Origin of the sequence: Luteococcus sanguinis (assembly GCF_039527675.1) — a bacterium.
GTDB classification, from domain to species: domain Bacteria; phylum Actinomycetota; class Actinomycetes; order Propionibacteriales; family Propionibacteriaceae; genus Luteococcus; species Luteococcus sanguinis.
This window is the reverse complement of sequence record NZ_BAAAKI010000003.1, coordinates 1-51566: the sequence shown is the minus strand read 5'-3', so window position 1 is coordinate 51566 and position 51566 is coordinate 1. Positions and strand designations below refer to the sequence as shown.

Below are 51566 nucleotides of genomic sequence, written 5' to 3'. Positions count from 1 at the left end.
GCCGGGGCCCGCTCCTCGTGCCGTCAGGGTTGAGCAGCGCGCACTGTCACAGCACGCGGTGCGCGAGCGCTCCCCCGGCGGCGAGACGATTGACCTGGTCTGCGACGAGCTTCTGCACGCGGGCATCCATCGACGTGGTGCGACCGCCCAGGTGGGGGACGATCGTCACGCCAGGGGTGGCCCACAGCGGGTGCTCGGCAGGGAGCGGTTCAGGGTCCATCACGTCCAGGGCGGCGATGATCCGTCCAGCGGCGCAAGCCGCGACCAAGGCGTCGGTGTCGACGATCGCGCCGCGGCCGACGTTCACCAGCAAGGCACCCGGCTTCATGGTGCCGATCAGGTGCTCGTCGAACAGACCACGCGTCTGGTCGGTCAGCGGCAGCCCGATCACGATCACATCGGCCTCGGCAACCAGCTGCGGGAGCTCATCGGTGCCGTGGATGTGCCCGTGCTCGTCGTCCCTGGCTCGGGAGGCGGCGCGCACCATGTCGACCTCGAAGGGGCGCAGGCGGTCGGCCACCGCCGCTCCCACGCCTCCGACGCCGAGCACCAGCACGGTGCGGCCGAGCAGACCGGGCGTCCAGTACTGCTCCCAGACCGAGGCCCGCTGTTGGTCCACCGAGCGTGGCAGGTCTCGCAGGCCCGACAGCACCAGTGCCGCCGCCAGTTCCCCGGTGGCGCCCTCGTGGACGCCGACGGCATTGCTCAAGGTGATGCCCTCGGGCAGGTGCTCGTCCATGTTGTCAAAGCCCAGCGACTGTGACTGGACGGCGCTGACCTGGCTGCCCGCCAGGACGCCGAGCACCGAGGCGGGCGCCATGTACGGCAGCACCGCGAGGTCGACCGGACCCGCCACGGGTGCCGCCCAGTCCCACACCTCGAGCTGGACGTGGCCGGGGACGAGCGGGCGCAGCGCCTCGAGCAGTTCGGTGGTGGGCAGCGTCACCCGCATGGTTTTCTCCTCCGGTCAGGCAGTCATCTCGCCGCGGGGGGCGAGCTTGGCGCGGGGCACGAGCGTCGGCTGGGCCTCGCCGTTCACCACAGCGGCGGTGATGACCACCTGGGCCACCTCGCCTTGGCTGGGCACCTCGAACATGATGTCGAGCAGCGACTCCTCCAAGATGGCGCGCAGGCCCCGGGCACCGGTGCCGCGCGCGATCGCCTTGTCGGCGACGGCGTCGATCGCGTCCGGGGTGAACTCCAACTGCACCCCGTCCAGCTCGAAGAGCTTGCGGAACTGCTTCACCAGCGCATTGCGGGGTTCGGTGAGGATGCGCACCAACGACTGCTTGTCGAGCGGCGTGACCGTCGAGATCATCGGCAACCGTCCGATGAACTCGGGGATCAGGCCGAACTTGTGCAGGTCGTCCGGTGTGACCGCGGCGAAGGGGTCCTCCCCCAGCGACTGCCGCGTCTCCGGCGAGGTGTTGAAGCCCAACGGACGCTTGCCGATGCGCTGGTCGATGATCTGCTCCAGACCCGCGAAGGCACCGCCGACGATGAACAAGACGTTGGTCGTGTCGATCTGCAAGAACTCCTGGTGCGGGTGCTTGCGCCCTCCTTGTGGCGGGACGGATGCTTGCGTTCCCTCGAGGATCTTCAGCAGCGCCTGCTGCACGCCCTCCCCGGAGACGTCGCGGGTGATCGAGGGGTTCTCGCTCTTGCGGGCGACCTTGTCGATCTCGTCGATGTAGATGATGCCGGTCTCGGCCTTCTTCACGTCGAAGTCGGCAGCCTGGATCAACTTGAGCAGGATGTTCTCGACGTCCTCGCCGACATAGCCGGCCTCGGTGAGCGCCGTCGCGTCCGCCATGGCGAAGGGGACGTTGAGCATCTTGGCCAGCGTCTGCGCGAGATAGGTCTTGCCGCAGCCGGTGGGGCCGATCAACAGGATGTTCGACTTGCCCAGTTCAACGCCGTCATCATCGGCGCCGCGGCGGGCAGGAGTGGCGCTGGCAGCCTGCACCCGCTTGTAGTGGTTGTACACGGCCACGGCCAGGGCGCGCTTGGCCCTGTCCTGGCCAATCACGTAGGTGTCGAGGAAGTTGCGGATTTCCGTGGGCTTGGGGAGATCGTCCAGCATGCCGACATCGGTGCCCTCGCTGAACTCCTCCTCGATGATCTCGTTGCACAGGTCGATGCACTCGTCGCAGATGTACACGCCGGGACCCGCGATGAGCTTCTTCACCTGCTTCTGGCTCTTGCCGCAGAACGAGCACTTGAACAGGTCACCGGACTCACCGATGCGTGCCATGCTCTGCTCCTTTCCAGACTGTCGCCCTACCCTAGCCCGCCCCGGCTCGCTCCTCGAGGCATTCCGGGGCGGGCGGGCAGGGTGTCAATCCTGGGTCAGTTGGCGGCCTTGAGTGACGGCAGGATTTCGTCGATGATGCCGTACTGGACGGCCTCCTCGGCGGTCAGGAACTTGTCGCGCTCGATGTCACGACTGACCGTCTCCACGCTCTGGCCGGTGTCCTTGGCCAGCATCGTCTCCATCAGGGAACGGATGCGCAGGATCTCGCGCGCCTGGATCTCCAGGTCGGACGACTGGCCGTAGGTGCCCTCGGTCGCCGGCTGGTGGATCAGGATCCGCGAGTTCGGCAGCGCGAGGCGCTTGCCCTTCGTCCCGGCCGCCAGGATGACCGCTGCAGCCGAGGCTGCTTGGCCGAGGCAGATGGTCTGAACGTCGGGCTTGATGTACTGCATCGTGTCGTAGATCGCCGTCAGAGCGGTGAAGGAACCACCGGGGCTGTTGATGTACATCGAGATCGGACGGTCGGCGTCCATCGACTGCAGGCACAGCAGCTGGGCCATGACCGCATTGGCGATGTCGTCGCTGATCGGGGTGCCGAGGAAGATGATGCGGTCCTCGAACAACTTCGTGTAGGGGTCGACGCGACGCACGCCGTAGCTGGTGCGCTCTTCCCACTGCGGGATGTAGTAGTCCATGGACGGGCTGGCCGGGGCCATGCCGCCGGGCAGTGCGGGGTTCATGTTGATGGTCATCTCAGGGTGCTCACTGGTTGGGGGCGTCGGTGGTGATCTGGCTGGCGCGCTCGTAGACGTGGTCGATGAACCCGTACTCCAGCGCCTGCTGGGCTGTGAACCACCGATCGCGGTCGGAGTCGGCCTCGATCTGGTCGATCGACTGGCCGGTGTGCTGGGCGATCAGCGTCGCCATCTCCTTCTTGACGTGCAGCGACTGCTCCGCCTGGATCCGGATGTCGGAGGCGGTGCCACCGATGCCGCCCGAGGGCTGGTGCATCATGATGCGACTGTGCGGCAGCGCGAACCGCTTGCCCTTGGTTCCGGCGCTCAGCAGGAACTGGCCCATCGAGGCGGCCAGGCCCATCGCCACCGTGGCAACGTCATTGCTGATCCACTGCATGGTGTCGAAGATCGCCATGCCAGCGGTCACCGAGCCGCCTGGGGAGTTGATGTACAGGAAGATGTCGGAGTTGGGATCCTCCGCATTGAGCAGCAGCAGCTGCGCGCAGATGGCGTTGGCGTTCTCGTCCTTCACCTCGTCACCGAGGAAGACGATGCGGTTGGCCAGCAGCGACTGGTAGACGTTGTCGGTCATGCCGATGCCGGAGCCGCCAACGGCTGCGGCACGGAGACCACGATCCATGTTTTCGTTCACGCGACGAACCTACCCGGCCCATCCGACAAAACAATGAAGTGCCACGCCTGTTCGCTGTTGGCGCGGACGGGAATGAACCTGCTATGAGATCTTGCGGGGCCCCGAGCTCAGACCGCTCGGGATTCTCCCGTGCCGATCGGGTCCCCGTCACTGATTCGGGAGGAAATCAGGGTGTTGGTCCAGCGCGCCCGCGGGTCGACATCCACGAGCAGCGCCTTCACCAGGAGAGAGGCGGGCAGGGCCACCAGCGCACCCGTCGCGCCGAGCACATAGGACCACAGCAGCAACGACAGGAACGACAGCGTGGGCGTCAGGCCGACCGCATCACCCGCGACGCGCGGCTGGATGATTGACTGCACGGCGAAGTTCACGACGGTGTAGAGGACGACGACCATCAGCGCCGCCTGCCAGTCCTGATCCACCAGCGCCAGCAACGCCGGCGGGATGACGCCGATCACGAAGCCGACGTTGGGAATGTAGTTGGTCAGGAAGCTGAACAGCGCCCAGGTCAACGACAGCGGGACGCCGATGCCGAGCAGGATGCCGTAGTCGAGCACCGCCACGATCAGGCCGAACAAGGTGGTCACGAGCCAGTACTTGCGGATGCCCTGCGCGAAGCTGGACAGACCGTCGACCACGCGGGGATGCGTCGAGGCGGCAGCCTCGAGGCGCTTCTCGATGTCGGCGGAGTCCATCACCATGAAGATCAAGGTGGTGACCAGCACGATCAGCAGTGAGGCGACGCCCTGGGCATTGCTCAGCAAGCCGGTCACCACGCTCATCAGGCTCGAGGGGTCGATGCCCTTGAGCTTGTCGAGCAACTGCGATTCGTCCAGGTTGAAGTAGCGCGTCGCCAGGGCAACGGTCTGCTCATAGATGCTGGTGAACTGCGTCTCGTACTTGGGCAGCTCGGCGACCATGGCGCTGACCGCGTAGACCAGCCCGAACAGCATCAGTGACAGTGCCAGCAGAACGGCGAGGCCGGCCACCAGCGAACCCAGCCAGTCGGGCACGCCGGCACGCGACAGCAGCCGCTTGAGCGGGTAGGCGGTGATCATCAGGTTGAGGGCGAAGAAGGCGGGTGCGACGAAGGCCGCGAATCCCTGCAGCTGCCGCAGCCCGACCAGGATCGCGGCGATCGACAGCACGGCCACGGCGAAACGCGGCAGGCCAGATGCGGCGGTCTCGGTAGGCGTGGGGGCGAACTGCGCTGCAGGGTCGAGCTCCGTGCCCAGGCCCTCCTCCCGGACGACCACCCGGGCCCGCGGATCAGTCACGCGGTCGATCACCTCCTGGGCTGTCTCGGGACCGAGTGGCTCTTGGGCCACGACGACCGCGGCCACCGGCTCCACATCGCGGCGCAGCAGGTTGCGAACCTTCTCCAGCACGGGCACTCCTCTGTTCACGACAGCCAGTTTGATGGACGGCGGTCAGCAGACAGCCGGATTGACGACGAACGGGCGCCGCACACCAGCGGAGTGCGACGCCCGTCCATCACGTGGTTCGTGCTCAGGCCTGGTCGGCCGGGGCCTCGGGCTTGGCGGCAGCCTTCTTGGCAGCCGTCTTCTTGGCCGGGGCCTTCTTCGCCGGAGCCTTCTTCGCGGCAGGCTCGGCCGCCTCAGCGGCCTCCTCCTCTGGGGCATGGGCAGCGTCGTCGGCCTCGGAGGTCGCGGCAGCCTTCTTCGCCGGAGCCTTCTTCGCCGCAGCCTTCTTGGCGGGCTTGGTGTCTTCGACGGGAGCCTTCGCCTCGTCAGCCTCGTCAGCCTCGTCAGACTCGAGGATCGAGCCGTCCGGGCCCAGCTTCGACAGGTCGACCTTCGCACCGTTGGTGTCGGTGATCGTGGCGTCATTGACCATCTTGGCGAGGGCCTTGGAGCGACGAGCCTCCTGCATCCACTCGAACTGGTGGTTGTGCTCGGACATGTGCTGGATCTCCTGCTCGGGGGAGGTCCCGTTCTGCTGCGCCTTCGCGAAGACGAGCTCGATCAGCTCCTGCTGGTTGACGTCGATCTCCTCGTCGTCGGCCAGCTTGTCGAGCACGATCTGGGCCTTGAGAGCGTCCATCGAACGCTTCTCGATCTCGGCCCAGAAGTCGTCCTCGGTCTCGGCGGTCTCGTCCTCGGCGTCGCGCAGGTACTGCTCCACGCTCAGGCCGGCAGCGGCGAGCTGGTTGGTGACCTGCTCCTTGCGGGCGGCGATCTCGGCGTCGACCAGGTTGGTCGGCAGGTCGAAGGAGGTCTTGGCGATGACCGCCTCCAGCACCTTGTCGCGGGCATCGGCGGCCTGGTCGAGGCGCGCCATCTGCTCGACGCGGCTGCGCAGGTCGTTGCGCATCTCGTCGGCGGTGTCGAACTGGCTCACCATCATGGCGAACTCGTCGTCGATCTCGGGCAGGGTCTGCTCGGCGACCTTGGTCACCGTGACGGTGATCTCGGCCTGCTCGTCCTTGTGGGCGCCGCCCAGCAGAGTCGAGGTGAAGGTCTTGGTGTCGCCGACGGACAAGCCGGAGATGGCCTCGTCCAGCCCGTCGAGCATGCCGCCCGAACCGAGCTTGTACTGGATGCCGGTCGCGGTGGCGTCCTCGAGCACCTCGCCGTCCTGGCGGCCCTCGAGGTCGATGGTGACCAGGTCACCATCGGCCGCGGCGCGCTCGACGTCGGCATTCGTGGCGAAGCGCTGGCGCAGGATGTCGACGCGCTCCTCGACGTCCGACTCGTCCACGACGGCCGGGTCGACCTCGACGGAGATGTCGGCGAACGACGGCAGATCGAACTCGGGACGAACGTCAACCTCGGCGGTGAACTCGACCAGCTGGCCGTCCTCAAGCTTGGTGACGTCGACCTCGGGCTGGCCCAGGGTGACGAGCTTGTGCTCCTCGATGGCCTGGCCGTAGGCGTACGGCAGATAGTCGTTGATGGCCTCCTGCAGCACCATGCCGCGGCCGAAGCGCTGGTCGATGATCTGCGACGGCACCTTGCCCTTGCGGAAGCCGGGGATGGTCACCTGCTGGGCGATCTCCGCGTAGGCCTTGTCGAGGCTGGGCTTGAGGTCTTCGAAGGGCGTCTCGATCGTGAGCTTCACCCGCGACGGGCTGAGCTGCTCAACAGTGCTGGGCACAAGTTCTCCTGGAATGGTCTGGGTCTGGCCCCGCGGGAACAGGGCACGCAGTTCAGCATCCTAGCGAGGGGTTGGCCTGCCTTCCAACGACGGCCATGGCGGGGGGGACCTGGGCCGAGACCCACGCGGGAACGGGAAAGGCCCCCGCGCGAACCAATTGGTTCGTGCGGGGGCCAGGCCGAGCGGATGACGGGAATCGAACCCGCGTAGCCAGTTTGGAAGACTGGGGCTCTACCATTGAGCTACATCCGCAGACCCTCGCGTCGAGGGCTTTGGAAGTGTAGCCGATGGCCGTTGGCCGGGGCCAACCGCGCTCGTCAGGCCTCGGAGCGGGCGTGCCCTCGCTGGGTGCGAGTGGCCAAGATGCTGGTGATCGTGACGACCCCCAGGACGCCGACGATCACGGCCAGCGAGAGCAGCGTCGGGACGGTGGGAACCGCAGGCCAGACCGTGTGCGCCCAGTGCAGCACCAGCTTCACGGCGATGAAGCCGAGGATGATCGCCAGCCCGTGGCCGAGGTGGACGAGCTTGTTGAGGACGCCCTCGAGGACGAAGTAGAGCGCGCGCAGACCAAGCAGCGCGAAGGCATTGGTGGCAAACACCAGGTAGGGGTCGCCGGTGATGCCGTAGACGGCGGGCACGGAGTCGACGGCGAACAGGATGTCGACGGCCAGGATCGCCAGCGTCGCGACGAGCAGCGGGGTGGCGGCTCGACGCCCCTTCTCGATCGCCAGCATCTTGGTGCCGTGGTAGCCGCTGGTGACCGGGACGAAGCGGTTGATCAGCTTGACCACTGCCATGTTCTGGACGTCGGTGTGGTTGCTCTCCCCCACGGCATCGCGCCAGACCTTGACGGCGGTGATGGCCAGGATGATGCCGAAGACGAGGAAGGTGATGGAGAACTTCGCGATCATCACCGCGCCCAGCGCGATGAAGATGGCACGCAGCACCAGCGCGCCGGCCACGCCGATGAGCAGCACGCGCTGCTGGAGGGGGCGCGGGACCGCGAAGCTGGACAGCAGCAGCATGAACACGAACAGGTTGTCGACGCTCAGCGACTTCTCCACCAGGTAGCCGGTGTAGAACTCGAGGCCGGTGGTCGACCCGCCGCTGTTCCAGACCCACACGCCGAACAGCAGTGGGATCGCGACATAGAAGATCGACCAGCCGACTGCCTCGCGCATCGAGACCTCGTGCGGGCGTCGGGTGATCAGGAAGTCGAGCAGGAACAGCGCCAGGATTCCGGCGATGGTGATGCCCCAAACCAGGGGTGTTGCGAACATGTGGTTCCTCGGATCGTCAGGCGGTCTGAGGTCTCCTTCGCCGTCATGGCTGGCGTCCCGGCCGGGGCGGCATGGGCCGTCCGTCATGACCGATCCGGGACTTGGGAAGTACTCCCCTCGTCATTCACTGTGACAAAGGTCACGCACCGAGCGCAAATCGGGACACCGCTTCGGGCGGGTCCGCCAAGAATGCCATGTGAGAGCAATCCGGTCCCAAGGCGGGACCGGATCGCTCTGTGGTGGCGTTCTTGGCGGAGTGTTGGCGCGGGTGCCGCCGATCAGCGGGCCAGGTGTTCGTCCATGACCCGGCGCGAAGCGAGCGAGAGCATGGACCAGCGCTCGTCCATGCGGCCCGCCTCGACCTGATTGCAGAAGTCGAGCACCTCGTGCACCATCTGGGCGGCTGGGGGCATGGCCGCCTGCTCGAACAGCACCTCGGGCTCGCTCCCGCGGCGCTGCAGGACGATGCGGCTGGGTTCGCCCGGGTCGTCCAGGCTGATCCAGCCGTCCTGGCCGTGGATGACGCTGGGCTGGCTCCCGGACACGATCTTCGACCACGCCAGGTCGACCACGGTTTCGGGGTAGCGAAGCACCAACGAGCCGCCGCCCTCGAACCCATTGTGCAGCCGAACGCTCGCGCCGACGGTGCTCTCGGGAGCGCCAAAGAGGTCCAGCGCTGGTTGCAGGCAGTAGACGCCGATGTCGGCCAACGCAGAGTTCCCCAGCCCGGGATTGAAGGCGTTCTGGATGTCGCCAGCTCGGAAGGCGTCATACCGGGAGGAGTACTGAAGCTTCTCGAAGCGGGCGTGGCGAATGGTTCCGAGGTCCGAAAGGTGCTCGCGGACGAGTTGGTGCGCGGGTGCGTGGACGGTGCGCATCGCCTCCATCGCCACCAGCTTGTTGGCGCGCGCAGCGGTCAAGATCTCGTCGACCTGGGCTGTGTCGGTGCCCATGGTCTTCTCCACCAGCACGTGCTTCCCCGCGGCCAACGCAGCCATCGCCTGCGGATGGTGCAGCAGGTTGGGGCTCGCGACGTAGACCGCGTCGACCAGCTCGAACAGCGCCTCGGGTGTGTCGACCCCGCGTCCCCCGCCGTTGGCGTCGGCGAACTGCTGGGCGCGCGCGGCATCCCGAGAGCAGACCGCGGCGATCTGCGCGCGCCCCTCGGTGGCGCGGCATGCCGCCACGAACCACTCACTGATGAAGTTGGTCCCGATGATTCCGAAGCGGAGCATGCGCCCATCTTGCCGTGACCTAGAATCTGCCCGTCGCCGGTCGTTCGACCCGGCACTCAGCCCAGGAGGTTCCCGTGTCGCGCGTCCGATCAGCACTCGTCCCGCTGGTGGCACTCGCCACCGCATCGCTCGGCATGGTCGGCTGCTCCGCGCCGGTGGATCAGTCGACGAGCGCGACCCCTTCCGGCAGCGCGTCCGCCAGCTGCACCAAGGCCTCCCTGACGACTCACACCGCGGGCAAGCTGACGGTCGGCACCGACTCCCCCGCCTACGAGCCTTGGTTCAGCGACAACGACCCCAGCAATGGCAAGGGTTACGAGTCGGCCGTCGCCTACGCCATCGCCGAGAAGCTGGGCTACGCGAAGGCCGACGTCGTCTGGGCGGTGGTCCCCTTCAACACCGCCATCTCCCCGGCCGCAAAGAGCTTTGACCTCGACCTCAACCAGGTCTCGATCAGCACCGAGCGCGCCAAGGCCGTCGACTTCTCGTCCGGCTACTACGACGTCCGCCAGGCGGTGATCACCTACCAGGGCAGCGCCATCGACGGAAAGACCGCGATCGCCGATCTGTCCGCCGCGACGCTGGGCGCGCAGGTCGGTACCACCAGCTACCAGGCCATCGTCGACCAGGTGAAACCCACCAAGGCCGCCAAGGTCTTCGACACCAATGACCTCGCCGTGCAGGCGCTGAAGAACAAGCAGGTCGACGGGATCGTCGTCGACGTCCCCACCGCCTTCTACATGACCGCAGCCCAGCTGGACGACGGCGTGATCGTGGGCCAGCTGCCCGCCACCGACACCGCCGAGCAGTTCGGTGCCGTGCTGGACAAGGACAGCCCGCTCACCTCCTGCGTCTCGCAGACCGTGGACGCGCTACGCGCCGACGGGACGCTCGAGAAGCTGCAGTCAACCTGGCTGGCGCAGGCCGGCGCTCCCGAGCTGAAGTGAGCCAGGCCCCCTGGACGCCCTCGGCGCTGGAGCAGGAACGACGCCGCTACCGCCAGACCCGGGCCCGCCGCTCGAACTGCGTGGCGGCGCTGAGCATGGTGGTCGTGGTCGTCGTCGCCGCGGTTTTGTTGGTGACCTCGCCGGGCTGGCCGCGGTTTCGGGAGACCTTCTTCGACTGGGACAAGGCGGTGGCGTCCTTCCCCGCAGTGCTGGCCGGCTTCTGGTTGAACATCCGGATCATGCTCATCTGCGGCGTGGTGATCGCCGCTCTTGGCCTGACGCTCGCGGTGATGCGCACCCTGCGGGGCCCGGTCTTCTTCCCGCTGCGCGTGTTCGCGGCCGGGTACACGGACCTCTTCCGGGGGCTCCCACTGTTGCTCGTGATCTTCCTGCTGGCCTTCGGAATGCCGAGCCTGCGCCTGTCCGGCGTGCCCAGCTCGATGACCTTCTGGGCGGCTGTCGCTCTGGTTCTGAGCTATTCGGCCTATGTGGGTGAGGTCTTCCGGGCGGGCATCGAGTCGATCCATCCCTCGCAAGTGCTGGCTGCGCGCTCGTTGGGCCTGACGCACTCACAGGCTCTGCGGCACGTGGTTCTGCCGCAGGCCGTCCGACGGGTCGTCCCACCGCTGATGAACGACCTGGTGTCCCTGCAGAAGGACTCCGGCCTGATCGCCGTCGTCGGCGTGGTGGACGCCATCCGCGCGGCCCAGATGCAGACCGCGATCGACTTCAACTTCACGCCCTATGTGGTGGCGGGCGCCTTGTTCGTGTCGCTGACGATCCCGATGGCGCGGCTGACCGACGCGGTCGCGCGCCGGCAGGGCTGGCAGGGTCAGGGGGCGGTGCTGTGAGTTCGGTTTCCGCTGTCGACGCACGGCCGATGCTCCGCATCGCCGGCCTCCGCAAGAGCTTCCCGGGGACGCGGCGTGCTCCGTCCAAGCCCGTTTTGGATGGCATCGACCTCGAGGTGGGACGCGGCGAATGCGTCGTGCTGATCGGTGCGTCCGGGTCGGGCAAGTCGACGCTGCTGCGCTGCATCGACCTGCTGGAGCAGGTGGACGACGGCGTCATCGAGCTCGACGGGGACGACATCACCGACCCGCGCGTGGACGCCGACGACGTCCGCGCCCGGATGGGGATGGTCTTCCAGGCCTACAACCTGTTCCCGCACCTGAGCGTCGTCGACAATGTCGCGCTGGCGTCGGTACGCGTCCACGGTGTTCCCGCTCCTCGGGCGCGGGAGCGCGCGGTGGAGATGCTGGGCCGGGTCGGGCTGTCCGATCGTGCCGCATCACGTCCGGACGAGTTGTCGGGCGGGCAGCAGCAGCGGGTGGCGATCGCACGGGCGATGGTGAACGACCCCAAGGTGCTGCTCCTGGACGAGGTGACATCGGCGCTGGACCCGGAACTGGTGGGTGAGGTGCTGGACCTGTTGCGGGAGCTGCGCGACGAGGGCGTCACCATGATCGTCTCCACCCACGAGATGGGTTTCGCCCGCCAGGTCGCCGACACAGTCTGCTTCCTCGACGGAGGACGGATCATCGAGCGCGGGCGGCCCGAACAGGCGCTCGACCATCCGCGAGAAGCCCGCACCCGGCAGTTCCTGTCGCGGCTGAGCCTCTGACCCTCCAGCAGGTGTTGTCGCAGTGTTGCCCGGTTGTTGTCCGGGGCACTCCTACGGCGTGTTGTGGCCCTTCCGGCCCATAGTTTCGGCCCGTTGACGGGCCGTAACACGTGATTCAGGAGGACCATGGCCATGCAGGAGCTTGCGCTGACAAGGCGCGCAGCATTGACGATGGGGCTGGGCGCTGCAACGGCGACAGTGGCTGGGTGTGGATCCTTGGGAGGCATCCGTCGCCACGGCGTGAGCACTCCCGCCCCGTCCCCGACTCCTTCGGCAGCCCCGCAGTGGGTCGCCTCCGATGCCCTGTCACCCGCGCTGGTCGAGGCGATCGACCTGGCCGCCATGAACGAAGCCGCCGGGATCTGGCTGGGCCCGGCCACGAAGGACCAGTACGGCCCCTACCGCCCGCTGCGGCTGCCCACGGGCCACAAACTGCTCCACGCGAAGCCCACCGACCCCGACAAGGACGCCCTCGCCACCCGTCCCATGAGGGACTGGCGCTACCAGCTCTCGATCATCGCGCCGCTGTTCGTCCGCGAGGTTCTCGACCCGCCTGAGTTGTGGGTGCACAACCGCAAGCGGCAAGCCGCTTGGACCAACCGAATGTGGGAGGTCCTGTCGCCAGGTGGCAAGAAGGATCCCTCGGGCTATTTCGGTCGGGAGTCGTTCATGAACAGTGACGGGAAGCTGGCGCAGAGGGTTGGAGGCGTCCCGGCGAAACGAACCACCGCGAAGGCCAGGCTGGGTGTTGAGGCCTTGTGGTGGACCGTGCTGCCGGACGCCGATGGCATGGCCTGGATCCAGCTCCAGGCCAACACAACGAGCCTCGTCACTGTGGGGTCGGCCCCGTACACGTGGACGAGGACCTCCAGGCTGGCCGTCGCCTTCACCTCAAAGAGCACGTGGATGTCCCCCACCGGGGACGATGCTTGTTCGACGGCGATGCCCAACGCCTTGACCAAACTTCCTCAGCTCCAACTGGCCACCCCTCGCGAGGACTGGGAGCCACACACGGTGAAGAACTTCACCTTCTCGACGCCCAGGGGATTCACCAGGTCAAAGCCCGGCGACAGGTTCGACCTCCACTTCGATGGCCCTGGCAAGGCCATCATCGACGTGTCGACAAGAATGGAGAGTCCGGTGGATCGCAGCTGGAATCTGCTTCCAGGCTTCCAGAACACCCGGATCTCCCTGCCCGGCGGGGTTGGCGTGCTGGCCGAATGGGGACACGACCCAGACCTGAACCGGTTCATGTGCAGGGCATGGGTGTACGGCCGACAACACACCGCAGAAGTTCGGTTCTCGACCACCCCCGCGACTGCCGCGGAAGACCTGCGCCACCACGCATCCACATGGCGCCTCACCGAGTGATCGTCCCGCCTCCCTGCCCCCGGCTGCGGAGATCCGCCAGACAACCGCTTCTTGGCTGAACCTTCGAATGTCGATTAACCTCGGCTTGGGCTGTTCGCGTAGAGCGGCTTCCTTCGGGGGAAGGCAATGCCATGAGCGCAGGGCGTGAGATCACTGTGTCCACGGTCAGCGACCTCTACCTGACGCAGGCGAGGCGCAGCTTCGCCACTCGTCGGGTGCCGGTCGAGGCCATGAGAACCATCATCAGCGGGGCGGTGCGACCGCGCAGCGGTGACATCCTGCTGGCCAGGATCAGCCGGCTGGGCAACCACAAGAACCTGGAGCTGCCCACTGGCCGCCGCTCGGGACTGCACGTCGGCGACCTCATCATCGTGGCCTTCGCCGACCGCTACGCCACAGACCAGTTCGAGAGCTATGTCCCACTCACCCTCGGGCCGACCCAGCTCGTCGCCTCGGGTGGCATCGCCTCGGAGGTGATGTCGCGCAGCAGCCTGGTCAGGCAGGCCACCGACATCGAGCCCGTAGGCCTGCTGGGCAACGAACGCGGCGAAGCCCTCAACGTCGCCGACTTCGCGCTGCCGGAACTGCCCCGCCCGATGACGCGCCCCCGCACGATCGCCGTGCTCGGAACGTCGATGAACGCCGGCAAGACCACCACGATCCACCACCTCGTCCACGGCCTGGCTCGGATGGGCGCCCGTCCAGGAGTCACCAAGGTGACCGGCACCGGTTCTGGCAATGACTACTGGCAGATGTTCGACGCCGGTGCGCACCGGATGATCGACTTCACCGACGCCGGTCTGGCGTCAACCTTCATGCAGCCCATCCCCCGGCTGGTCGATGCGATGACCCAGCTGGTGTGGAACCTCACCGCGTCGGGCTGCGGCATCAACTTCGTCGAGGTTGCGGACGGCGTCTTCCAGCAGGAGACCTCGACGCTGCTGCAGTCGGAGTCCTTCGCTGACATCGCCGACGCGGTCGTGCTGGCCGCCTCCGATGCGATGGGCGCCCATACCGGCGTGAACTTCCTGCGCGAGCGCGGGCTGCCCATCGTCGCCGTAGCCGGTTCGATGACGCGTTCGTCGCTGGCCGCCCGGGAGGCCGCCCGCGCCGTGAACCTGCCCATCTGGGGCTTGGCCGAACTCGGCAACCCCGAGATCGTCGCCCCGGTGCTGGGAATCGACCTGGCCGAGTTCACTCCTCCGGACGCCGAACTGCTGGCCTGGCTGCCGCCCTCGGAGGCACCGGCCACGATCCCCGCGCCGGCGACGGTTCCGGCTCCGGTCGCCGCCGCCCCACGCGCCGTCGCGACAGCCTGAGCACGACGACATGCGCGCCATCCCCCTCGCCACCTACGTCCCGATCGAGCGCAACGGCGTCGTCACCGGCCGCGACTTCAAGCCGCGCACCCGCGACTGGATTCTCGTCGTCGGCGTCGGCCTGATCGAGGTCATCTGCCTGGTCGCCTTCACCCTGGCCCTGCGTTGGGTGATCGACTCCCTGACCCCGACGACCGTGGGCGCCGCCTACGAGCAAAGTTTCCGCCGCTCGCTCGTGATGGTCGCCATCATGGCCGGCCTGGCGCTGCTGATGGGTCTGCTCCGCACCCTCGAGTTCGGCCTCGCCGAGGCCGCCGGGTATGAAGCCGTCCGCCGGTTGCGGATGAAGATGTACTCCCACCTGCTTGGCATGACCCCCGACCAGCTGCGCCACCGCGCCCGCGGCGGCCTGCTGCTGCGCCTCACCGGCGACCTGTCGATGCTGCGCATGTGGCTCTCCCGCGGTCTGCTCACCGGCACCGTCGCCCTGCTGGAACTGGTCGTCGGCATCGGACTGGTCGCTTGGCTCAACCCCTGGATCGCCCTGGCCATGGTGCTCGGCCTGTCCATCACCGCCCTGCTGTCGCTGACCCAAGGACGCTCGATGCGCCGCGCCACGAAGGTGATGCGCCGCCGCCGTTCGCTGCTGATTGGCAGCATCGACGAGCAGATCAACTCCCTCGCGGTCGTCCAGGTCGGTGCCCGCACCGGCGGTGAGTATGCCCGTCTGGCCCGCCAGAACGACTCGCTCACCGAGTCCCTGAACGCCGTGGCCTGGCTCCGCGGACGCCTGCGCGGCCTGGCCTACATGGGTTCCACCCTGGTCAGCGCGCTCGTGCTGGCCGTCGGGGTCATCGAGGTGCACGCTGGCGCCACCACCATCGGCGCCACGGTCGCGGCCCTGTTGATCAGCCGCTTCATGTCGCGTCCCATCCGCACGCTGGGCCTCGCACACGACTACTGGCACCGTGCGCAGGTCTCGCGCCAGAAGATCATGGAGTTCCACGCGTCCAGTTCCCGGGGCACCGAGCGTGGCGAACAGCCGAGGCTGCGGGTGCGCCGAGGCGCGATCCAGCTGCGCGATGTCAGCTCCGGCGTCCTGGTGGACGTCAACATGGACGTGCCCGCCGGACGCGTCGTCGCCCTCACCGGCCCCAGCCGCAGCGGCAAGTCCACGCTGCTGCAGGTGGTTGCCGGGCTGCAGGACCCCACCCAGGGCGAGGTCTGGATCGACGACCAGCCCCTGTCGTCCACCAGCCCGGAATCGCTGTTCCGTCAGATCGGCGTCGTCAGCCCCGACCTGCCGCTGATGCGCGGGACGATTCACCGCAACCTCACCTATGACCAGCCGGACGTCAACGATGGACAGCTGCACCGCGTGTGCCTGGCCCTGGGCGTGGACCAGATGCTGCTGCGTCACCCCGACGGCATGGAGACCTGGCTGACCGAGGGCGGAGCGAACCTGTCGCTCAGCGAGCGCCAGCTGCTCAAGATCGCCCGGGCGCTCATCCCTAACCCCCCGATCCTGCTGCTCGACGAGCCGACCGTCTGGTTGGACGACGATTCGAAGGCCCGCTTCCTCGCCTACCTGCGCCGCCAGCAGAGCACCGTCCTGCTCGTGACCCATGACCCTGAGGTGATCGCTGTCGCCGACGAGACCTGGCATCTCGCCGCCGGGCAGCAACCCCGCCGTATCGCCCCGGTCTGGACCAAGGAGATCTCCGCATGACCACCGAGAACGCCAGCTTCCACGACGAGAGCACCGACGACGGCCTGATGGACAACGCCGAACTGGCCGCCGCCGACACCCGCCGGACGCTGTCCCGGGAGAGGCGCAATCGTCGTCGCGACCACTGGCTGATCGCAGGCTGTGCGGTCGTCGCGTTGGGCAGCGCGGCCGCCTTGGGCGCCCGGATCGCCGGGGCCGCGGCACCCGTCCCGACCGTGACCCGGGCCACCGTCGCGGCAACCCACCAGTCCGGAGCCTTCTCCCTGCTCCTCGGCGGTGACACGATGCTCGCCGACGGTGCCGTGGGCCTGATGTCGAAGAAGGGAATTGACGCCCCGCTCGCCCGGCTGAAACCCGTGATCGCCAGCGCCGACTACACGCTCCTCAACTCCGAGAGCCCGATCAGCGACGAGTACGCCGCCAACGCCCGTCCGGGGGCGAAGTACGTCTACAACAGCGCTCCGGCGGTGGCCGGTGTATTCGCCCGCGCCGGTGTCGACGCGCTGGCGCTGAACAACAACCACCTGCTTGACCGCACCGAGACCGGCCTGGCCGACACGCTCGCCTTCGCGGCGCAGAACGGGTTGGAGACCTTCGGCGCCGGGGTGAACTTGGAGGCCGCCGAGCGTCCGCTGCTGGTGGACAGCCCCCAGGGCACCATGGGGATCGTCAACCTGGGTGAGAACTTCGGGCCGCTGAGCCGGGCCGACGTCGACAAGGCGGGCATGATCGCCTTCTCCCCCGCCTCCGTTCAGCGCGGCATCGACCTCGCCAGGGCCGCTGGCGCCGACCACGTCATCGCCTTCGTGCACTGGGGTGACAATTACTCCGAGGTCAACGACCAGCAGCGCCACTGGGCGCAGATGTTCGCCGACGCCGGCTACGAGGCCGTGATCGGGGCGGGTTCGCACACCGCGCAGCCGGTCGAGGTGGTCTCCGGGATCCCCGTCTACTACGGGCTGGGCAACTTCGCCTTCGGTTCCCCGGGCCGTTTCTCCGACTTCGGCAAGCAGGGCTTCGGCCTCACCGCCCGGGTCGTGATGACCGCCCAGGGCCTCGAGCACCGCGTCGGCTGCCTCGCGACCGACAACGAGGACGAAACGGTCGCCTACCAGGCCCGCCCCTGCACAACGGTCGAGACCAGCGCCGCCTTCAAATCCCTGCTGCCCGCCGGGTACACGATGGTTGGCTCCGAGGCCCGTCTCACGGTGGCCTGAGTTGCGTCGGCGGCAGGCACTGCAGGTCGGGGTTGGAGCGGTCGTGTTGGCTGCTTGTCAAAGGTCCGCGACGACGTCCATGCCCTCGTCCCGGTTCGGGCACGGGGTCGGCAATTGGAGCGTTCCGCTGGACGGACGCCCTGACCTGCGTGTCCACTGGGCGGCAGGCAGTGACGAGGTTGCCATGTCACGCGTCTTGTTCGTGATGCACGGGACGAACCGAAATGCGTCCGACTACCGCGACGCGTGGGCGCCGCTGGTGGAAGGTCACGATGTCGTGGTGCTGGCGCCTGAGTTCAGCAACGACGCCTACCCCGGCGCCGAGGAGTACAACCTGGGCGGCATGCAGGCAGGCGACGGCGACGAGCGGCCCCGTTCGCAGTGGGCGTTCACGTCCATCGAGACGGTCTTCGACGCCTGGCTGCGGGAAACCCCGTCCACGCAGGATGTCTACGACATGTTCGGACACTCGGCCGGGGCGCAGTTCACGCACCGGTTCGCGCTGTACATGACGGACGCACGGTTGCGGCGCGCGGCCGCGGCCAACGCGGGTTGGTACACGATGCCGGACGAGTCGGTCGAGTTCCCCTACGGTCTGGGCGGCGGACCGGACGTGGACCTGAACAAGTTCTTGGCCCGCGACCTGCTCCTGTTGCTCGGCGGCCAGGACGTCGAGAACGAGAATCTGCGTTCAGACGATGGGGCCAATGCCCAGGGCGATACGAGGATCGAGCGCGGTTTCAGCTTCTACAACGCCGGACGCGCGGCTGCCAGCGACGCAGGTGTGTCCCTGGCATGGTCATTGGACGTCGTCCCGGACGCAGGTCACGACTACGTGGCCATGTCGAGGGCTGCAGCCGGGTTGCTGTTGGCCTAGCCCAGGGTGGTGCTTGGCTCTGGGGTCCAGATCAAGATGTCGACCAGACGCAGAACACTGAGCGGTCGCCCGTCCGGAGTCCTGTAGTCGGCGGCCAGGTCGCCCAGCCAGGCTTGATTGCTTTGAATGTCCTGCCACAAGCGATGGCGCAAGTCCTTGGCCTGTCCGGGACGGCGGAGCCCGTAGAACCCGAGCACCCGCGAATCGACGATGGGCACGATGTTGGGCGCATGACGATGAAGGACCTTGGAAACGGTGACCGCTGTCCAACCAGCAACGTCAGCCGTCGCTGCATTGGCAGCCGCCAAGGGCACAAGCGCGGCATCCAGAGCAGCCAGAGACTTGAACGCCTCAAAGGGACGATCAATCGATCGCGCCGAGACCATGGCCGCGTCCAGCAGCGTGCGCAGCCGCTGGGGGGCGCCGTCACCCTCAGCAAACAGGGGAATGACTTCTCGCCAGCTCAGCCGGAGGCTCAACAGGTTCGCGGCCAGGATGTCTTCTGGGCGAAGACGATCGCTGTGATTGGTCGGCGACGTGTCGTAAGTCGCGAAGGAAAAGAGCCCTGACGGATCGGTGTAGGCGTCCATCTTCGCCCGCGACGTGTCACGAAGTTCTGCGATCGAGTGCATGCAGCGAGGTTGTCACTCCTAACACGCCCACGCCCGCAGATCGACAATGCCCCAGCGGATCAACAGGAAGCGAAGTCCCCGGCCGACTGGCCGGGGACTTAGGGGTCAAGCTCGCTCTAGATCACTTGTGCGGAATCTTGAAGACCTCACCCGGGTGGATCAGGTCGGGGTTCTTGATGTTGTCCAGCTGTTTGAGCCGGTCTGGCATCGGCCGTCACCGCAGCAGCGCTCCAGCCGGGTTCTCCTACCCGGTGGAGCCGCCGCCGACGATGACCGGCCGCTCAGGGCGGCGGGTTGCTCGCCCCCGATCAAGGGACTCGGACGCTACCTGCACCTGACCGAGCCAAGTGGTGACTGATACGCAAAGCGATGAAAGTCCTTCGGGCAGGCCCGGAGGCGGGCTGTAGTGCGGGCCGGTCAGGCGTCGTCAACCACAATGACGTGCAACCGTCGAGGGCCGTGTACGCCATCCACCCGGCTCAGCTCGATGTCACTGGTGGCCGACCCGCCCGAGATCATGGTGAGCGGCTTGCCATCCACTACCGACTGCTTGACGGCACGGATCGCCTCCGGCAGGTCGGAAACCACCTGGCTGGCCCGTACGACGCAGACATGCCGGTCGGGCACCAGGCTGATCGCACGCCGACCCTCGGCCGGTCCGTGGGTCAACAGGATCGTGCCCGTGTCGGCGATCGCCGAGCTTGCAGCGGTCACGACGGCATCGGTCCGGTTCAACACGCCATGCCCCACCTCCGCGGAGTCGACGATGACCGACAGGCCAGAAGCACGGATGGCGTCCAGCCAGGTCTTGTCCAGACCGGGCGGCACAACGACCGAATTGCTGGCGCCAGTGGCGGCCAGACCGTCCACGATTGCGGCGGGAACCTCGGGTGGGGTCACCTGCACGACTTCGGCCTGGTAATCAAGCACCTTGGCCACGAAGGTTCCCACCACGTCATCCATCTCCAGACCTGTCCCATAGGTCCAGGTGATCGGCACGTCGGTGACGGGGTCCTTGTCGATGATGTCGGTGGTTCCGCGACGGATGCGCTCCATGATCTGGGCGCGGGCGGCCTCATCGGTGGCGATCTTCATCACTTGCCCTCCTTACGGTTCTTGTCCCACCACTGGCGGAAGCTCTGGGCGGGAACGTCGTTCACGTCGCGGTAACGCAGCCACCGGTCAGCGACGGGGGCTGGGACGGGCCCGACGGTGCGGCCACGCAGTGCCCGTCCGGCCACCGATGACCCCTTCTGGAGGGCCTCGAAGCGCTTGGCGTCCCCGAACACCCACGCGGCCGTCTTCATCATCGCCATCTCTGTCGCGACTTCCATGTCACGAGGGATCCGGTCGCTCTTCTCGGCGTCGACGACGCGGTTGCGCAGGTGGATGAGGATGTCGGTGAAGGGGATCTTCACGGGGCAGACATCGTTGCAGGCGCCGCACAGCGAGCATGCGTAGGGCAGGCCTCGGTCGACGTCATTCTCGACGCCGCGCAGTTGGGGGTTGAGGGCGGCGCCGATGGGGCCCGGGTACACCGAGCCGTAGGCGTGGCCACCGGTGCGCTCGTAGACGGGGCAGATGTTGAGGCAACTGGCGCAGCGGATGCAGCGCAGCACTTCGCGTCCGAGGGTGTCGGCAAGCACGTCAGTGCGGCCGTTGTCGAGGAAGATGACGTGCTGCTCCTGGGGGCCGTCGCCGGGCGTCACACCGCTCCAGACCGAGTTGTACGGGTTCATGCGCTCGCCGGTGGCCGAGCGGGGCAGCAGCTTGAGGAAGACCTCCAGGTCGTCGAAGGTCGGCAGGACCTTCTCGATGCCGACCATCGAGATGAGCGTCTCGGGCAGGGTCAGGCACATGCGGCCGTTGCCTTCGGACTCGACGATGACCAGCGACCCAGTGTCGGCGATGACGAAGTTGCCGCCGGAGACCGCCACCTTCGCGCGGAGGAACTTCTCGCGCAGGTGCATCCGGGCTGCGTCGGCCAACTCAGGCGGGTTTGACGAGATGCCCTCGGGTGCGGGACGGCCGTAGCGGCCCATCTCGCGCTTGAAGATCTCGCGGACTTCGGCGCGGTTGCGGTGGATCGCCGGCACGACGATGTGGGAGGGACGGTCGTGTCCGAGTTGCACGATGAGCTCCGCCAGGTCGGTCTCCCATGCCGCGATCCCTTGTTCTTCCAGGTACTCGTTGAGGTCGGTCTCCTGGGTGGTGATCGACTTGATCTTGACGACCTCGTCCACGCCCTTCGCGCGAGCGACCTGTGCGACGATCTCGTTGGCCTCGGCAGCGTCCCGAGCCCAGTGCACGTGTACTCCGTGCTTGGTGAGGTTCTCCTCGGCCTGTGCCAGGTAGACGTCGAGGTGCCGGCCAACTCGGTTCTTGATGGTCTCGGCGGCGTCACGCAGGTCTTCCCAGTCGGGGGACTCCGCCACGCGCTGGGCCCGCTTGTTGCGGATCGTGGTCGTGGCGTTGCGCATGTTCTTGCGCTGCACCTCGAGCTGCAGTTCCTGTTTGGCCGCCTTCGGGAACTTGGGCATGCCCAGGTAGGTGCCGGGGGTGTTCGGCGCAGGGGTGAGGCGTGCCACGCCATGGTTGCCATCGGTGACGCGGCGCAGGGCCTTGGTCGGCTCGCTCTCGTGGGTCGTCGTCATGTCAGTCGTCCTCCGTTTGGGCCAGGATCTCGACGAGGTGGATGGGCTTGACGCCCGAGTTCTGACGGCTGAGGACGCCGCCGATGTTCATGAGGCATGAGTTGTCGCCGGCGACGACGTACTCGGCCCCCGTCTCGCGGACGTGCCGCGCCTTGTCGTTGGCCATGGCGGCGCTGACGTCGGGGTTCTTGACGCTGAAGGTTCCTCCGAAGCCGCAGCACTGGTCGGCATCGGGGAGGTCAGCCAGCGTCAGGCCACGCACATTGCGGAGCAGGTCCAGCGGCTTGTCCCCCAGGCGGAGGAAGCGCTTGCCGTGGCAGGAGGGGTGGTAGGTCACGAGGTGTGGGAAGTACGCACCCACATCGGTGACGCCCAGCACGTCGACGAGGAACTCCGGCACGTCGAAGACTCGCTGATGGATCGCCTCGACCTCGCGCACCAGGCCCTGGTCACCGCTGTGCTGGGCGATGACGGGGTGCTGGTCGCGCACGGCGGCGGTGCAGGAACCCGACGGACTGACCACGTAATCGTAGTCGCTGAACGCCTTCACGTAGCTGCGCACGGTCGGGACGGACTCATCGAAGTAGCCGGTGTTGGTGGTCATCTGACCGCAGCAGGTCTGCTCACGCGGGAACTCGACGGTGCAGCCGAGGCGCTCAAGGAGTTGCACGGTCGCGCGACCGGTCTGGGGGTACATGACATCGTTGATGCAGGTGATGAACAAGGCGACGCGTTTCCCCCGTCCGGGCAGGGCGTCTGGTACGGCATCGAGGATGCTCTGAGTGGTCATTGGTGGTGGACCTCCTGGTGGCGAGTGGCGGAGAGGGTGATGCTCACGGGAGCATCCAGGACAGTAAGGGGGTGGACATGAGGCCGGCGATGAGGCACATGAGGACCAGCAGGAGCAGCGAGAACTTGAGCACCTTGCGCAGGATGACGCTCTCCCCACCCGCCAGGCCGATGGCTGTCGCGGCGATGGTGAGCGACTGCGGCGAGATCATCTTGCCCACGACGCCGCCCGCCGCGCCTGAACCGACCAGCAGGGCTCGCATCGGGTCGACCCCAACGGACGACCCGACGCCGATCTGGGTGCCGACGCTGGACTGCAGGTTGCTGAACAGGATGTTGGCCGAGGTGTCGGAGCCGGTGACGTAGGTGCCGATCCAGCCAAGGACTGGGGCGAGGAAGGGGTACACGGCGCCAGCTCCGGCGAGGAACATGCCCAAAGAAAGCGTCTGGCCGGAGTCGCCCATGACGTAGGCAAGGGCGACGACCATGCCGATGGTCAGAACCGAGAAGCGCATCTTCTTGGCGTTGCGGCCGAGCTCGCGGAAGATTTCGGCCAGACCAACCTTGTAGATGAGGCCAACGGCAATGGCGACCAGGGCCAGCAGGAAGCCGGGCTGGCTGAGCAACGGCAGCGTGTAGGCGCGATGGGCGGCGGGAGTGCCGGCGGCTGTGTTGAGCCCGCTGAGCAGCGGCCAGGCGATCTTCTGGTCCGCGCTGGCCAGGGCCGTCTTCACGTCCGGGACCGCGGCGATGCCGAAGATGACCACGACCAGGACGTAGGGCACCAGGGCCATCCAGATGCGCCCGGCGCTCAGACCGGTGGTGTCAGCCTGCTGAGCAGCGACCGGCTCGGTCTCGACGCTGGGGTCCATCGGGATGCCGATACGCTGGGCGGCCTCGCGGCCGCCGCTGGGGTGCCAGACCTTCAAGAAGGCCATGGCAGCCGCGACCGAGATGATGGCCGCGAAGACCTCGGTCAGGCTGTACACGGCCGTGCCGGCCACGAACCACTTCACGAGGCCGAACACGAAACCGACGAACAGCCCGAACGGCCAGCACTCCTTGACGCCCTTCTTGCCGTCCATGATGGCCAAGAGCAGGAAGGGGACGACCAGGCACAGCACCGCGCAGACGCGGGCGGTCACATTGGCGACTTGGGTGAGTTCGACGCCCGAGGTGCGCGACGCCATCAGCACGGGCAGGCCAACGGCGCCAAAGGCGACCGGCACCGTGTTGGCCACCAAGGCGGTCACGGCGGCGCGCAGCTTGGAGAAGCCGACGGCGATCAGCATGGCGGCCGCGATGGCAACGGGAGCACCGAAACCGGCGAGGGCCTCCAGGAGGCCGCCGAAGCAGAAGGCGATCAGGATCCCCAGCACGCGCGGGTCGTCGCTGATGAGGAAGAAGGTGCGACGCAGGTCGTCGAAGCGGCCACTTATCACGGTGATCTGGTACATCCAGATCGCAGCGAGCAGGATCCAGACGATCGGGAAGACGCCGTACGTGAAGCCCTGGACGCTGGTGGACAGGGCCAGCCCCACCGGCATGTGGAAGGCCACGACGGCAACGAGCAGCGCCACGCCCCAGCTGAACACACCGGCCCAATGGGCCTTCCAGCGCAGCAGGCCGAGCGTGACGAGCATGGCGATGACGGGCAAGGCGGCAACGAGGGCAGAGGCCCAGGCGTGGCCCAGCGGGTTGGTCGAGGGGGTGAAAGCCTCAAGAAGCTGCATTCGGAGACTCCATTGTTCCGGATAGGGCCCCATTGGTCCTACCAATCAGACGATAAGCTTGCGCTGGCGCGGAGTCAAGGCTTTCAGACCGCGCCGCAAATGGGGCGGTGGCCAAGTGGCCGGCGGAGGCTTGGGTCATCACGAGGAGGGCATGTCGGTGCAGACTGATCGCGGCGGGTTCGAGGTGGCCCTGCAACACATCCGGTCGGGCATCCTCGACGGCACCTATCGCCGCGATGACAGGCTGCCACCGGAGCGTGAATTGGCCGCGCAGCTGGACATCGGTCGGGGTGCGGTGCGCGAGGCGATCCGGGTGCTGCAGGCACAAGGCGTCCTCGTCTCGATGACCGGGCCAGGCAACGGCACGATCGTGCAGCCCGCGCACATCGAGGCCCTCGGGCAGGTGCTCGAGCTGCACCTGGCCTTGGCCAGCATCAACTTCACCGACGTCAGCGAGACGCGCGCCGCGCTCGAGCGTGCCGCGATGGCTTCCGCCGCACGGGTGCGGGCGGCAGCTCCCCTGGCCCAGGCCGTCTCCTTGCAAGAGCGCATGCGATCCGAGCTTTCGCCGGAAGCATTCAACGCCCTCGACACGCAGTTCCACGTCGCGCTCGCCAGATCGGGCGACAACCAGTTCCTGTCTGACCTGGCCGTGGCCATCCGCAGGGCTGTCCATTCTCCGATCCTGGATGCGGAGCACGCCCTGCCCGACTGGCCCAACTTCCAGGCGATCCTTGTCGCCGAGCACCAGCAGATGCTGGATGCCGTGATCGCGGGGGACCCCGAAGCCGCCGCCGTGGCCGTAGAGCGGCACGTGCGCAACTCCTACCGCGCGCTACTTCACCCGGGCAGGGCCCCAGCGTGAATAGCGACACAGGTGAGCCTCCACGGCAAGGTGGTCGACGAAGGAGATCAGGCCATAGCCGATCGTGTTCTTCATCGCGTGCTGCTGGGCGGTGTCAATCACGCCAACCGGGCTGGAGGAAGATCCCTTGCCCACCCGGTTTTCGCTGCAAGTCAGCTCAGCACGGTGAGCACCACGGGCATCAGGATCGCCGTGGTGACACCGGAACATGCCATGGCCAAGGCAGCAAAAGCGCCGGTCATGGGTCCCTCAGCCAGAGCCTGTGACGTGCCGATGCCGTGGGAACTGACACCCAGCGCCAGCCCTCGAACTCTGGGATCGCTGACGTGCAGGGCATTCAACAGCCATGGGCCAGCAACGGCACCCAGGACCCCGGTCAGGACGGTCAGCACCGCAGCGAGTGCGGTCACGCCCCCATTGCCGTCAGACAGGGCCATCGCAATGGGCGTCGTGGCCGACTTGGGGGCGAGCGTAGCCTCAAGGGCATGGCCGCCACCCATCACACGGACGACGAGCACGGCTGACGCGATTGCCGTCAGCGACCCGATGATCACGCCCGCAGCCACCGGCGCAAGCAGTTGCTTGATCGCAGACCCCGCCTTGTACAGCGGCGCAGCGAGAGCCACCGTCGCCGGCCCGAGAAGGAAACTCAGGTAGCTTCCTCCCACGAGATAGGTCTTGTAGTCGATACCGGTGATCTCAAGGAAACATGCAACGAGAACGATGGCCGTCAGCACGGGAGTCAGCAGTGCACTGCGCCCGAAGGCACGCCAGATACGAACGGCAACCAAGTACGCCGCGACGGTCAATGTGATGCCGAAGAGCGGCGTTCTGATCAAGTCCTCAAAACTGGCATGCATGGCACGAAGAATGTCCATCCCGATCATTGCTCCACCCCCGCATCAGGCGTGGTTCGGTGCGGCTCGATACCCTCCATGCGCTGAGAGTTGCCCACCAGCGCATCAGCTTGGTCGTCAAGTTCGTCAGTGTCGGCAACCAGCATCGTCTTCACCAACGAGGCCGCACCAGTCGTGACGATCAGACCTGCCGCCCACGGCAACACCAGACCCACCGACAACACGGCCCAGTGCGCGCGAATAATGCCCAGACACCCAATCACACCAACGCCAGCGGGAATGAACAACAGTGGAAGCTCGTCCAAGACACGATCACCGGCCTTGAGGACGTCAGCGTCCGCGTCCGGCTTGCGCCAGATCAACAACAGCAGAAGAAGCAACATCCCCAGAACCGAACCCGGGACCTTCAGGTGAAAGGCGGAGACAAGAAACGTGCCCACCAACTGACAGCTCAATAAGCCCAGCAGCCCTCGGATCATCGAATGATCACTACCGATTCTCGTCTGTTCACTTGTACTGCATTCCTTCACCAACTCTGGGTATTACCCACACCACAAGTTGCGGTCAACCCGGATTTTACCACGTCTGGAAGTCGGGTACTCAACCCCGCTCATGCGCGAGAAGAATAGTGGAGGCTGGAGGAACACCAAGGCGACCTTGGGCCTCCAGCCTCCAAAAAATGCCGGGACATCCCCAGGCACAGAGTGAATCAGAAGAACTACGCGATCAGCGCTGCTCGGGATCGCTGTTCGGTTGATCGTGGTGCACCACTCCTCGCGTGGTTCCCCTATATCCCGACTCATCGAGCGCAGTCTCGGCACGGGAGTGCTGCAGATGGTCCTCGGTGTCCATCACCACCTGGTTGCGGTCGTGGTGAAGGTGGTGAAACTCCTCCGGGGAACGTTCGTCGCTGGATTCGGTCATGCTGGTCCTCCTGGTCCGTTCGTGCGGCTTACCGGTCTGCACCGTGTACAGCTAGGGCCGGATGCAGTGAAGCGATTGCATCGCCTGCCGTGGAACCAACCCTTCAAGTCGGTCGCGATCTAGACGCCTCGTCAGCGACGGACTTGAATTGGTCGGGGCAACAGGGCTCGAACCAAGGGACCTAACCCGCGAGCCCAGTTGACCAGGCGTTTCCCTGTGGCTATGCGGCATCGTGGCACCCCGTGGGATGCACGTGGGAGATGGGGCCGAGTCCCGCGAGCCGTCATGGGCGGGCGGCGGGGGGTCTGCGTCTCGCGACCGCGATTGTGATCCGAGGAAGGCGAGGCCTGCCTGCCCGGTCGAAGGGTCATGATGCCCTGCTGGGCATCCGGTTCCGAGGCGGCGCCAGCGCCCAGGCTTCGGCCGTTGTGGCCAGACAATTCACCAGATGGTTGATCTTGCCCCGCACCGACTCGGCTCCCTGACGGGTAGCGTGGGCTGCGTGCCCGACATCCGGAGGCCCACCCTGCCGCTACAGGCCGTCGAACAGGTCGCGCACTTCGTCCAGGAAAACCATTGCGACGGGATCGACGTCCAGGACCTTGCCGATGCTGCAGGCTATAGCCGGCACCACTTCAGCCGGGCCTTCAAGGCATCAACCGGAGTCTCTCCCAGCGCCTACCTCGCTGCTGTGCGGATCGAGACGACCAAGCGACTCCTGCTCTTTGAGAGTTGCGCGGTGATCGATGTGGCCGCACAGGTTGGATTCGACTCACTGTCCAGCTTCACCCGTCGTTTCGCCACGACGGTGGGCACCACGCCCGGACAACTACGGCAGCTGGCGCAGAAGCTGGAACACTGCGCGGTGGCCCCGTTCGCGCTGGGCGACCCCAACCAGCCGAACGTCGCCGTCACCCCGGTGCTCCCCGCGGGTGTCGAGGATTCCTGCCGTATCTGGCTGGGCTGGTACCCCACGCCCGCCCCGATCGGCCTCCCGTCCGCTGGACAGCTGGCTGAGTACGACGAGCCCGTCTTCCTACCGCTGCACCCTGGAGCGCCATGGCTGCTGGGCTTCGCCGTCGAGGAGTCCGACGACCACCTGCACGAACTCGCCCCGGCCTGGCCGGTCGTCGCGCGCCATGAAGCCCCCATCATCCAGCCCGGCGCGGTGTCGCTCACTTTCCGTCGTGCCAGCCTCGACGACATCCCGCTGCTCAGCGCCCTGCCGGCGCTGGCCAAGTGAGCACATCGGGACAAAGATCGACCGACCCCGCTGCCTAGCGTTGGTGATGTCAACACCGACCACCGATGGAGGACACCATGACCCGCACCACCGGAACCCCCACTTGGCTCGACCTCGGCACCAACGACCTCGAGACCGCCACGGGCTTCTACGGCGAACTGTTCGGCTGGCAGTTCGACGATGCCGGCCCTGACTTCGGCCACTACAACATGATCACCAAGGGCGGCGGACTCGTCGGCGGCATGATGGACTTCGCCAACTACCCCACCGACGGCAGCGTCCCCGTCCCCGCAGACGGCCCGAAGAGCGCCTGGGACGTCTTCCTTGCCGTCGACGACATCGACAAGCGACTCGACCTGGCCACCGCCCATGGCGCCACCGTCCTGTTCCCCGCCAGCGACGTGGGCCCCGCAGGCCGCTGCGCCACCGTCGCGGACCCGACCGGAGCCACCATCGCCATGTGGCAAGCCGGGGACACCGAGGGCTACGCCTTCACCGGCCAGCCCGGCACCCCGGTCTGGTTCGAGCTGATGACCCAGGACTTCGAGGCCGCCAAGGCCTTCTACACCGCAGTCTTCGACTTCAACCCCGTCGCCATGCAGACCCCCATGGAGGACGGCGCCGACACCGACGCCTCCGCCTACGCCACCAACGGCCCGGAGTCCGAGGCGTCCAGCGGCATCTGCAACGCCGCCGGCTTCATCCCCGAGTCTGAGGGGTCGTGGTGGCGGATCTACTTCGCGGTCGATGACTGCGACCAGGCCGTCGAAACCGTCCAGAGGATGGGCGGACAATTGCTCGACGGGCCGGAGGACTCCCCTTTCGGCCGCATCGCCACGGTGGCCGATCCGATGGGGGCCACCTTCCAGCTGTGTTCCCCGAGTGAGGCGGTGCGCTGATCACTGCAGCATGAGGCTGCACCTGAACCACGGTGCCCGGGTTCGGCCATCGGTCGGAACCGGCCCTCGCAGGTGCACCGTGGCCTGGCCGGCCCAACGATCCGCAACTTTCCAGAGCCCGACATCCTGCCAACTACTCGACGCGGGACAGTTGATCACGCACTCGAGGTCCGGCCTGGTACTGGAATTGTCGCGGCACACGTGAGAGAACTGGTGGCATGACCTTCACCGCATGGATCGTCCGCGAGACCGAATCCGGGGCCCAGGCCGCTCTGGAGAGCCTTGACGAGAACATTTTGGAGGACCTGGACACGACCGTCCGCGTCACTTACTCCGGCATCAACTACAAGGACGCCCTGGCCCTGCGGGGGCGCCCCGGCGTGATCCGCAGGCACCCGCTGATCCCGGGCATCGATCTGGTCGGCGAGGTCGTTGAGAGCCGCCACCCCCGCTGGAGCGCCGGAGACCTGGTGGTGATGACCGGGGCCGGCTTCGGTGAGGAGCACCATGGCGGGCTCTCGCAGCTGGCCAAGGTGAGCGGCGACGACCTGGTGGCGGTACCCGATGCCTTCTCCGCACACCAGGCCGCGGCCATCGGCACCGCTGGCTTCACTGCCTCGCTGAGCCTGCTCGCCCTGCAGCGCGCGGGCATCACCCCCGACCGCGGCCCCGTGCTGGTGACCGGCGCCGGTGGGGGCGTGGGTTCCGTGGCCCTGGCCCTGCTGGCCGGGTCTGGCTACGAGGCGCATGCCGTCACCGGCCGCCCCGATCAACTGCGCGACCAGCTCACGTCACTCGGCGCCTCGACGATCGTCTCCCGCGAAGACCTGGACACCGGCGGCAAGCCGCTGGCCAAGCAGCGCTGGGCGGGCGTCATCGACGCCGTCGGCGGCGCCCCGCTGGCCAGCGCCCTGGCCTGCCTACACCAGGAGGGCGTGGCCACCACCTGCGGCCTGGCAGCCGGCCCGAAGTTCGCGGGCAACGTGATGCCCTTCATCCTGCGCGGCATCTCGCTGCTGGGTATCGACTCGGTCCGCACGCCCGCTGATCGCCGCGCCGCCGCCTGGCAGCTGCTGGCCGAGGCCCTGGCACCGCAGCGACTGGACGGCATCACGCGCACCGTAGCCCTGGCCGACGTGCAGCAGACCGCAGAGGAACTGCTGGCTGGCAAGGGCACCGGCCGCACCGTCGTGGAGGTGCCCCCGCTGGGCAGCTGACCCCCAGATCGCGGCTGGCGGCCCGCGAGCCCGCCGCACGGGGCCACACTTCTACAGCGAGCCGCTGAGCACCCGTGCCCGGTTCAGAACCGGGTGAGACCGTACGCCGCGCTACCCCTCGGCGCGAGTCGGTTGTTGTCGTTGGGCGAGGCCTTCTATTCCCTGCCATGCTCAGGTGGATCCTGACAGCGCGTCGCCAGGACCATGTGCGATGCACCACCGCTCATCAGCGTGACGTGCGTGCTGTCATTGCCGGGTCCGGTGCCGGGGTTTTCCTCGGCCCCTGCACAAGTAGTGGAGTTGGGCTCAGCAGCGTGTGATCGGGTGGTCGACGGGGGTCGGGGCTGCCCGCGACGAGCGACGGGATAACGGTGCGTTCCCAGGGCGCACGAAGCTCGCCCGGACCCATCTCCAGGATGCCGACGCTTGGATGCCGACGCGTGGAGCCTTCCAGATGAGGTCACTGCGGCCAGCTCACCTCGCCAGCCCGGCCCTGTCGAACTCCTGCTGCAGCCCGGACGACGGCGATGAACCTGGCGCCAACTCACGAACGATGGCATCGAAATCATCGCCTTGGCCAGCAGCGACGACGAACCCTCGGGCGCGAACCAACAGATTCGCCGCCACGCGGTAATGCCGCTCACCCGTCTCACGGAGCTCATAGTCGGCCAACCGAACCAAGACAGGAAACAGCCTCGCCGCGATGGGAAAGGCGCCTCGCCTCAGCCAACTCACCCACAGCCAGCGCCCGTTCGGCATCAAGGCCGCGCGCCGCGCCCAGTCAATGGCCCGCTCCACGTCTGCAATCTCAAGGAATGCCTCACCCGTCTCCAGCGCCCACGCCGCAACCGACCCGTCCCTGGCGTAGGTGGCGATGTTGCCGACGAGGGTGTCGGCGCCCGCACCGACGCGTATGCCACCGGATCCACAGCAAAGAAGTCGAACTGGACTTGATCATCCACGCCACCAGCCGTGCCGCCGGCACCTTCGCCGCCGTTGCCGTCACCGGATGCAGCGCGATCAGACGCCGACAGGCATCCCCGATGATGCCGGCCGAATCATCGGCACGCATGATGATCCGAAGCGACGACATCAACGCCCGATGACACACGTCATGGACCACCGAAGCATCCTCGACGCCCACCGCCTCCTCGAGAATGTCAACCGCCTCGTGCATCCGGGAACCGTGCTCATTGGCCGCCCGATACCGGTGCAGGTCGCCACTCGAGCGGATCAAGGGCAAGACCTCGTCGGCCAGGTCGCTTCGCATGCATCCATCCTGTCATCGCTGACATCCGCACTGGCTAGCCCTGGGCCTCGCCGAGGCGCGCTTCGGGCGTGAGCTCGGCGGAGAGACCGCCGCCGGTCGCAGCCCGGGCAAGAGCGCGCCCCAGCGCGGGTGCCTGCTTGAACAAATTGTGACCGGCCACAAAAAGGACAGAGCCTGCCTCCCACACGGCCACGCCGTCCTCACTCCACGGGAGGTCGGTCACCCAGCAGTGAAGGAAGTCGCGCGGCTCTGGGTGGAGACCGGGCAGCGCCCGTGTCACGTATTCGCGTGCGCGTTCGTCCAGCGATCGAATCGCCGCAGGGTCGATGAAAGTTCCGTCCTCGCGGACGCCGACGGTGTCGCTGAGTCCGACCGAATAGCTGCTGTTGCCCGGTAGCGGCGTCGCGTAGACGCCGACTTCGCCGAAGACGCCGCTGCTGTCCTGCAGGCACGCGACTCGGGCCGGGGCGGCGGCTTTCACGTCGAAGGTCAGCCGGACGTGTGCGGCAAGGCGAACCGGCAGCGACAGGCCGACGCTGCGCGCCAACCGGGCGGTTTCGCGGCCGGCGCACACGACCACCTTGGAGTAGACAGCCCGGTCGGTGACGCTGCGCACCTCGACCGTCCCGTCGGCACGTGGATCGATGGAGATGACCTCCCCGGTGGTGACCGCATCTGCGAGGGCACCCGTGAGTGCCGTGATCGCGGCGCGGGTGCGGATCGCGCCGCCCGACTCGTCGAACACCGCTGGCCCCGAGTACCCAGCGAGCAGCGGCATTCGCTGGGCGACCTCGGCCGCGTCGATCTCGTGCGCTTCCACGCCGCCGACCTGGTCGAGCACCCGCAGCCGCGCCAGGGCGCTGTCTCCGATCGCCAGCACACCGTCTGATGAGACCAGTTCGACGTCGAAGTGTTCGGACCACTCATCCCACACGCCGCGGCTTTTGCGCGCGAAAGCGACGAGGCGCGGGTCGTCGTGGGCATGCCGGAAGATCCGCGACTCGCCTGCGGACTGACCCTTTCCGGGCAGACCAGCCTCGTACAAGCGCACCGGCACGCCCTGCTCCCGCAGTGCGTACGCCGTCGACAGACCGACGATCCCGCCCCCGATCACCGCTACCTCGGGTGAACGCGTCGTGGCAACGCCGTCGTCAGTTCCTGTCATCGCGTTCCTCGATCTGTTGGTGATTGGCGATAGGCCGCAAGAGAAAGGGGCCGCTGCCACGACGTCAGCGGGCTGTGCGAGCCCTAAGTCACCGCGCGCATCGACCCCTCCTCTCTGGGCCAGTACTCCCGGTCTGTGGTGTCAGGCGGGGAGCTTGGAGCCCAGTACGTCGAGCTTTTCGATCGTCGGTTCGGAGAACAACGTGCCGGTCTGCTCGGCGAGAGCTACCGCAACAGGGCCGGACAGGTGGGCGTCACGTCCGGCGTCATCAGGGAACACGTCGAAGATCCCGAACGAGGTCGGCCCCAGGCGGATCGCGAACCACGCGGTGGTCGCCTGCTCGTCCTCAGCAAGCGCACGGCCGCTGTCAAGGAACTCCTTCACGCTGTCCTCCTTCCCGGGCAACGCGTCAAACCTAACCAGCAATCCCTTGGTCACACGCATGACTTCTCCTCTTCCTTTGTCGTCGTGCCTGTGAGTTGAGACGTTATCGCCTCGGAGAACGCCGGCAGGCCCTCCGGCGAGCGGCTGGTGATGGGATTCTTGTCGACCACCACGTCCTGTCGACGACGTCGGCGCCGGGTTGCGCAGGACGGCGCGAATGCTCGGGAACGACGTCAGGGTGCGACCGGAGGCCACGCCCCAAACCTCATAACACACTGGCCTGCCTTGACCTGCTAACGTCCGTCGAATCATGAGGGTTCTGGACATCATCGACGACGAGGGTGAGATAGGCCGGACGCGGTTCGTTCGCGTCCAGCACCCCTGACCCCCCTTTCTTGTGAACCGTGGACGACGAACATCCACGGCTGGTGGTCATGCACGAGTGCGGGCGCTCCACCCGACCACTCAAACATCAGGACCACCCATGACATACGACCACCCCACCAACGCATCCGCACGCCTTGGCCACCGTCGCCTCGTCGCGCTCACCTTCAGCCTGCTCGGCCTCCACGTCGGCGTCCGAGCCGTCCAGCTCGCCGATCAAGCCATCGCCCTTGACCTCGAGCCCGGACAACTCGGCACCGGCGCAAGCCTCAGCGCTGTCGCAGGCATCATCACCCTCATCGCCGGGGCCCTGCTCGTCGACCGCTTGGGCCGACGCCCCATTCTCGCGCTCGGACTGATCGGCACCGGCGCCAGCTTCTGGGCCCAGGCCGTTGTCACCAACTACCCGCAATTCCTGGCCGCCAGCCTCGGCTACGGCCTGCTCGTGAGCTTCCTGGACCTGGCCGCCAACACCCTCGGCTCCGACGTCGAACGCAGTGAAGGCCGCGAACTCATGAACGGCTTCCACTCTTGGTTCAGCCTCGCAGCCTCCGTCGGCGCACTGCTCAGCGCCGTCGGACTGGCTGTCGGATCCGGCTACCACTCAGCCTTCATCCTGCTGGGCGCTGCCATGGCACTGGGCGGACTATGGGCGGTACGCCGATCGCTGCCGCCCAGCACTGCACTTCCACCCATCAGTGCCTTACACGAAGAAGCCCCTGCACCCCACAAGCAGCCCGGGCGTCGCCGGATGCCCAGCGGCGTGCTGCTGGCAGCAGCCATCGTCACCTTGTGCTTCTTCGGCGACGGGATCCTGGAGACCTTCCTGGCACTGCTGGTCCGCCACAACGAAACCGCTCCGCTGTGGCTTTCCGGCATCACGCTGGGCCTGTTCCACCTCGCCTCTTGGCTGGGACGACGCCTCTCGCAGCGCGCCATCACTGCCTGGGGTGAGCGACGGGTCCTCGTCACCGCCGCCCTGCTGGGAAGCCTCGCCATGACCGCGAGCCTGTGGCTCACCCACGGCTGGCTCGCAACCCTGGGCTTCGCCCTGGTCGGGTTTGCGCTGTCCCCCATCGTCCCGATCGGCTTCTCGCTCGCGGGGCGCCTGGCGCCAGCAGGACGTGAAGGGGCCGCGATTGGACTGGTGAACGCCTTGGGCTACGGGGCCTTCATCGCCAGCCCCGCCGCAGCCGGGTTCGTAGCCCACCACTCCACCATCACCACCGGAGTCGGCCTCGCCGCGATCACCATGCTCGGCATCGCCGCCGTCGCACTCGCCCTTCCAGCCGAACGGAATTCGGGCGCCTGAACCGAGCACCTTGCACCCTCGATCCGGCCGGCCAACAAGTGGCCGTTGTTGCTGCTGAGGCTGACGTCATGGCCAAGGAGAGCCTGGAACTCGGCAGCCACCAGCGGCATGTTCGAATGTTCGAGGAGTTGGGCATGCCCGCTCTTGGGGACGCTTGCGCTGGGGCCCCCGTTGCGGTGACCTTCCGATCAGGATGTAAGGGGGATCGTCTGCCCTCGATCGACCAGACGCAGGTCGCCCGGGGCGGCGTCACGGGCGAACCGGGCGACGAAGTCCTCGCGGGGGGACTTGAAGACCTTGTAGTCGTCGAAGTGGATGGGGGTGGTCACCTTGGGACGGATCGCCTGCACCAGCTTGACTCCTTGCCGGTCGTCCATGGTGACGGTCATCCCGGCAATCCTCGTGCCACCCAAGTGGACCACCATCGCGTCGATCGGCCCGCACCGTTCCACGACGCGCTCCAGGTCGCGGCGGAACAGGGTGTCGCCGGTGATGTAGGTGCGGAACGGCCTGCCGGCACCGGTGTCCAGCTCCAGCACGCTGCCCATCACCGGTGGCAGCAGGAAACGCATCGGTCCGCGGGCGTGCTGACCCGGCACCGAGGTGATGCGTAACCCGACGCCGGCGGCGGCGAGCTCTGACGACTGCCACGGCGCCAGGGCCTTGGCGTCGAACTCCCACTTCTCGAGCCGGCGCGCCGCCTGACGTGTGGTGTAGACCGCAGGGGTCCGGTCGAGCTCCCGCCGGGCGATGCGGTCGAAGTGGTCCCCGTGCAGGTGGGACAGCACGATGGCGTCCACCTGCGGCAGGTCTTGTGGCTGGACAGAGGGCTCGGTCAGCCGTCGGCTCACCAGGCCCTTGCCCAAGTAGGCGAACTGGCCCCGGTGCAGGAAGTTCGGGTCGGTCAAGATCGTGAACGGACCGAGTCGCAGCAACGTGGTGGCGGTGCCGATGAATTCCAGGCTCGCGTCCATGGCTGACTCCTCGGTGTCTAGCTGAAGAAGATGGGCGAAATGACAGGCCCAACGGCCCAAGCCGCTGGCGGGTCGGCTCACCTGTTGACCATCAGACCACCGACCGTGAAGCCTCGTGACACCCCGAAGGGTGCGACTGGGGTGCCAAACCCCTGTGAAGGTCAGACGCAGGAAAGGCCGGTGAAGGCATCACGCCGAGCGAGCAGTACGCGGCCCAGCGGGTGGGCTGAAGGCAGGGCATGGGGAGCTCGCGACTTGGCGAGGACGGCCCCCAAAAGGAGGGTTGCCGATCAACGCCCGCGCATCGGCATGAGGGCAATGTCACGATCCTTCTGCCATGTAGTTCCGGTCACGAGACTGAGACTGCGGGGGCGCCTCGCATTGTTGCTTCTGCGCTGGTTACTGCTCGAGCGCTGTTTGAGCAGCGCGTACGCGTGGCTTCCTTGCGCGGCCCGTTCCCGCCCCATCCTGTCGAACCACGCGCGAACCTGTTTCGGCGTGATCGACGCCACCGCCTCATCCCCGAATTCGGGAAGGATCAGCCAATCCAACAGACTCCCGTACAGGGCCTTCGTCCTCGGTGTCAGATCACGCCTGGCCACCTCGTCCGGGCCAGGTCTCGGAACACGATCTCGACCGGAGCCTCCTCCTTCACCAGCTCGGGCTGGGGAGCCACCGGGGGCTGCCACTCACCAGGCTGATCGACCGTCACCGTTCCCCCGCTCATGAGCGGAGTTGCGACTGGGCACGCCTGAGTGGACTCGGACATGATGACTTCCATTTCGTTGGGCTTACGTCGGGGTTCAGATGTCCCAACAAGTCCCCCGGAAGCCCCTTGGTGCTCATCGGACCGACACATGGAACAAGGCGTTACCCCTAGTCATCTAGGAGAAACGCCTTGTCAGATGAAGCTCTTGAATTGGTCGGGGCGACAGGACTCGAAGAGGGCGATGGCCAGAGCGTTCCCCCGATTCACTAGGCGTTTCTCCTGTTGGGAGGTGGGCCGGTCGGGTGTCCGTGTCTCTCGCGTGTCTTTCGACTGTGGATTACCTCAGCCTACCCGGCGACTCGATCCGCGAAGCACGGCACAGTCACCCAACATCATCAAGCAATCCTGATGCGCTGAGATGACCGACCAGATACGTGAATCTCGCCGGCCCGTGGATCCGGCCAACAAGCCCACTCGGCTGGATGGGATAGTCGGCGCAGGAGACACCATGGAGACTTGGATTCAACCCTCGTGGCGACGAAGGCAAGTTCTCCGGCGACCGGATGATCGCCAGCGCGATTCCGTAGGCAGAAGCGACCCGCTGAAGGAGCGCTGAGAGGACAAGCAGAACGCGCCCCCCAGTTCCGCCTTCTGTAGAACGAGAAGTGCGCGTCACCCACACCGGCGCACATCACCGTGAGGTCAGGAGATGCAGTGTCGACACCACCCCGGACGTTCTCCGTCACGAAGGACGACGGCTCGCATTGGGCGATGCAGTACGGAGCCCACGGAGTCACATGGATCCCACTGCCCACCCCTCCGGACGCCACGGCTCCCGTCCGGCCGCCAGCGTTCGGAATCAACCCGTACGTACATGCCATCACGGCTGTAGCGGACTCGGCGGCAGGGATCTTCGACGCGTGGCAGCGGCACTCCCAGTTGGAGTGGGAGCGCACAAATGCAGAGGTGGCCCGCCACGGAGAGTGGCTGGCGGACATGATCGGACGTTGGGGGCAGGCGCACTCGTCCACCCTCGGGATCGACCTCCGGGTCAGCGAGTACGTCGGACGCGAGGCCGACGCGATGATGCGGCTCCTAGTCGAGAACAAGAAGGCTGCGCTGCCCCAGTCGATGCTCTATGAGCTGGACCAGATCCAAGAGGCGCTTCGCGGCTACCGGAGGACCCTCGGCGACCAGTTCGACGCCTTGGCGGCAGACAGCGAGATCGCGCTGGCCGAGGTGGTCCACGAGGCACTGCCCCACCGCTCGCTGAACCTCGACTTCCTGCACCTCCTGGCTGAGGATCCGGCAATTCGTTGGACCCAGGCCGTGCAGGCCAAATCGACCGGCGACTTCGGGCGAGAACTGAGCGTCATCGTTCGTGACCCGGGGCAGCTGCACCAGCGGCTGTTCGTGAGCAATGAAGTCGAACTCTCGCCCGCGGAAGCACCACGACCCGGCATCTTGCAGAAGTTCGTCCGACTAGTCACGCCGGCGCTGCCCAGGCTGTTCGAGGGGGACTACAAGTCCGACGCCTGGGAGCGACGTGATCAGTACCGGGAGCTGTCGCTCTTCGCCGCGGAGGTAACCCAGTCCAGGGCCCTCACCGCAGCCTGGCTGGCGACCGCTGACGTAGTGAGCGCCGCCCACGGTCGTCCCCTCGAAGTCCGGACGGATCACCACGGCGTCAAGCTGTCGCTGGGTTCGTCCGTGGCCCGGACGGCGATCGAAGCCTGAACCAGGAGGACGAAGTGTCAGTTTCGCCGGAACAGATCGCGCACGACTTGGCGATCGTGTACGTGACCAATCGCCATGCCATTGATGTGTCTGGCAGCTTCTATGTGAACTCGACCGAGGGTCTTGGAGGAGCCATCGACAGCATCTCCGGTGGTGGAGACGTCGAGAGCACCACGCTGCCGGACATCGACAGGCACAAGACCGTCACGGTGCCGGATGGGAAGAAGCGATTTGGGCTCTTCCAGCCCACCAAAGAGGTCGAGACGAGTGAGTTCGTCATCGATGACACGTTGCGCGCGATGATCAGCGACTACCGAGCTGCTCACGCTCGTCTCTTGGAACTACTGGCCAAGGAGTAGCCAGGGACCTGAGGCGTTGATGCCAACCAATACCGGAGCAGTCCCACGTCACCGGCGACCCGCCACGCCTCGGCCGGGACCGGCGTGGCGCTTGCAGGAATGATCACCGCCACGATCGGATCACCTCGGCAACGGCATGGTCCTCACGGGGACCACCCAGATCAGCAACATCCGCAAGCGCCGCAGCCAGGTCGACCCGAGGTTCCTCCTCAACGTGGATTCGCACCGGTCCGCGCGGATCTTGCTCCAACCAGAAGTCCGCGACCAGTCCGCGAGCACCCTGCTTGGTCACGTGCAGGTCAATGACCGACCCCATCGCGAGCCCGAGGCGAGGGTGGGCCGCCCCTGCCGCCGCGCACCGATTCTCTTGGAGAATGTCGTCCACGCTCCCCCGCATCGAGAATCGGTGAATGGGATGTCGCTTGGACAGCCACGACCGCAGCAGTTTCGACGGCTCACTGGCTGCAACCAGCCGATCCAGACGGCCGCGAAGCCGATGCCGCTCAGTGGCGCTGAGACCGCGAAGATGCCCCACGGCAGGTTCACCTTGAGCCACGGCCATCACGTCGAGAAAGGCCGTCGCCATCCGAGGGGACATGGGTCGCGCGCGGCCGCGACGGGCATCGGCTGCCTGGGCCACATCTGCGGCGTCGACAACCCAGGAGCTGCCCACCTTTTCGGCAGGCAGGCTGCCGTCAGCGATCAGCCGCGCGACGACGGTGCGGGAGACCCCCAGCCGCTGCGCGACGTCATCAATGGACAACCCTGACATACACACTAATGTGTCACTGCTGACACATTAGTGTCAACCTTCGACGCCAAGAACACCGCAGCACCGAGGGCGAAGTGGCCGCGGTCACCGCGCGCGAATAGCCTCATCGCGTGCGAATGGCCTCGTCGTCGGGCGCATCGGCATCGATGTCGCCAGCGAGCGTCGCGAGCGCCGCGTGACGCTTGCCCTTTCGCTCGAGGATGTATCGCTCCATCTCGGACGCCCTGACCTTGCGATGCACGCCCACCCCAGCGGCCTCGATCGCTCCACGGTCGATGAGTCTGGCCACGATCATCTGGCTGACACCGAGATGGTCCGCAACTGCCTCGACACTGAGCAGTTCTTCCGCCTGACCCTGGACCAGGTCACCCCGTTTGGCCATGTCACGGACGTCCAACGAGCGGCTCATCGTCGAGCCAGTCGACGTCCGCGGACACAAGCCCGGCCGCCACTGCCTCAGCCGTGCCGCGCCACGACGCCTCAGCTTCCTCCAGCAGGCGCGCCTGTCCAGTAGAGAAGGACGCCAGGGCGGCGTCCCTGAGCTCTTTGGCACAGGCCGACCGATCCTCGGGAGTCAGCGCCATCATCCATGGGTACACCTCAGTCATCGCCGCAACCGGTTCAGCCTGCCCCCGCAGCAGAGCTTGCATGAATTGGGCAGCAGAGTCCAGCAAGTGGTCCATCTCGGCAGCCCGTCTCGCAGCCATCAACACCATGGGTTCTCCATCCCGGCGAGTGACCGTCACCGGCCCCTGCTCGGCCTCGGCGAACACCTCGGCCGACTTCTTGCTCAAATCGGAGGACCGCCGCGTCACCGTCATGACATTGCCCACGAATCGCCCCGAACGCGCACTCCTCACCGTGGCACGCACAGCAGAACGCTTGGTCGCCTTGGAAGGGGTCTCGATGGATGCCATGCCACCATGATATTTCGGAACATGTTCCGAACTCCACCGCCTTTGGGACCGGCGCCCAGCGACAGCCCTTGGACGGGGCCGCATCCGGTGGACTTCACCGGCTCGGGTGGCGTCCACCGACCACCACGAGCGTCGTGCTTCGGATCGCCGCAGGCCCCGCCACGCCGGTCACCATCCGGCCCCCAGCCTGCCAGCCTTCGTCCAACCACTCCCCCTTCCGCCTGGAGCCCCTGTCCCTGTCGCGTCCATCGGTCCGGATCAGCCACCGCTGTCTGCCGCCGAAGAACCCTCGACATCCAGAACAACCCCGATGTCACCGCTCGGTGCTTACGACCCCCGGACAAACACCGACCATCGAAGCGCCACACACCTCTTGCATCCATGGTGGGCTTGTCCTGTCCCCGGCTCTGCCGAGGACCCGTGGCGTCGCCGGAATGGCTCTACCTCTTGCTGCCGATCCCAGGACCTGGCTCAGTCATAGTGGCTGCCTTCCGGCGACGCTCCCCACCGGCCGTCGTCGCTCGATAGAGGCATGGGCACCCGCCCAATGGATGCATGCGCCCGGCCGGCCCCACGGAACACCGCGCGAAGGGAAACCACACATGTACGCAGGAATCGACACCCACAAGGACACACTCGCCGTCGCCGTCGTCGACCACCTCGGCACGGTCAAAGCCATAGCCGAACACCCCAACACCCACGCCGGCTACGCGGCCATCACCGCCATGCTCACCCTCCATCATGTCGAGCGCATCGGCATCGAAGGCTCCGCCAACTACGGTCGCTGCATCTCCGCGCACCTCGCACTCGAGACCGACCGACCCTGGCAAGTCCTCGAAGTCCCCACCCTGCGCACCAGCAGAGAACGCGCCGCCCAACCCAGCCGAGGCAAGACCGATCCCATCGACGCCACAGTCATCGCCCGCATCACCCTGCGCGACAACGACCTGCCCCCAGTGCGATACTCCGTCGGACCCGCTGCCGACCTCCGCAGCCTCATCGACTACCGCGACGACCTCATGGCCGAACGCACAGCCCTGGCCAACCGCGCCCACATGGACCTCATGGGGCTGTTCCCCGGCTACCAGAAGACCATCACCACCCTCACTCAACGACGCCACCTCAACGCCGCCATCGAGCTGGTCACCAACGACCCCCGCAACAACAGCGGCACGCGCCTCACCCAGATCTACGGCGTAGGCCCCCTGGTCGCAGCACGGTTCCTCGCTCTGGTCGTCGATGTCAACCGCTACCCCAACCGCGACACCTTCGCCTCTGCCAACGGCACCGCACCCATCCCCGCATCATCCGGACGCACAGTCCGCTACCGCTTCAACCGCGGCGGGAACCGCCAGCTAAACCGATGCCTATACACGATCGCCCTCACCCAGATCCGAGCTGATACCCCCGGCCGCATCTACTACCAGCGCAAGATCTCCGAAGGAAAGACCTCCAAGGAAGCCCTCCGCTGCCTCAAACGAAAGCTCTCCGACACCATCTACAACACCATGCGACGCGACCAACAGCCCGTCACCGCAACCTCCCCCACCTACCTGAAAGAAGTCGCATGACGAACCCCTGTACATAGAGGCCCACTCACGGCCAACTCCCGAGGCCGAGCGGCTCAGTGCATCGTCAGCAGTGGCTTGCGCCTGTCAGCAGAGAGCAGCCGCTACGGTAAATGCCAGTCCAGTTAGGAGATCACGTGACCGCAGTCTCGGCAGGCGCCAACCCCACCGACGAACGGTCTCCTGGCCATACGAGCCCGCGGCTCGGAAGCGGCGGCATGACCGACTACCAGGCGAAGTACTACGCCCGCGAGTTGCAGCGCAGCTACGCGAACGATCACGTCGGCAAGCTCGCCGGTTTACTGTTCGACGCCCAGGTGGAGCCGAAGCCGCACCAGATCGACGCCGCCCTGTTCGCGTTGCAGACACCGTTCCTGCCGGGCGTGATCCTCGCTGATGAGGTGGGCCTCGGTAAGACGATCGAGGCGGGCATCGTCATCTCGCAGTATTGGGCCGAACGCCGCCGCAGCATCCTGATCGTCGCCCCGTCGAGCCTGCGCCAGCAGTGGCAGCAGGAGCTGTACGAGAAGTTCCTGATCCCGTCCGCCATCCTCGACCCGAAGTCGAAGGACTCGCTGCTTGACGCTGCGGGCGGTCGCTCGGCGCAGGTGTTGATCTGCTCGTATGAGTTCGCGCTCCGGCACGAGACGTTGCTGCTGAAGGTCTGGGATCTCGTAGTCGCGGACGAGGCGCACCGGCTGCGCAACTACTGGACGGGTAAGACGAAGGCCGCCGAGGCGGTGGCGCACATCGTCAAGGGCGCACACAAGACGGTGCTGCTGACGGCGACGCCGCTGCAGAACAAGCTCGAGGAGCTGTACGGGCTGGTCTCGATCTTCGACCCGGACTATTTCTATTCCCTTGATGCGTTCCGGGAGCGGTACGTCAAGAACCGAGACCTTGGCGGTGACGACGACCTGGTGGAGCGTGTCGCGACAGTCTCGAAGCGTACCTTGCGCCGCGATGCGGACAAGTACATCCACTTCACCAAGCGCCTACCGCTGACGGTTGAGTTCACCCCGTCGCCCGACGAGGCACGGCTCTACGACTTGGTAAATGACTACCTGCAGCGCTACGAGCTGTTTGCCTTCGCCGGGAGTCAGCGCCACCTCTCTGCCCTGATCATCCGCAAGCGTCTCGGCTCGTCGACCTACGCGGTCGCGAGCACGCTGGAGAACATCGCGAATCGTCTGGCCGATGAGGTTGCCGCTGGGCAGCGCCGCGACGGCCGCGGCGGCCTCGTGGCAGCAGACTTCGCTGTCGACGACGAGATCACCAGCGAGGAACTGGAGGAGGCCGACGAGATCGACGGCACGGCCACAGGTGCCCGTGCGTCGTCGTTGCCGCTAGACGAGTCGTTGCTGGAGGCGATGCGTGCCGAGGTTGCGGAGCTGCGCGAGTACGCGGCTCTGGCTCGTTCGATCACCGAGAACCAGAAGGCGGTCAAGCTTGGTGAGGCGCTCGATCTGGGCTTCGAGCGGCTGCGTGAGCTGGGTGCTCCTGAGAAGGCCATCATCTTCACCGACTCGACCAAGACGCAGGAGTACATCGCGCGCTCGCTGCGGGAGGCCGGTCGCGGCAAGGGACTCGTTCTATTCAACGGTTCGAACAACGGGCCGGAGCAGACCGCGATCCACCAGGCGTGGCTGGAGAAGAACAGAGACGGCGACCTGGTCACCGGCATCGCCGCCGTGGATCGTCGCAAGGCGCTCGTGGACTACTTCCGCACTGAGGGCACGATCATGATCGCGACCGAGGCTGCGGCAGAGGGCATCAACCTGCAGTTCTGCTCGATGCTCGTCAACTACGACCTGCCCTGGAACCCGCAGCGGGTCGAGCAGCGCATTGGCCGTGTGCACCGCTTCGGGCAGAAGCACAACGTCGTCGTCGTGAACTTCTCGAATAAGGGCAACATCGCCGAGCAGCGCATCCTGGAGTTGCTGACGAACAAGTTCCAACTCTTCTCCAGCGTCTTTGGCGCCAGCGACGAGGTGCTCGGCGCGATCGAGGACGGGCTGGACTTCGAGAAGACGATCAGCGACATCCTCACCCGCTGCAGAACCGCTGACGAACTGGACTCCGCGTTCAAGGAGCTGGAGGCGCAGTACGCGGGCGAGATCTCGCGCGAGATGGCCAGCGCCAAGGCGAAGGTCTTCGACAACCTCGACCCCCACGTCCAGGATCGCCTCAAGGCCTACGACACGCAGTCCGGCGAGGTGCTCAACAAGTTCGAGCGCTTGCTGCTCGCGGTAACCCGGCACGAACTCGACCAGCACGCCACCTTCGAGGGCGACGGGCGCACCTTCGTGCTGAACCGGACCCCGGTGAAGGACGCGCCGACCGGGCTCTACTTCTTCAAGTCCCAGCCGCTGGAGAACGCCCACCAGTACCGTTACGCGAGCCCGCTGGCCCAGCACGTCGTTGAGACCGCCAAGACCCACGACACCCCGGCACGCGAGCTGACGTTCTCTCTCGGCCTGTCGGAGCGTGTGAGCAGCGCGATTCGTGCGCTGGAGGGCACCAGCGGCGAACTCACCGTCAGTGTTGCGACCTTCCGGATGAGGGCGCGCGACGAGGATGTCTCCGAGTCCTACATGCTGGCCGGCGCCCTGACCGATGACGGCCAGTGGCTCGATGAGGAGTACGTCGCGGACATCCTCGACCTGGCCTGCATCTCGGTTGGAGAGCAGCCCGTGGCGATCGATGCGGCACGCTTCACGCCGCACCTTGATGCACGACGGTCGGAGCTGGAGAAGGAAGTCCAGGGCCGCAACTCCCGCTACTACGACCAGCAGGAGGAACTGCTCTACCGCAACCAGCAGGACCGCAAGGCCGAGCACGAGGGCAAGATCCGCGAGTACCGGGCGAAGGAGAAGGAAGCCCGCAAGCTCGCCCGGCAGGCCGACGACCCGATGGAGCAGCTGCGCCTCAAGAAGGAGGCCCGCAAATGGGAGCAGCGTGCAGAAGAGGCCGACGAGGACTTCCGAGATACACGCAAGAAGCTCCGCGCCGAGGCCGATAAGTACCTCGAGCTGATCGAGCAGTCGCTTCAGGGAACCCAGGAGACCGAGCACCTGTTCACGATCCGATGGCGGATAGCCACATAGACCACGGGCCATTCACAAACCCGACACTAATTGTTAAAATCATGAAAGAGAATCATCTGAATGACTGACGATATCTACGAAACACCATCCACTACTCTGAACTTCCAGACTGAGCTGGCAGCGCAGCTTGCCGATCTGATTCCCGAGGCCATCGCCGACGGCAAGGTGGATGTCGAGAAGCTCAAGGAACTGCTCGACGGCGACGTAGCCGATGGCAGCGAGCGGTTCGGACTCTTCTGGCCCGGCAAGAAGCGCGCCCTCCGTGCCGCGCAGGAACCAACCACGGCGACGCTTAAGCCTGACTTCGAGAACTCGAAGGACTGGGACACGACCAAGAACGTCTTCATTGAGGGCGACAACCTTGAAGTGCTCAAGATCCTGCAGAAGCACTACCACGCGAAGATCAAGATGATCTACATCGACCCTCCGTACAACACCGGCAAGGACTTCGTCTACCCGGACAACTACAAGGAAGGTCTCGACACCTACCTCGAGTGGACACGTCAGGTCAACGAGGAGGGCAAGAAGGTCACGACGAACGCCGAGACCGAGGGCCGCTACCACTCCAACTGGCTCAACATGATGTACCCGCGCCTCAAGCTGGCACGGAACTTGCTGATGAGCGATGGCGTGATCTGTGTTTCGATCGATGACCATGAAGTTGAGAACTTGAAGCGACTGATGCTGGAGGTTTTTGGGGAGGATAACTTCCTCGCGCAACTCATCTGGGACAAGCAGCACTCACAGCAGCAGGGAGTGTTTAAGAGGTATCACGAATATGTGCTCGTGTTTGCTAGAAATGCAGTTCGCCTTGGTGGTATACGTGGCGGAGAAGGCTTCATTGAAGCGGGAGCCCTGAAGAAGATTTCTCGAGCGAATCCGGCAAGCGAGTTCACTTTCCCGGCTGGAACGCGTTTTGACGCGCCTGACGGGTTCGAGCTTAAAGGTACGTACGGAGACTCTGAGAAGGTTTCGGTAGTATCGGGGCGATTCCTTGCGCGCAATGGTGCAACCGTCGAAGACGTGACTCTTAGCGCGGGATGGACGCAGAAGAATCAGATGACCTCCTGGTTTTCTGGGGCGGAGACGATCGACAGTAAGGGGCAAAGGGTCGTCGAGTTCTACTTCAACAGCGCCGGAAAGCTCAAGTGCCGCAAGGAGCGTGGAATGATCACGCCGCCTTCAATTCTTCCACGTTACGGCATGGTGAGTGAGCAAACCTCGCAACTGGATGCGCTAATGGGAGGGCACTACTTTGACACACCCAAGCCTGTTGAAATGATCAAGGACTTGTCGCGATGGTTCACCGCTGGTAGTGACACAATCATGGACTTCTTCGCAGGGTCGGGGACTACTGGACAGTCGGTGATGGAGCTAAATGCCGAAGACGTAGGAACTCGTCGGTTTGTGCTGGTTCAGTTGCCCGAGCCTCTAGATGTTGACACCGCTGGTGAACGTGAGGCGGCGCTGTTCTGCGACAGCGTCGGAGCACTCCGCAACGTCGCTAGCCTGACGAAGGAACGGCTTCGCCGAGCTGGTGCATCAGCCTCAGAAGTCAACCCCGCGGCTGATCTTGACGCTGGATTCAAGAGCTACGTCCTAGCCGATACGAACTTCGCCAAGTGGCGACTGTCGAGCGATGTTGAGGAGGACGCGCTGCAGCAGCACCTGCTCAGTCTTCGTGATAGTGCGACCGACGATGCGACTGCCGATGAGCTGCTCACCGAGATCCTGCTCAAGCAGGGCTACTCGCTGACCGAGGCCGTTTCACCTGCCGAGGTTGCTGGCCTTGACGTCCGGCTTGTTCGCGACCGTGACGGCGACATCGCCGTGTTGGCGTATTTGAACGAGCACGTCAAGCCGACGCTTGAACAACTGCGTGCGCTCGTTGACAAATCTCCGACGCGGATCATCGTGCTCGAGGACGCCTTCCAGGGCGATGACGAACTCAAGACCAACCTGGCCCAGCTCGCGAAGAGCAAGGGCATTGAGCTCTGGACGGCGTGATGAGTAGCGGGTTCAAGTTCGATGACAGCCAGCCGTATCAGCTGGATGCGATTGCGTCGGTGGTCGACCTGTTCGACGGGCAGCCGAAGGATGCGGAGAAGCTGGTCACGACCTTGCGCGGTGCGGCGGTGCTGCCCGACTCGGATCAGGCCGCACTTGATATCGATCTCACGCAGGAGGTCGGCGCCGTCGGCAACAGCCTGGTGCTTGACCGGGATCTGATCCTCGCCAATCTGCAGCGGGTGCAGGACCGGAACGGCCTTGAGGTGGCGTCGGCGCTCGCCGGCGACTCGCTCGACTTCGATATCGAGATGGAAACTGGTACCGGCAAGACCTACGTCTACCTGCGCACCATCTTCGATCTGGCCGTCCGCTACAACTTCACAAAGTTCGTGATCCTCGTGCCGAGTGTTGCGATCCGCGAAGGTGTCAGCACCAGCATCCGCCTCATGCGCAAGCACTTCGAGAACATCTACAAGCCGCAGGGCATCACCTTCGATGCCTCCGTCTACAGCGGCAAGAGTGCCGAGGAAGTGCAGTCGTTCGCGACCTCGACGAACGTCCAGATCCTCATCATGACGATCGACTCGATCCGCGGCAATGCGAACACCCGCATCATCCACCAGACCCGCGACAAGCTGAACGGACTTCGGCCCATCGACTATGTGAAGGCCACCCATCCGGTGGTCATCATGGACGAGCCGCAAAACATGGAGTCGAAGCTGGCGCAATCCGCCATCGGAGATCTGGACCCCATGTGCGCTCTGCGCTACAGCGCGACGCACAAGACCCAGCGCAACGTCGTCTACCGGCTCGACCCCGTCGACGCCCACGACCTCGGCTTGGTGAAGCAGATCGTTGTCGCGGAGGTGGCGCAGCAGGGTGCCGACGCGACGCCGTACATCAAGCTGCTCGAGGTACGTCGTGAACCGTCGTGGTCAGCCCGGCTCGAGTTGTCCTGTCGCAAGGCGGACGGCTCCCTCGAACGCCGCGCTGTCAGCGTGAAGCCTCACCAGGAACTCTCTGATCCGCGATTGACGAACAACCCGATCTACGAGGGTTGCCGCATCAACGAGATGAGCATCGAGCCCGCTTATGTCGATCTCACCACCTATGGCTACCTCGGTCAGGGGGAAAGCATCGGCGCCTCCGCGGGCGCGATCTACAAGGAGATGATCCGCGAGACCGTCCGCGAGCACCTGCGCAAGGAATCGATGCTGCGCGCCAAGGGCATCAAGGTGCTCAGCCTCTTCTTCGTCGACAAGGTCGCCAGCTACCTGGGCGACGGCACGAACAACGACGACGCCAATGGCGACTTCGTGCAGTGGTTCGACGAGGTGTTTATCGAGGAGCGTGCGAAGTCCGCGCGCTACCAGGAGCTGCTGCCGCAGGCGCCGAGTGAACTGCGCCGGGCGTACTTCTCCCAGATCAAGCGCGGCAAGACAACCACCTTCCAGGACTCGTCCGGCACCACCAAGGCCGATGACGACGCCTATGAACTGATCATGCAGCAGAAGGAACGGCTGCTCGACGAAAACGAGCCCGTGCGCTTCATCTTCAGCCACTCTGCCCTGCGCGAGGGCTGGGACAACCCGAACGTCTTCCAGATCTGCACCCTTCGTGAGATGGGTGCCGAAACCGAACGGCGCCAGACCCTCGGCCGTGGACTGCGCCTCCCCGTCGCCAAGACCGAGGACGGCTACACCCGCGTGGCTGACCGTGGCGTCGCGACGCTGACGGTCGTGGCGAACGAGTCGTACACGAAGTTCGCGGACGCGCTCCAGCGTGAGTACAAGGACGCCGGTGTCGAGATCGGCCGGGTGCGCCGGGCCGAGTTCTCGAAGATCCCGCTGCAGGACGAGAACGGTGCGCTCACCGATGACCAGTTCGGCTACCAGCGATCCGTCCTCGTGTGGGAGCACCTCAAGGACAAGGGCTTCATCGACAAGGACGGCGCGGTCACCTCGAAGTTCCAGCCGAACCAGCTCGGCTTCGACCTCGGCCTGCCCGTCGACTTCGTCTGGGCTGAGCCGATCATCATCGAGCTGGTCGAACGTGCCAATATCGGCAAGTACGTCAAGCCGATCAGCAAGCGTCAGCCGCGCGTGCTCAACAAGCAGCTCTACTCGACCCCCGAGTTTGAGGAGTTCTGGGAGACGATCAGCCAGAAGACCACCTACCGCGTCAGCGTCGGTCGCAACCAGCTGATCGAGAACGCCATCCGGGCGATCCACGAAGCACCTAAAATCGACGCGCTGCGCATCCAGGTCACCCGCGCCGGAGTCAAGGTACTGCGAGGCGGCGCCAAGGGTGAAGAACTCGGCACCCGCTCGGCCGATCTCAAGGGCAGCTACGACCTGCCTGACATCATCACGGAGCTGCAGGAGGCGACCTCTCTCACCCGCAAGACCATCGTCGACATCCTGATCGGCAGCGAGCGGCTGAGCGAGTTCATCGGCAACCCCAACGACTTCATTGCGATGACCAAACGCGCCCTCCAGAGCGAGCTGGCAAAGATCGTGGTCGACGGCATCCAGTACGAGCGAATCGCTGGCTCGGTCTACGAGCTTCGCGAGTTGCAGCGGGACGGCGAGGAGGAGAAGGAGCGCTTCCTTGACCAGATGTACAAGGTGCAGCACACCCAGAAGACCGATTTCGACTACGTGGTTTTCGACTCCGACGTGGAGCGCCAGTTCGCGGAACTGCTCGATTCCCGCGAGGACATCAAGCTGTTCATGAAGCTCCCCGCCAAGTTCAAGATCGATACTCCGGTCGGGCCGTACAACCCCGACTGGGCGATCATCAAGCAGGAGGACGGCGAACATCGCATCTACATAATCCGCGAGACAAAGAGCACGCTCGACGACTCAAAGCTCCGCCCTACGGAGCTAGCCAAAATTCGCGCGGCCAAGCAGCACTTCGAAGCGATTGGTATTCATGACTACAGCAGATCCACCCCTGCGCGTTGGGAGTTGTGATAGCGGGGCACTATTGCGCGAGTGCGGATAGTCTGCAGGCCAGCTGCTGGTCGCGCTCCGCACTCGCGTGCTGGTAGCGCATCGCCATCTGGGCGGTGGTGTGCCCCATCCGGGCCATCAGCTCCGCCGTCGTCGCCCCGTTCTGCGCCGCCAGGGTCGCTGCGGTGTGCCGCAGGTCGTGGAAGGTCAGGTCGTAGCGGCCCATCACATCCCGGGCCTTCTCGAATGCACACCGAAGGCCCTTCTCGCTCATCGGACCACTCCCCCGTCCGGGGAAGAAGAAGGCCGACGGGTCGCCGACGTCCACCTGCCAGAGCCACTCCCGCATCATCGGCAGCAGGTGCGGCGGCACGGCCACGTTCCGCACGGCAGCTGGGGTTTTGGGCGGGCCGATGATGACCCGTCCCTTCACTCGGGTCACGCCCTGGCGCACGAAGATCCAGCCCTCGTCCACGTCGACGTCGCGAACCCTCAGCGCCCGCACCTCCCCCGACCGCAGCCCGCACCACCCCGCGATCAGCACCGGCAGCGCCGAACGCAACGGCAGCTCGGTCGCCACCCGTCCCAGTTGCTCAACGGTGGCCGGTTGCATCAGCCGCGTCGTCTTGCGCTTGCCCGCAGACCGCAACCGGCACGGGTTCGACGAGATCAGCTCCTCGGCGACGCACGCCGCCATGATGGACTTCAGCAACGCGTAGGCGTGCTGCCTCTGCGTTGGCTTGTCCGCATCCAACGAGTCGAACCAGGCCCGCACCTGCCGCGGCGTGATCTCGTCCACCTTCATCTGCCCGAAGGTCGGCACCAACAGCCGGTTCAGGATCCCGGTGTACAGCTCGCGCGTCTTCGGCGTCAGGTCACGCCGCTCGATCTCCGTCCTGGCCACCGGCTCGAACTCCAGCACGACCTCCGCCACCGGAGCCTCCACCTTCGCCGGCGGCTCCCACTCCCCTCGGCTGATCGTCCGCTCCACCTGAGCCAACCAGCCCTCGGCGTCGATCCGCGCCACGAAGGTCCGCGGCGCGTTGTACAACTGCCCGTCCGGGCCCAGGTAGCGCGCCCGATACTTGCCCGACGGCAGCTTCGTCAGCCGGCCGAAGTCGCGCCGCGGCGCCCGACGCTGCGTTCCCCCGGTGTTCCCCCGCTGCGGCTTCGTGTTGCCCTTCGGCCGGGTCACGTTCCCCCGCGTGTCCTCGCCTGCGTTCCCCCGCCGCGTCGATGTGGTCGTCCTGGCCATGGCAGCCTCATTTCGTGTCTCTTGCGTGTCTTACGAATGCCCACACAAGGCCACTTCTGCCCCTTCGTGCCCACCTCACCCCGAACAAAGTTCAAGGCGTTCCCCCTAGTCAACCTAGGGAAAACGCCTTGTCATCGATCTTCGTGAAACTGTCGGGGCGACAGGACTCGAACCAAAGGACTTCACCCGCGTTCCCCCGCTTGACTAGGCGTTTCCCTTTGACCTGTGAGGATTCGCCGCGCTCCGTGGGACATACGTGGGACTTGGGTTCGAGTCTCTCACGCCGTCATGGGTGGGCGCGGGGTCTGCTTCTTGCGACCACGGTTGTTGATCCGAGGAAGGCTGGGGCCTGCCAGTCTGGCCGAAAGGTCATGATGCACTGCTGGGCACGCACCCGGTTCTGGGGTGCTGCGAGCGACCACGCTTCGGCCGTTGTGGCCAGGCACTTTGGGCCGCCCCCTTCATTCGGTCCGGTCGCTCTGTGAGTCGTCGGTTTCGATTTGATGGGTGCGCA

At 65.9% G+C, this 51566-nt stretch carries 45 protein-coding genes and 1 tRNA gene; 19 read left to right on the top strand and 27 right to left on the bottom strand.

Annotated elements, in window-relative coordinates; translation table 11 throughout:
• Window positions 1-46: 46 nt before the first annotated feature.
• The 9 genes from ABD089_RS02535 to ABD089_RS02495 all read right to left on the bottom strand — a co-directional run bounded on the left by ABD089_RS02535 (window position 47) and on the right by ABD089_RS02495 (window position 9278).
• Window positions 47-952: an NAD(P)-dependent oxidoreductase gene (locus ABD089_RS02535; RefSeq protein WP_343884632.1), complete on the bottom strand. Its 906-nt coding sequence runs from the start codon at window positions 950-952 to the stop codon at window positions 47-49.
• Between the two features lie 15 nt (window positions 953-967).
• Window positions 968-2254 (bottom strand): ATP-dependent Clp protease ATP-binding subunit ClpX, encoded by a 1287-nt coding sequence (gene clpX, locus ABD089_RS02530; RefSeq protein ID WP_343884631.1) that lies wholly within the window; start codon window positions 2252-2254, stop codon window positions 968-970.
• 95 nt (window positions 2255-2349) lie between these two features.
• Entirely contained in the window at window positions 2350-3006 is a 657-nt protein-coding gene (locus ABD089_RS02525; RefSeq protein WP_343884630.1) for an ATP-dependent Clp protease proteolytic subunit, read from the bottom strand.
• Window positions 3007-3016: 10 nt separating this feature from the next.
• Window positions 3017-3631 (bottom strand): ATP-dependent Clp protease proteolytic subunit, encoded by a 615-nt coding sequence (locus tag ABD089_RS02520; protein ID WP_343884851.1) that lies wholly within the window; start codon window positions 3629-3631, stop codon window positions 3017-3019.
• A gap of 119 nt (window positions 3632-3750) precedes the next feature.
• Window positions 3751-5031: an AI-2E family transporter gene (locus ABD089_RS02515; protein WP_343884628.1), complete on the bottom strand. Its 1281-nt coding sequence runs from the start codon at window positions 5029-5031 to the stop codon at window positions 3751-3753.
• Between the two features lie 121 nt (window positions 5032-5152).
• Window positions 5153-6760, bottom strand: coding sequence for a trigger factor (gene tig / locus ABD089_RS02510; RefSeq protein WP_343884627.1), 1608 nt, complete (start codon window positions 6758-6760; stop codon window positions 5153-5155).
• Window positions 6761-6941: 181 nt separating this feature from the next.
• Window positions 6942-7012 (bottom strand) — tRNA-Gly (locus ABD089_RS02505).
• A 65-nt stretch (window positions 7013-7077) separates the two neighbouring features.
• Window positions 7078-8043 (bottom strand): TerC/Alx family metal homeostasis membrane protein, encoded by a 966-nt coding sequence (locus ABD089_RS02500; protein ID WP_343884626.1) that lies wholly within the window; start codon window positions 8041-8043, stop codon window positions 7078-7080.
• 278 nt (window positions 8044-8321) lie between these two features.
• Window positions 8322-9278 carry a Gfo/Idh/MocA family protein gene (locus tag ABD089_RS02495; RefSeq protein WP_343884625.1) on the bottom strand — a complete coding sequence of 319 codons (957 nt, stop codon included), beginning with the start codon at window positions 9276-9278 and terminating at the stop codon, window positions 8322-8324.
• 74 nt (window positions 9279-9352) lie between these two features.
• Here ABD089_RS02495 and ABD089_RS02490 point away from each other — a divergent pair, with 74 nt between their 5' ends.
• From ABD089_RS02490 to ABD089_RS02455, 8 genes are all read left to right on the top strand, one after another.
• Window positions 9353-10225, top strand: a complete 873-nt coding sequence (locus ABD089_RS02490) for an ABC transporter substrate-binding protein (RefSeq protein ID WP_343884624.1) — start codon at window positions 9353-9355, stop codon at window positions 10223-10225.
• The gene (locus tag ABD089_RS02485) at window positions 10222-11076 is read left to right on the top strand and encodes an amino acid ABC transporter permease (protein WP_343884623.1); all 855 of its coding nucleotides are present in this window, start codon (window positions 10222-10224) and stop codon (window positions 11074-11076) included. The genes ABD089_RS02490 and ABD089_RS02485 overlap by 4 nt, the downstream gene beginning before the upstream one ends.
• A 29-nt stretch (window positions 11077-11105) precedes the next feature.
• A complete protein-coding gene (locus tag ABD089_RS02480; protein ID WP_343884621.1) occupies window positions 11106-11849 on the top strand; it encodes an amino acid ABC transporter ATP-binding protein in 744 nt (247 codons plus the stop codon).
• Window positions 11850-12089: 240 nt separating this feature from the next.
• The gene (locus ABD089_RS02475) at window positions 12090-13220 is read left to right on the top strand and encodes a hypothetical protein (RefSeq protein WP_343884620.1); all 1131 of its coding nucleotides are present in this window, start codon (window positions 12090-12092) and stop codon (window positions 13218-13220) included.
• A gap of 131 nt (window positions 13221-13351) precedes the next feature.
• Window positions 13352-14539 (top strand): hypothetical protein, encoded by a 1188-nt coding sequence (locus ABD089_RS02470; protein ID WP_343884619.1) that lies wholly within the window; start codon window positions 13352-13354, stop codon window positions 14537-14539.
• A gap of 10 nt (window positions 14540-14549) precedes the next feature.
• Window positions 14550-16268, top strand: coding sequence for an ABC transporter ATP-binding protein (locus ABD089_RS02465; protein WP_343884618.1), 1719 nt, complete (start codon window positions 14550-14552; stop codon window positions 16266-16268).
• Entirely contained in the window at window positions 16265-17485 is a 1221-nt protein-coding gene (locus ABD089_RS02460) for a CapA family protein (protein ID WP_343884616.1), read from the top strand. The genes ABD089_RS02465 and ABD089_RS02460 overlap by 4 nt, the downstream gene beginning before the upstream one ends.
• A 184-nt stretch (window positions 17486-17669) precedes the next feature.
• Window positions 17670-18362, top strand: coding sequence for a hypothetical protein (locus ABD089_RS02455; RefSeq protein WP_343884615.1), 693 nt, complete (start codon window positions 17670-17672; stop codon window positions 18360-18362).
• On the opposite strand, the gene ABD089_RS02450 is transcribed toward ABD089_RS02455, so the two are convergent.
• The 5 genes from ABD089_RS02450 to ABD089_RS02430 form a co-directional block, all read right to left on the bottom strand.
• Complete coding sequence (locus tag ABD089_RS02450) at window positions 18359-18994, bottom strand: DUF6308 family protein (protein ID WP_343884614.1); 636 nt, start codon at window positions 18992-18994, stop codon at window positions 18359-18361. The genes ABD089_RS02455 and ABD089_RS02450 overlap by 4 nt on opposite strands.
• 417 nt (window positions 18995-19411) lie before the next feature.
• Window positions 19412-20092, bottom strand: a complete 681-nt coding sequence (locus ABD089_RS02445; RefSeq protein ID WP_343884613.1) for a LutC/YkgG family protein — start codon at window positions 20090-20092, stop codon at window positions 19412-19414.
• Entirely contained in the window at window positions 20089-21648 is a 1560-nt protein-coding gene (locus tag ABD089_RS02440) for a LutB/LldF family L-lactate oxidation iron-sulfur protein (RefSeq protein WP_343884612.1), read from the bottom strand. Before ABD089_RS02440 ends, ABD089_RS02445 begins: the two co-directional genes overlap by 4 nt.
• A 1-nt stretch (window position 21649) precedes the next feature.
• Entirely contained in the window at window positions 21650-22438 is a 789-nt protein-coding gene (locus ABD089_RS02435; protein ID WP_343884611.1) for a (Fe-S)-binding protein, read from the bottom strand.
• 43 nt (window positions 22439-22481) lie between these two features.
• Complete coding sequence (locus ABD089_RS02430; RefSeq protein ID WP_343884609.1) at window positions 22482-24170, bottom strand: L-lactate permease; 1689 nt, start codon at window positions 24168-24170, stop codon at window positions 22482-22484.
• Window positions 24171-24228: 58 nt separating this feature from the next.
• Here ABD089_RS02430 and ABD089_RS02425 point away from each other — a divergent pair, with 58 nt between their 5' ends.
• A complete protein-coding gene (locus tag ABD089_RS02425) occupies window positions 24229-25035 on the top strand; it encodes a FadR/GntR family transcriptional regulator (RefSeq protein ID WP_343884608.1) in 807 nt (268 codons plus the stop codon).
• On the opposite strand, the gene ABD089_RS02420 is transcribed toward ABD089_RS02425, so the two are convergent.
• From ABD089_RS02420 to ABD089_RS02405, 4 genes are all read right to left on the bottom strand, one after another.
• Window positions 25006-25137, bottom strand: coding sequence for a hypothetical protein (locus ABD089_RS02420; protein ID WP_343884607.1), 132 nt, complete (start codon window positions 25135-25137; stop codon window positions 25006-25008). The genes ABD089_RS02425 and ABD089_RS02420 overlap by 30 nt on opposite strands.
• A 50-nt stretch (window positions 25138-25187) precedes the next feature.
• A complete protein-coding gene (locus ABD089_RS02415) occupies window positions 25188-25922 on the bottom strand; it encodes an LrgB family protein (RefSeq protein ID WP_343884606.1) in 735 nt (244 codons plus the stop codon).
• Window positions 25919-26371 (bottom strand): CidA/LrgA family protein, encoded by a 453-nt coding sequence (locus tag ABD089_RS02410; RefSeq protein ID WP_343884605.1) that lies wholly within the window; start codon window positions 26369-26371, stop codon window positions 25919-25921. The genes ABD089_RS02415 and ABD089_RS02410 overlap by 4 nt, the downstream gene beginning before the upstream one ends.
• A gap of 247 nt (window positions 26372-26618) precedes the next feature.
• Window positions 26619-26816, bottom strand: a complete 198-nt coding sequence (locus ABD089_RS02405; RefSeq protein ID WP_343884604.1) for a hypothetical protein — start codon at window positions 26814-26816, stop codon at window positions 26619-26621.
• Between the two features lie 502 nt (window positions 26817-27318).
• Between ABD089_RS02405 and ABD089_RS02400 the strand changes: the two genes are divergently transcribed.
• The 3 genes from ABD089_RS02400 to ABD089_RS02390 all read left to right on the top strand — a co-directional run bounded on the left by ABD089_RS02400 (window position 27319) and on the right by ABD089_RS02390 (window position 30175).
• Window positions 27319-28059 carry a helix-turn-helix transcriptional regulator gene (locus ABD089_RS02400; protein WP_343884603.1) on the top strand — a complete coding sequence of 247 codons (741 nt, stop codon included), beginning with the start codon at window positions 27319-27321 and terminating at the stop codon, window positions 28057-28059.
• Window positions 28060-28136: 77 nt separating this feature from the next.
• Window positions 28137-28958: a VOC family protein gene (locus ABD089_RS02395; protein ID WP_343884602.1), complete on the top strand. Its 822-nt coding sequence runs from the start codon at window positions 28137-28139 to the stop codon at window positions 28956-28958.
• 218 nt (window positions 28959-29176) lie between these two features.
• A complete protein-coding gene (locus ABD089_RS02390) occupies window positions 29177-30175 on the top strand; it encodes an MDR family oxidoreductase (protein WP_343884601.1) in 999 nt (332 codons plus the stop codon).
• 474 nt (window positions 30176-30649) lie between these two features.
• On the opposite strand, the gene ABD089_RS02385 is transcribed toward ABD089_RS02390, so the two are convergent.
• The 4 genes from ABD089_RS02385 to ABD089_RS02370 all read right to left on the bottom strand — a co-directional run bounded on the left by ABD089_RS02385 (window position 30650) and on the right by ABD089_RS02370 (window position 32994).
• Window positions 30650-30973 carry a hypothetical protein gene (locus tag ABD089_RS02385; RefSeq protein WP_343884600.1) on the bottom strand — a complete coding sequence of 108 codons (324 nt, stop codon included), beginning with the start codon at window positions 30971-30973 and terminating at the stop codon, window positions 30650-30652.
• Window positions 30974-30995: 22 nt separating this feature from the next.
• Window positions 30996-31445: a hypothetical protein gene (locus ABD089_RS02380; protein WP_343884599.1), complete on the bottom strand. Its 450-nt coding sequence runs from the start codon at window positions 31443-31445 to the stop codon at window positions 30996-30998.
• Between the two features lie 34 nt (window positions 31446-31479).
• The gene (locus tag ABD089_RS02375) at window positions 31480-32610 is read right to left on the bottom strand and encodes an NAD(P)/FAD-dependent oxidoreductase (RefSeq protein WP_343884598.1); all 1131 of its coding nucleotides are present in this window, start codon (window positions 32608-32610) and stop codon (window positions 31480-31482) included.
• Between the two features lie 141 nt (window positions 32611-32751).
• Window positions 32752-32994: an antibiotic biosynthesis monooxygenase gene (locus tag ABD089_RS02370; RefSeq protein ID WP_425560016.1), complete on the bottom strand. Its 243-nt coding sequence runs from the start codon at window positions 32992-32994 to the stop codon at window positions 32752-32754.
• A 484-nt stretch (window positions 32995-33478) separates the two neighbouring features.
• Between ABD089_RS02370 and ABD089_RS02365 the strand changes: the two genes are divergently transcribed.
• On the top strand, window positions 33479-34690 hold the full coding sequence (locus ABD089_RS02365; protein ID WP_343884595.1) for an MFS transporter: 1212 nt from the start codon (window positions 33479-33481) through the stop codon (window positions 34688-34690).
• A 188-nt stretch (window positions 34691-34878) separates the two neighbouring features.
• Here the strand turns inward: ABD089_RS02365 and ABD089_RS02360 are convergent, their stop codons facing one another.
• Window positions 34879-35664, bottom strand: a complete 786-nt coding sequence (locus ABD089_RS02360) for an MBL fold metallo-hydrolase (RefSeq protein ID WP_343884594.1) — start codon at window positions 35662-35664, stop codon at window positions 34879-34881.
• Between the two features lie 1675 nt (window positions 35665-37339).
• On the opposite strand from ABD089_RS02360, the gene ABD089_RS02355 reads away from it, so the two are divergent.
• Both ABD089_RS02355 and ABD089_RS02350 read left to right on the top strand, forming a co-directional pair.
• On the top strand, window positions 37340-38110 hold the full coding sequence (locus ABD089_RS02355; protein WP_343884593.1) for a hypothetical protein: 771 nt from the start codon (window positions 37340-37342) through the stop codon (window positions 38108-38110).
• Between the two features lie 14 nt (window positions 38111-38124).
• Window positions 38125-38469, top strand: coding sequence for a hypothetical protein (locus ABD089_RS02350; protein ID WP_343884592.1), 345 nt, complete (start codon window positions 38125-38127; stop codon window positions 38467-38469).
• 103 nt (window positions 38470-38572) lie between these two features.
• Here the strand turns inward: ABD089_RS02350 and ABD089_RS02345 are convergent, their stop codons facing one another.
• The 3 genes from ABD089_RS02345 to ABD089_RS02335 form a co-directional block, all read right to left on the bottom strand.
• Entirely contained in the window at window positions 38573-39241 is a 669-nt protein-coding gene (locus ABD089_RS02345; protein ID WP_343884591.1) for a helix-turn-helix domain-containing protein, read from the bottom strand.
• A gap of 103 nt (window positions 39242-39344) precedes the next feature.
• Complete coding sequence (locus ABD089_RS02340) at window positions 39345-39650, bottom strand: helix-turn-helix domain-containing protein (protein WP_343884589.1); 306 nt, start codon at window positions 39648-39650, stop codon at window positions 39345-39347.
• On the bottom strand, window positions 39625-40158 hold the full coding sequence (locus ABD089_RS02335) for a hypothetical protein (protein WP_343884588.1): 534 nt from the start codon (window positions 40156-40158) through the stop codon (window positions 39625-39627). The genes ABD089_RS02340 and ABD089_RS02335 overlap by 26 nt, the downstream gene beginning before the upstream one ends.
• Window positions 40159-40760: 602 nt before the next feature.
• Here ABD089_RS02335 and ABD089_RS02330 point away from each other — a divergent pair.
• The 4 genes from ABD089_RS02330 (at window position 40761) to ABD089_RS02315 (ending at window position 49818) form a co-directional block, all read left to right on the top strand.
• Window positions 40761-41729 (top strand): IS110 family RNA-guided transposase, encoded by a 969-nt coding sequence (locus ABD089_RS02330; RefSeq protein WP_343884587.1) that lies wholly within the window; start codon window positions 40761-40763, stop codon window positions 41727-41729.
• A gap of 134 nt (window positions 41730-41863) precedes the next feature.
• Window positions 41864-44833: an SNF2-related protein gene (locus ABD089_RS02325; RefSeq protein ID WP_343884586.1), complete on the top strand. Its 2970-nt coding sequence runs from the start codon at window positions 41864-41866 to the stop codon at window positions 44831-44833.
• 60 nt (window positions 44834-44893) lie between these two features.
• The gene (locus ABD089_RS02320; protein ID WP_343884585.1) at window positions 44894-46840 is read left to right on the top strand and encodes a site-specific DNA-methyltransferase; all 1947 of its coding nucleotides are present in this window, start codon (window positions 44894-44896) and stop codon (window positions 46838-46840) included.
• Complete coding sequence (locus ABD089_RS02315) at window positions 46840-49818, top strand: restriction endonuclease (protein ID WP_343884584.1); 2979 nt, start codon at window positions 46840-46842, stop codon at window positions 49816-49818. Before ABD089_RS02320 ends, ABD089_RS02315 begins: the two co-directional genes overlap by 1 nt.
• Window positions 49819-49828: 10 nt before the next feature.
• Here the strand turns inward: ABD089_RS02315 and ABD089_RS02310 are convergent, their stop codons facing one another.
• The gene (locus ABD089_RS02310) at window positions 49829-50992 is read right to left on the bottom strand and encodes a tyrosine-type recombinase/integrase (RefSeq protein WP_343884583.1); all 1164 of its coding nucleotides are present in this window, start codon (window positions 50990-50992) and stop codon (window positions 49829-49831) included.
• Window positions 50993-51566: the final 574 nt, after the last annotated feature.

Coding starts and splice junctions, on each gene's coding strand:
- ABD089_RS02450 (WP_343884614.1), bottom strand. CDS start 18,994: ATGCACTCGATCGCAGAACTTCGTGACACGTCGCGGGCGAAGATGGAC.
- ABD089_RS02410 (WP_343884605.1), bottom strand. CDS start 26,371: ATGATCCGAGGGCTGCTGGGCTTATTGAGCTGTCAGTTGGTGGGCACG.
- ABD089_RS02470 (WP_343884619.1), top strand. CDS start 13,352: ATGAGCGCAGGGCGTGAGATCACTGTGTCCACGGTCAGCGACCTCTAC.
- ABD089_RS02415 (WP_343884606.1), bottom strand. CDS start 25,922: ATGATCGGGATGGACATTCTTCGTGCCATGCATGCCAGTTTTGAGGAC.
- ABD089_RS02365 (WP_343884595.1), top strand. CDS start 33,479: ATGACATACGACCACCCCACCAACGCATCCGCACGCCTTGGCCACCGT.
- ABD089_RS02330 (WP_343884587.1), top strand. CDS start 40,761: ATGTACGCAGGAATCGACACCCACAAGGACACACTCGCCGTCGCCGTC.
- ABD089_RS02465 (WP_343884618.1), top strand. CDS start 14,550: ATGCGCGCCATCCCCCTCGCCACCTACGTCCCGATCGAGCGCAACGGC.
- ABD089_RS02525 (WP_343884630.1), bottom strand. CDS start 3,006: ATGACCATCAACATGAACCCCGCACTGCCCGGCGGCATGGCCCCGGCC.
- ABD089_RS02500 (WP_343884626.1), bottom strand. CDS start 8,043: ATGTTCGCAACACCCCTGGTTTGGGGCATCACCATCGCCGGAATCCTG.
- ABD089_RS02345 (WP_343884591.1), bottom strand. CDS start 39,241: ATGTCAGGGTTGTCCATTGATGACGTCGCGCAGCGGCTGGGGGTCTCC.
- ABD089_RS02375 (WP_343884598.1), bottom strand. CDS start 32,610: ATGACAGGAACTGACGACGGCGTTGCCACGACGCGTTCACCCGAGGTA.
- ABD089_RS02360 (WP_343884594.1), bottom strand. CDS start 35,664: ATGGACGCGAGCCTGGAATTCATCGGCACCGCCACCACGTTGCTGCGA.
- ABD089_RS02335 (WP_343884588.1), bottom strand. CDS start 40,158: ATGGCATCCATCGAGACCCCTTCCAAGGCGACCAAGCGTTCTGCTGTG.
- ABD089_RS02390 (WP_343884601.1), top strand. CDS start 29,177: ATGACCTTCACCGCATGGATCGTCCGCGAGACCGAATCCGGGGCCCAG.
- ABD089_RS02480 (WP_343884621.1), top strand. CDS start 11,106: ATGCTCCGCATCGCCGGCCTCCGCAAGAGCTTCCCGGGGACGCGGCGT.
- clpX (WP_343884631.1), bottom strand. CDS start 2,254: ATGGCACGCATCGGTGAGTCCGGTGACCTGTTCAAGTGCTCGTTCTGC.
- ABD089_RS02520 (WP_343884851.1), bottom strand. CDS start 3,631: ATGGATCGTGGTCTCCGTGCCGCAGCCGTTGGCGGCTCCGGCATCGGC.
- ABD089_RS02430 (WP_343884609.1), bottom strand. CDS start 24,170: ATGCAGCTTCTTGAGGCTTTCACCCCCTCGACCAACCCGCTGGGCCAC.
- ABD089_RS02435 (WP_343884611.1), bottom strand. CDS start 22,438: ATGACCACTCAGAGCATCCTCGATGCCGTACCAGACGCCCTGCCCGGA.
- ABD089_RS02340 (WP_343884589.1), bottom strand. CDS start 39,650: ATGAGCCGCTCGTTGGACGTCCGTGACATGGCCAAACGGGGTGACCTG.
- ABD089_RS02395 (WP_343884602.1), top strand. CDS start 28,137: ATGACCCGCACCACCGGAACCCCCACTTGGCTCGACCTCGGCACCAAC.
- ABD089_RS02320 (WP_343884585.1), top strand. CDS start 44,894: ATGACTGACGATATCTACGAAACACCATCCACTACTCTGAACTTCCAG.
- ABD089_RS02315 (WP_343884584.1), top strand. CDS start 46,840: ATGAGTAGCGGGTTCAAGTTCGATGACAGCCAGCCGTATCAGCTGGAT.
- ABD089_RS02440 (WP_343884612.1), bottom strand. CDS start 21,648: ATGACGACGACCCACGAGAGCGAGCCGACCAAGGCCCTGCGCCGCGTC.
- ABD089_RS02380 (WP_343884599.1), bottom strand. CDS start 31,445: ATGCGAAGCGACCTGGCCGACGAGGTCTTGCCCTTGATCCGCTCGAGT.
- ABD089_RS02405 (WP_343884604.1), bottom strand. CDS start 26,816: ATGACCGAATCCAGCGACGAACGTTCCCCGGAGGAGTTTCACCACCTT.
- ABD089_RS02460 (WP_343884616.1), top strand. CDS start 16,265: ATGACCACCGAGAACGCCAGCTTCCACGACGAGAGCACCGACGACGGC.
- ABD089_RS02495 (WP_343884625.1), bottom strand. CDS start 9,278: ATGCTCCGCTTCGGAATCATCGGGACCAACTTCATCAGTGAGTGGTTC.
- ABD089_RS02455 (WP_343884615.1), top strand. CDS start 17,670: ATGTCACGCGTCTTGTTCGTGATGCACGGGACGAACCGAAATGCGTCC.
- ABD089_RS02535 (WP_343884632.1), bottom strand. CDS start 952: ATGCGGGTGACGCTGCCCACCACCGAACTGCTCGAGGCGCTGCGCCCG.